This is a genomic window from Streptomyces sp. NPDC046716 (genome assembly GCF_040645755.1).
Lineage (GTDB): Bacteria > Actinomycetota > Actinomycetes > Streptomycetales > Streptomycetaceae > Streptomyces.
On the sequence record NZ_JBEYYU010000052.1, the window covers coordinates 1 to 56410 of the forward strand.

The window sequence follows — 56410 nt, forward strand, 5'->3', positions numbered from 1 at the left end:
GCTCACCGTCGACGGAGCGCCCCAGTCGTACGTCGATCTCGACGACCCGGCGTACCTGGAGTTCGAGTACGCCCGGCGCCTCGGTGCTCCGCAGACACGACGCGCCGTCGCTACGCGACGGGTCCGGTGCTCCGCACCGGAGCAACTCGCTGACTCCGTCAGCGAGTTGGCGTCACTCCGTGACGCCAAGTCAGCAACGCTCCGCGTTGCTGACGGGCTCCGCCCGCTCCGCGGTCTCGCCCACCGGGTCCACGCTCCGCGCGGCCCCTCAAAAGCTGCTGGCTGCAGCGTGGGGGCACTCTCCTCTTCGATCAATTACATCTGATCTTGGCGTAGTTGGGGCGGCTCTAGTTTCATATGTGTCTTACATAGCTAGACGTTGATCATGCCTGCGATTTGTCTGCTTCCTTGAGCTGAGAACTTTGGAGTATTCGAGTTCTGCTTCTCCTGTCCTTTGCGCTGGGGTGAAGACAGGTTCTCGGGCTCAGTCAGGGTCGGAGAGTTAGGGGCGAGGCTGTAGTCGGCGATGATCTGCTCCAGCAACTCAGCTTGACTGTGCGGGAGTTGACCGGCGTTCAACTTGGTGCGGGTCTTGGCGAGCCAGGGGCCGATCATGATGCGCTCACCGTCGACGTCGATCCACTCGCGGGCGCCGGGTATGCGCTCCCAACGCTCGACGAAGAGCTTCAGGATTTCGGCGGTCTGCGCGAACGTGCGCCGCCGTGTCGCGGGCGACCTGCCCGCGCTTCCCTGGTCCAGGGTGATGCGGTCGGGGGTGAGGCCGATTCGGGTGAGCATGTCGCGCTGGCCGGGGGCGAGTCGGGCCCAGATGCTGAACTGGCGGCGCAGCCAGCTGCCTGCGTTCACCCCGTGGATGACGGTGTCACGGGTCAAGGTGCTGGGGTGGTTGCCAGCTTCGACGTGGGCGCGCAGCAGGTGGTATTTGCGGTGCCAGTCGGGGCCGTGCGGGAGTTGCCAGTCCGGGGCGAGGGAGGTGAGCGCGCCCGCTCGGGTGGGCGTGAGGCGGGAGGCGGCCTTCACGGGCGGCGAGGAATTGGTCGCCGGGGGCCTGGGCGGGGATGGCGAGGTGGCCGTGCTCGGCGTGATAGTCCTCGACGGTGGTCAGGTGGCCCTGCCAGGCGGCTTCGTGGTCGTCCCAGATTCATGCCGAGGGCTTCGAGTTCGGCGCTCCAGGGCTCGTCGAGGACGCCGGCGCGGTGGGCGGTGCGCTGGCCGGTGATGAAGCTACCGAGGCGGAAGCCGAAGGCGTCCTCGTAGTCGGCGGGGACGCGCAGGTGGCTGTGTTCGGCCTGGTAGCGGACGGCGGCGGCTAGGCCTGCGCGGCGGGGAGCGGACAGGACGGCGCCGTCTGCGGGCCAGGCGATGAGGTCCAGGGCGCGGGCGATGGCTGTGAGGTCGAGGGTGTGGTCGAAGCGGAAGCGGCGGGTGATGTAGGTGTGGGAGTCGCGGGCGGGGTGCTGATTTTTGGCGCGGGGGGGGGCGCGGGCGGCAATGGTCTGGTCGTGGTGGCGTAGAGCTGCGGTGACCAGCCACAGTGATTCGTAGGGGGTGCCGAGCAGATCGGTGGGGTCGGCGGTGGGCGGGATGTAGGCGGGGATGACGAGGCTGGCTGTCTTCGCGGTCAGGGTGAGTGGCTTGCGCAGGGCGCGGCCCAGGGCCTGGACGATGCGGCGGACGCTGCCGGTGCGGTCGGCGAAGACGACGGCGTCGACGGCTGGGAGGTCGACGCCCTCGCCGAGGACCTTGGCGTTGGCCAGCACGCCGCGTTCGGCGTCGGTGAAGCGGGCGAGGATGTCGGCGCGTCGGGCGGGGCTATGGGTGCCGTTGATGGAGGCGACGTTCAGTTCGTTGGCCCAGTCGGGGCGTTGGTCGTCGGGGAGGGTGCGCAGGGTGTGGGTGAACTGGCGGGCGAAGTCGGAGGCGTCAGCGATCTGCTGGAAGTAGACGAACACGTGGCGCAGGTCGTGCTGGCGCATGGCTTTGAGGACGGCCAGGTGCAGGGCGGTAGTGCGGCGGGCGGTGGGCCGGTCCTCGGGGTCGGTGTCGGTGTCGGTGACGGTGGGCACCAGAGTTGGCAGTCGGCCAGGACGCCGTCGTCGATGGCGTCGGCGTGGGTGTAGGTGTGCAGGCGGGGGCCGAAGATTTTCGGCTGGTCCATGGTGGCCAGCAGGGCCGGGTCGTCCCAGGCGGGCGCGGTGGAGGGGGTGCGCTTGGGCTGCGCGTGGGTGGTGGGTGCCTCGGCCAGGCGGGGGGCCTCCCACACGTAGGGGGTGGCGGTGAGGTAGAGGCGGCGCGCGGCGGGGATCCGTGCGTTGTCGTGCAGCGCCGTCCAGTTCTTGCCCCAGGCGCCGGCGGTGGCGTGGGCCTCGTCCACGACCAGCAGGTCGAACACGGGCGCGGGGAAGAGTGCGGAGTGCTGGGATTCTTCGATCTTGGACAGGGAGTCGAAGGTGAAGAACACCGTCGCCGTCTCGTGCTTGTTCAGCCAGAAGGCCAGCTATTCGCCCGCGTTGGTCGAGGCGATGTTGGCTCCGGCCAGGGACGGGTGCGCGGCGGCGTTCATCGACGAGACGGTGATCATCGGTTCGCGGCGGTGGTCGGCGCGGGCGGCTGCGGCCCACTGGGCGACAAGGTCGAGGTTGGGCACGGCCACCGCCAGGTGCCGCGTGCCCATCTGTTCGGCGGCGCGCAGGGCCATGAGGGTCTTGCCGGTGCCGCAGGCGCGGACGGTGTGCCCGCGGGTGCCCGGGCGGTGGAGGTAGCGGACGATGTCGGCCAGGCCCCGTTCCTGATCGGCGCGCAGGACCAGGCGTGCGGCGGGATCTTCGCGGGTGGTGGGGCTGGAGGTCATCGTGTGAGTTCTCGGTAGTACGGCCTAGCGGACAGGATGCCCATCCTCGCGCAATGCGAGAGCTGGGGTGGGTCGATCGACGCAACGCCCCCTGCGGGGATCCGGCGGCGCGCGCCGGGGCGACGGCCGTGGGGCGCGGCTCCTCCATCGCGTCAGCGGCCCCGTTGGAAGGTGGCCAGCAGGTGTCCGGTGATGGGCTGCTGAGCTGTGCACACGCGCGGATCGCGTCATGTACGTCCTCGGGCGGTGGGCCATAGACGGCTCGCGCTGGCCGTGCCGACGCTGCCACCATCACCTCACCGCGCCGCACGCATCCCGCGTGCCGGCGCTCCCATTCGCACCACGCCCATGGAGGCACCGTCATGCCGCCCAAGCCCGCTCCCCCCGTCGACCCCGCGCCGAACGCGCCCGGGAGCAGCCGCCTCGGCACCGGTGAGAGCGCTCTGACACTCCGGTTGTGCCCAGCCCGCACGCAGGGATTCAGCCCGCAGCACCCCAGGTCACAAACCTTCGGCGCACCTCAACTCGCGCCCCGTCAATGTCAGCGGTTTTCCGTCGCCCCGGGAGAGGCAGGATGGAGATCCATGGGCGGCTCTCGCACCGCCCGGCAGGGGGCGACATGGTGCACGCGGACTTACCCGATCGGCGGCTCATACAGACCGCGGTGCTCGATGCAGCGGACTCGCTCGACCCGCTGGTCCTGCCCGTCGAGGCGATCGAACTCGACGCCTTCCGCGCCCGATACCGCGGGCACACATTCTGGTGCGGATCATGGCTCGGCGGCTGCGGCCGCCAGCTGACCACCAAGCTGTACGTCGACCGGGTGTGTCACTACGCCCACCACGCCGACACCGACGAGCATCGTGAAGCGTGCGGGCGCCGCGCGCGGGGCGTGGCCAGCGCCGATCACTTGTATGTGCGGGCCGGCGCCGAGGACATGCTGCGCACCCGCGGTTCGACCGGCACCGCGCGGTGCGTACTGCCCGAGCAGAGCGGTGCGGTCCCGCTCGTCGCCGTCTCCGAGGGCCCGGGGGTCACCTTCCACCTGCCGGATGCGACGCCTCCCGACTGGACTGCGTTCGCGCGTAATCCGCGCACTGCGGTGCTGGCGGAGAACTTGCGGGTGCCGCTGAACGTGCAGCAGCAGGTGCACTTCGTGCACCGGGTGCGGTGCACCAGCGACGGCACCCGGCGGCTTGTAGAGCTGGGCACACAGACCGCCGACGGCACCTCCTGGTATCCGATCCACAGCTGCACCTTCACCGCTGCGGGACTGTCCACCCCGGCCCTGGATCCGGGTCGATCGCTCGCTCGCCCCGCCCTCAGCAGCCCCCCACGTGCAGCGTCGACGGGGAAGCAGCTGCCGCCGGAGATACGGCGCCTGACCGCTCAGATCGCGACCGCGCGCGCCGCGCGGGATCTGACCCAGATGCGGCTGCTGCTCGACGAGTGCGACGCTGTGCTGGCCCGGCGCGGCTACCACCAGCCCGCTCTTTCCCAGGCCCGGGACGCGGCGCAGCAGTGGCTGACGGAGCACAGCCGCCGCGACGCCCAGCGCGGTGGGATGCGGCTGGCGCGGGCCCGTGCGGACGAGCCCGTGAGCAGGCCGCCCGACCGGCCTGCGGGCGCCTCACCCGCACGGCAGGGCCGTGACCCGGCGCGGGCCCGCTCCCAGACCCTTGCCCAGCTGCAGATCGCCCTGGATCGCGAGCACTACGGTGATGTACGGGTCCTGCTGGCCACTCTTCGTCAACTCCCGGTGCGCAAAGGGCAGACGGCGTCGCCGGCACAGCAGGAGCTCATCAACGCCGCGCGGGCGAAAGTGAGCGACTTCCGCCGTCTGGGAGAGCTGCAGGAGAAGGTACCGCGGCGTCGCTGGATCACCACGCCGTGCCCCGCCTGTCGTGCCCGGTCGGGGGATGAGTGCTACGACCGCGCCCGTGGCCGCCCGGCGCTGCACCGGCCTGGCGGCCACGACGAGCGCCTGCGCGCGGTGCTGGCCCGGCGTGTGCGGGGCGGGCGGCGGGGACGCCGCACGCGGTGAGAGCTCGAGCAGGTTCCGTGAGGCGGGAGGAGGCGCGCATGAAGCCGGGGGATCCTCCCGCCCTCTGGCCTGCGGTCCCCTGGCGAGCAGGACCCCTTTGCCGGATGCGACAGACTCGACGTCCGCCCGCCCGGACGGCCAGGCAAAGGGGGATTGCGGCATGGGAGCGATGCCGTCAGAGCGAGGCCTGCTGGCTGCCGCGACGGCGGCTGCTCTGCGCGATCTCAATCCGCTCCACCGGCAGGCACACGAAGCGCTCGCCAGCGCTCTGCGCGCCGTCGGCATCAGGTCAGGCATGCACACCGAGCGGCTGCGTACAGGCCCCCAGCCGCTCCTCACTTCGTCCGCGTCGGTCGCGGAGGCACGACAGCGCGTGGAGGACGCCCTCGCCTCGATCTTCAGTGCGGAACTCGTAGTGCACGACTGGCCGCGCGACGAGCGTATTGAGTACAAGCTCGGGCAGTTGCTGACCTTCCTGGACCGCGGCGGCCCGGCAAGCTGGAGTACTCCGAGCGAACATGCGGAGAGTCTTGGCAACTTCCGCGTCAATCTGCTGGAGCTGAGGCAGGTGTTCTTTCCAGTCCAGGTCGTCGGACTCGGCGAGGTGAGTCTCGGCAGCCTTCTTGACCATGTCGAAGGTGAACGGGCCGGGCGGCACGCCGAGATGTTCATGCAGTCGCGTCCAGGAACGGGCCATGCGCGCACCCTACGGCTCGGACCGGAAGGTGCGCGCAAGGGTGGCGGGCCCCGGGGGGACGCAGAACGTTGGTGTGCGGTCGTAGGTGCGCTGCCGGTGTCCGCTGAGCGGTGAGCGCGGCCGGAGTGAGATCGGTGTCCGCTTCGGCGGCCTGCTGAGCGGTGCGCGAGGGGCGCGGGGTGCGCTCGGGGGCGTGCGCCCTGCGCGCGCGTCGTGGGGCGTGCTGCGGCAAGGGGGGTGGGTGGAGAAGTTTTTTCCGATGGAGGCTGTCCGGCGCAGCTAGAGGGTGAGACCTCTACTTTCCAATGGAGAGAGCATGAACATCCCTGATCCGCCGGAGGCTTCGGCTGACGGTAGCACCGGTGCGCCGGTCGTGTATGTGCAGCCGGTCGACGACCAGGGCACTCCCCTGGCCGCGGCCCGCGCCCTGTTCACAACAGTACCGGTCGTCCCGGAACCGCTGTACATGGGAGGCGTGTCCCTCGACCGCCGCGATCTGATGCGGCGCGTCAGCGAGCAGCTGTCGACGGGCCCGGTCGTGGTGGTGCAGTTTCTGGGCCACGGCGTCGTGCCCCCTTCCTTTCCCGTCGGGCCGGCGGCGTCCTGGCTGGCGTCGGTCACCTCCGGGCTCGATCCGGCGTGGGAGAGCCTGGCGCTGCTGGACTCCTGCCGTGGGGGCGCGGAGCGCGCAGATGCTCCGCGGGCGCACGCAGATGTGCTGCGGGCGCAGCTGGAGAGCGCCCGCTCGCGCGTGATCCTCTCCGGTCCGACGGGTGCGGACGAGTGGCTGGAGACGATCAGAACGCCTCGCACGGACGTGTGGCGGGAGGCGGCTGCCACGGTGCTGCTGGACGAGGGGTGGACGCCGCCCGGTCCCGACGACGAGCCCGTGACCTACTTCAAGAAGCGCCTGCGCAGCGCCGTGCGGCAGTGGCGCGGGACCTGGGAACGGCAGCTGAACCATCGCCTGGTGGGGCTGCTGAGCGAACCCCGCTTTCATGGAGGGGAGTTCGTCGGAACGTTGGCGGACACGCTCGTGTCCGGGGCGGATGTCGAGGCCCGTGCGCTGGACGCGCTGGAGGTGAGCGGCGACCCGTGCGTGCTGCAGGTGATGGCCGGGCTCTCGCCGCGGGAGAGCCGCATCGCCGAGGCCTATGCCCGTAACCCGGCTCTGTCCTGGCAGGAGGCGGCGGCCCTGGCCGGTGAGCCCGATCCGCACCGGGCCGGCGACTCGCTCTCCCACCGGTTGCTGCGTCTGGGGCGCCAGCACGTGGAGCGGGCCCGTGCTGCGGGCCGCACCGCAGGCGGGCTCTTCGAGGGGTGCCCGCACCGACTTCCCACGGCCTCGCTCTCTGGCCGGAATTCACCCGGGCAGGTAATTCGTGCACTGGGCACTCAATTGGGGGCGCCTGACTCCAGCCCCTCTCGCCCACTGTGGCGCACTTCACATCAAGAAAGGAACGCGCGAGGACAAAACGACCTCCGATAAACCGCCGCCCACGCCGCATATTCCTTATTGGATCTTGCCTCGTCCGCACCGGTCACGCCTTTACCGCTAAACTCCATGCCGCGAGGCGGAAACGCCGACAACAAAAGAGAGGGCGCGCACATGGCCGACGAAGAAGAAATTTCCGAGTCGGCCGAGACGCACGATGATCCCCCCGTCGAGGAGCCGGCCGGCACGCCGGACCCGGCGCCACGTCGACCCCGCAGGCTTCGGCACGCGGTGGAGATGACGTACTGGGTGCTGATGATCGGACACTACGGGATCCCGTATCTCCACGAGTCGTGGACATGGATGCAGGATCACGCGTTTCCGCTGATCAACAGCCTCTAGGGGGCCGCAGAACCCGGGACCACCTTGCCCGTGGAACCAGACCCTGCGACCGTCTCGGCCATGCCGGAAGTCTGGAAGACGTCTCCACAGACACAGACTCCCGGAAGGTGAAGCGAAACCGAGACTGTGCCGGTGAATCATGAATGATTCACCGGCACAGTCATTCTAGGCGCTGCAGCAGAAATTTTTCCACTGCCGCAGCGCAGATTTTTTCGGATAGATTTCGCACGATCGACGGGACGATTCGACGGACGTAGTCGCCCAATTCAAATGAACCCCAATCTTTCGACTCTGCAATCCACGAAATTGGAAACCAGTTCACTCACACATGCGCGGCTCGATCAAAATATTCTGCAGTGCAGGTAATTTGCCGCTACGGAATCGACGTTGATGATTCCAGCCCTCGGTACTCCGGCAAAAATTCTGTGCGGAAACTTCTCGCGATGACTCCGAAAAGTCTGTGAGCCCAACGCCGGATGTGAGGGACTCGGGGCAAGGACGGTCAGAGGCGCGGTGAGCGGCCGAGGCGGTGCAGGGTGCGGCAGTGCAGGTCGCTTTCGACACCGACGCCCAGGTGTCCGAAGAGGTCATCCCCCTTCTGCAGCGCGACGGCTGCGCGGGCGACGTCTTCCTTGTCGGGGTAGATCCACAGGGAGACACGGCCAGCGTCGGCGGCGATGTCGATGAACATCTGCCGTTCCCGGTCGGTGTCCAGGGCGTAGCGGACTCCGAGCTCGAAGCGGACGGGCGCGCGGCCCAGCAGTTGGAGCACCACGTGCTGGTGGTCGGGGGCGACCTTCCAGCGAGCGTCGATGGTGGTGCCCGTGGCCTGAATGCCGGTGGTGAAGTCCAGGGCGGCCTCGGTGTAGGCGGCGTCGAGTCCTGTGACCGCGTCACGTGCGACGGGCTGCATCAGCATCAGCTCCGGTCCCACGCGTACGGTGAGCGGGAACGCCTCGGCATCAATGAGCACCATCGGATCGGTCACCGGCACATCCTAGATGCGGGCGGAGTGGCTGAACGAGGAACGGTCCTCCTGCGTGCACGTCCACCGGCGAGCACGCCAGCTTCCCAGTTTCCCGGCGCCGGGTCCCCGACCGCGCAGACGACGATCTTTTCGATCCAGGCTATGGCGTGTGGCAGGACATGATGAGGCCGCAGCCCCCGACGTTGACGCCCTGCGCCGAGCAGGGACGGCAGGGGCACTGAGCAGGAGGAGCGGTGGCCGCAGGAGCGTTACGGACAGTGCCTTTGGCGGGTGAGCTGACCACGTCGCTGATCGGCCGGGCTGCGGCCCGCTTCGGCCTGCCGGTCTCGGGGGTGCTGCGGCTGTGGACGCGCCGCGGCACCCCCGCCCGCAAGGACGGCGGCGGCGTGCGGGGCGATGCGGAGCTTGTCCTGAACGCGGCCGGGCGGGATGTGCTCGCCGGGCTGTGCGCGGTGGAGCCGGCGGTGCTGGCCTGCGCGCTGCCCGCCCTGGCCGTGGACGATCCCAGGATCAGCAGCGGGCGCGAGGCCCACCGGGCGCAGGCGCGGTGGCGGACGGCGGGCACCGTGGCGGGAGACGCGGCGTTCGCCTGCCGGCCGTGCACCGCGCGGCGCACCGGCGAGGCGGTGCGGGCGGTGCGGTATCTGCCGCGGTGGCAGCGGGTGTGCCCGCGGCACGGACGGTGACTGATGGACGCGGACGCCGACCAGCCGCTGGAACACCTGGACCTGCGGCCGGTGCCGGAGGTGGTGGCCGGGCGTCGCGCGGCGCGCGGCGCGGGCCGGGGTGGAGGGCCGGGCGGTGTTCGCGCTGGCGCATGCGGTGGTGGCCCACTGGTGGGAGGAGGCCCTGCACTGGGAGCGGGAGGAGATCTGGCCGCGGCGTCTGCACCGGCTGGCGGGCGGTGACGCCGGGGCCCGGTTTGTGTGGTGGCGGATCACGGGCCGGGACGCGGCGATCTACCCGGAGGTGGTGACCGTGGCGCAGATGCTGCTGGAGCCGGCGACGGCAGAGGCGGCCTGGCAGGCGAGCGGCGCCATGCACGCCAGGATGCGGCGCGCGGACGACGCGCTGTGCCGGCAGGTGGGTGAGCGGGTGGGCCGCGCCTGGCTGGGGCCTCTGCTCGCGCACGATCGCCCGAGCCCGCTGCACAGCTGGACGGGCGCGGTCGTGCGCGCCCGCCGCGGGCGCAGTCCTGAGGGCTGGCGGAACGATCCGTGGTTCGTGGAGCGGGAGCAGCAGCCTGCCACGATGGCGGGCGGGCTGCGTGTCCTGGCGGCCGAGGCGCGGGCGGGCGGCTCGGGCACCCGGTGGCTGGCCGCCGTGCCCGCCGAACAGCGCTCGCGCATCACGCAGTTGACCGAGGAGGCCTGTGAGCAGCTGGCCGGGGTGCGCGGCGGGCACAGCGGGACCACCGCCGATGTGGCCCGCAGCCTGCTGGAGCGCCTCAGCCGCAGTGCCGACCTGGTCGACCAGGTGGTGCTGGAGACCGCGGCGGCGGCCGTCGCCGCCGGGGTGGCGCTGGAGGACGTCGCCGCGTGGTCACGCCTGCCCGTCCGGGAACTGGCCGAGCTGCTGGAGGGGTTGCGGCACTGAACCCGAAAGGCAGTGCAGAAGTCCGCACTGACATGGGCGCCACCGGGCGGCATCCTGGCCCCTGCCTCTCCAACGTGCCCGGGAGGCAGCGTAGTCGTGGGCTACCGGCCGGTTTGCCTGCGCGGCGCGGCCGTCATGACGTTGTGTGGAGTGCGTGATCGCCGACAGTCATCCAGCCGGTGCACAGCCCGGCTTACCCGACGGCGTGTCCGGCGTACGTGGCCTGCCGCGGCCGGACGCGGTGGAGGCGGAGTTCGCGGGGCGCAGCTGGCCGGACGGGCCTCACTGATCGACTGCGCGGCCCTGCCCGCCCGCACCGGCGAACGCGAGCCGTTCCGCGAACTGATCGCCGCCCTGGAAAACGCACTCGACCTGCACCACCACCGCCCGGGCAGCCTGCCGCGGCTGGCCCCCTACCTGCACGAGCGGACCGCCGGACGCATCGGCAGCCTCTCCCGCCTCATCCGCCAGGCCGCCATCGAAGCCATCAGTGACGGCCACGAACGCTTCACCAAGACGCTGCTGGACTCCATCACGCTGGACCACCCGGCCCAGGAGCACTACCGGCCCCGCTCCCCCGCCCGCCGGCCCCGGCCCAGCACCCGGTGACCGCCCCTCCAGCATCCCCCGTCCTGGCAGCCGTTGCACCGCCTCCCCCACGAGCGCGGCCGCAATGGCCGTGCCCGCCCGGAGTACTGTGCGTCAGGCCCCTGCCCGGCGAGACCACCGCCTCCTACCTCGCCCGCCTCGCCGCCGCCTACCACCTCACCACCGCCCAGCTCCTGGACGGCCACCACATCACCGTCACCGGCAGCCAGCAGCAGCCGCCCACAGCCGAACTTCACCTCAACCACGAGGCCGTCCGCCGCCTGTCCTGCTTCACCCAGATCCCCCAGGCCCACCTCGCCTACGCCCTGCCCGGCCTGCACCCGCCCCCACCATCGCTTGCCGACGGCCCCCACCCCCGCGCCCACGCCCGCTGGCAGGCACTCGACCCTGCCCTGCAGCCGCTGCCCGCCTGCACCTCCTGCACCGCGCACCGCACGCGCAGCCGCACCGCAGCCCCTCCCGCATGGACCCACCCCGCCCCCGGCAGTCCCCGCCTCATCATCTGCATCCGCCACCAGCAAGCTGCCGGTGACCCCCGCCTCCCGGCGCCTCTCGACACCCGCCCAGCCCCCGAAATCATCCACACCCACCGCCGCGCCCACCGCGCCTCACCGGCCTCCATGAGCTGGGCAACGGCCATCACCACACGCTGGTACGACCACCGCCAGCATCTGCACCAACGCTGGCGACAACGCCTCGAAACACTCCTCGACGCCAACCCCCATATCCCCCACACCCCGGCCTCCCCCACCCTGACCTGCCGGAACCTGATCACCTACCCAGAAACCCTCACCCTCGCCAAAACCCTCGACCAGCTGCCCCCACACCCCCTCACCCACACACACGAAACCGTCTTCCTCCACCACCTCGCCCACCGACTCCACCTGCACCGCCTCGCCCCCGCCGACCACGACCTGCTCTGGCAACGCCTGCGCTGAACACGCGCCAATCAACCTGCACAAAAAGCAGCCCCACAACCAACCCACTGCACAACGCAAAAGCGCAGTTCACCCCCTGAACCGTCCACTACGAGCCGCCGGATCACCCCCAAGCATGAGCAACACCGCCCAATTGCGTTGAACAATCACAGGCCACAGCCACGATGAACACCACAGCGGCCAGACCGGCGCTCTGCGGCCCCCGGGCGCCCGGCCAGCAGCCGCGGCGCGCTCTCCATCGGACATTCATGCGGATCTGGCCGGTGGCGCAGCACGGCGGAGCCGCCTGCCGGGTCAGAGCTCGGCGGGCGGCTCTTGGGCGCGCTCCGGGGTCCGGGGAGGGAGCCTCCGACGGCTCCGGCCCTGAGGGCAGTATGAGCATCTGTCAGGCGAGGCCGCAGTCGTATGCGGTGATGTAGTCCGGACAGGCGCTGTAGGCCGTATCAAGGGCCTTACGGGCCGCGTAGACCGGGTCGTGGCTGTAGTCGGACTCGTCAAGGCCGGTGAGGGCGTCGGAGATGACCTGGAGGGATTCGGAGGGACAGACGACGTAGCCGGTGGCATCGACCGCCCAGGTGGTCATGGCGTCCAAGTCGACGTCCCTGGAGGCGAGTTCGTGACCGGCCGGGCAGACGAACCAGCGATCGGCACGGGCGCGGTAGGTTGCGGCGCCGTCGCAGGGCGCGCAGGTGATGACGTCCATGGTCACTCGCCCTCGTACTCGATGACGCTGGCGGCCTGGTCGGGGCCGGTGACCTCGGCCAGGACGTGCCCGGCGTGCTCCAGGCACGCCAGCCGCTCGACCTTGTCGAACCCGGTGACCGCGAAGGCCGGGCGGGCGCAGCAGGGGGTGTCGATGTAGGTCCAGGAGCAGACGCAGTCGGGGAGATTGAGGAGCTTCACGACGGTGGGCCTCTGGTCCTGGTGGTACTGCTCCTGGGTGGTGAGGCCGTCGGCGGGGATGACGGACGCGAGGGTGTGCGCGTGGATTTGGGTGGCCAGGGCCGGTCGTCGGCCGGTGGCGTCGTAGTGCAGGTCGATCATGTTCGGGCCGTCGGCGGGGCAGGCGCTGTAGACGGTCATGAAGATGCCGGTGATGACGGCGACCTGGTCGCCGGGGCGGAGGTCTGCCGCGTAGCGGCAGGTCTCGCCAGGCTGGTGAGAGTCAGGGCGTGCCTGAGCGCAGAGGGTCGCGGGCATGGGGTGGCGCCTTTCAGGGTGGGGGTCCTGGTAAGACACGCGAGGCCACGCGGTGACACGGGGCTCAGGGACCCTGGAGGGGGCCCTTACCGGGCCGCGGCCCCAGCACGCCGTGTGGCACCGTGACGCCGCGCCAGGACCCCCACCCTGAAAAGAAGGCGCTGCTACGCGGTGCAGCAAAGCCCACCGTGAATCTTGAAAACCGTCGTGGCGAGAGTCACCGTGGGTTCAAATCCCACACCCACCGCGCAGGATGAAGGCCCCTGACCAGCTAAATCGGTCGGGGCCTTCATCTTGCTGACGACCTGTGGGGGACCGCAATTCCCCGTGAGTTCCCGGTCGATCGGGCACGGATGGGGCACGGCCGCGCAGTCAGTTCGCGCGTGGTCGACCGTCACGAACCCACGTCACCACGGTCAGAACTGCCGTGACGAACATCAGGACACTGAAGGTGGCTACGGATTCGACGTACTGCTCGTAGCCCTCTGCGCGCAGCTGGAGCGCAAGGGCACCAAGAGCAGTCCCAAGCGTGGCTGTCGCGGCGGCCATGGCGACGAACGGGCCCTTCGTCATTGGTACTTCCCCCAAGCCAAGAGACGACTGATCACAATCGAGGCTACATGCATCGTGCTCTCAGGGCGCGGACGAAGATCTACCTGCTGACCTTTTCGGGGTGTTGTAGTAGTGGCTGACGGGTGGTGATTCCTGGGGTAGGCCGGTGGTATGCGGTACGCACAGGGCGGTGGGCTGACCGCCGAGCGGCAGCGTTTTTGGTGAACGGATCCGGCTTGAGGCCGGTCGGTTCGCGCGGGCCTAGAAGAGTGCGGCGATCGCGAAGGATCTGCGGGTGAGTGTGCGGTCGGTGGAGCGTTGGCGGCGGGCATGGCGCCAGGGCGGGACGGCCGCCCTGGCGTCCGTCGGCCCGCCGAAGCTGCCCAGGCTGAGCTACGACTAGTTCACCGAGCTGGAGAAGGATCTGGTCAAAGGCTCGGCCGGCCCGGCCGAGCTTGGCTGGGAGGATCGGCCCTGGACGCTGGCGAGAATCCGGGTACTGATCGCCTCCATCTTCAATCTGGACGTCTTGCCGGCGGCGGTCGCCAGGCTGATGCACCGGCATGGCTGATCTTGGCAGTCACCCGCCCGCCGGGCCCTAAAGCGCGTTGAGCCTGCCGTGGAGTTGTGGAAGAAGGGGGTGTGGCCGCCCGGTCAACAATGATCCCGGGCAGGGCAGTTGAAGCAGATCCGACGGAGGTTGCGCGACTAAGCGGCTTTCCAGAAGTCCTGTCGGTATCTCGTGGGGAACCAGGGGCTTGTCCAGGGTGCGGCGGTGGCCAGGTTGTGATCCGGTGATCGGCTGCGGAAGAAGGCATGGATCTGTCGTTTGCGGCCGGGCCAGGACACTGCGGTGTTCGCGATGAAGGTCTTCAGGGCGGCCCAGATCCGTTCGGTCGGGTTGTCGGGCGGGCTGTAGCGGGCGCTGAACCACAGGTGCACGCCGGGGTGGTCGGCGATGAAGTCGCGGACCGCGCGGGCGTGGTGGATCTGGTCGTTGTCACACACGATGGCGAGGGCCGGGGCATCGGGATAGGCGGCCAGGAGCTGCTGAAGCCGGGCGAGGAAGTCGGCCGCACAGCGGCGCCCGAGTCGGTAGAAGAAGGTGCCGGAGGTCACCTCCAGCGCACCCAGCACGGTGACCTGGCGATTCCTGCCCGGGGTGAGGGCTTCGGGGCGGTGGCCGGGCAGGGTCCAGCGGGCACGGACGTGGGGCAGCAGGTGCACATGCGTTTCATCGGCGGTGAAGACCTTCGCGCCGACGGGAAGCAGTGCCATGCGGCGGCGCAGGGCGGCCAGGATGGCGTCCCGGTGTGGATCACCGCGGGCGATATCAGCTTCGGCCGCCGCCACACGGCCACTTCGCGCAGGCGCCGGTACAGGGTGCGGCTGCTGACCTTTGGTCGGCCCAGGTGGTGGTGCAGCCGACACACCGTCCACGGCCAGGGTCGCTCCAGCAGTGCGGCAATCCGCCCAGTCAGCCGGCGCCCACCCAGCCGCGGCCGTCCGCTGCGGGGCCGGTCCTCCAGGCCGGCCACACCATGGGCGTTGAAGCGGTCGATCCACCGCCGCACCGTGGCCGGGTCGTACCCCAACGGCGAGGAAATCTCCGCGGGAGGCAGGCCATGCAGGGGCAGCAGCACCATCACCGCCCGAACCATCGAGCGGCCAGGACCGCGCAGCAGGCCGCGCAACCTCTCGCACTCACGGCCGGAGGCGTTGGCGAACACGGTGGGCGGGTGCACACTGACCACAACCTCGCCGGGTGGACGGACGATGCTGACACTTCGATCGAACGCCGGGCGAGGGCCATGTCAACGCCTCGCGCAGCAAGCAGCCTCGACTGCCTGTGACTGAGCGCTTCAGTTGGCCCCTGAGTGCTGTGGCTGGCCCGGCTGAGCGTTTCGGTTGGCCCACAAAATAGCGGTGAGGGCTGTGACCTGCCGTGTGTTCTTGTGAACTGGAACGGGATGGCGCGCGGTGGCGCCGACAAAGGTCAGCGAGAACCCTCAACCTTTACTGAGAACGGATGTCGGCCATCATCGGGCCAACCTAACAACGCCCCGACAAGTCAGCCGCGCTTCCCCTGCCGCCGCCACGTGCGCCCGCCGTCGTCCGAGGCGTACAGCCCCTCGCCCTTCACCAGGTCGTACGTCGCCGTCGTCGCGTCCGCGATGCCGTACAGCGTCTTGCCCTGGACGGTGAACGAGGTGAACGGCACCGGGGTCTTGACCTGGTGAAAGGCCCGGTTCGAGCGGTCGTCGGCGAGCCAGTAGCGGCCCTCCCTCTCGCCGACGAGCAGCCGCCCGTCCGGCAGCGCCCGCAGTACCAGGAACACCACATCGCGCTTGAGGTCCTGCCAGGGGATGCCGCCCCCGGTGAGGTTGCGCCAGTGCGCGCCGTCGTCCGCGGTCACCATCAGGCCTCGGACCGTGCCGTTGGGGCCGCCGCGGAGCAAGGCCAACGCCGTCGTGCCGCCCGCCGCGGTGACGGCGCCGCCGCTGGTGTACGGCTTGGGCATCGGTATGGAGGTGAGGGTGCGGCCGTCGCGTTGCTGCACGACGCGGTTGGGCATCCGCGACTGGTCCACGAACCAGACCGAGCCGCGCTCGTCCAGCGCGAAGTCTACGTATTCCGGTGCACCGGCCGGGGCCGCCACGGTGCGGTTGGCGGGGCGGTAGAAGCGAGCCGGCATCCCCTCGTGGAGGACGATGTCGCCGGGGCGGGTGCCCAGCGCGCGGTCCGACGTGGTGACCTTGTGCCGCTTACCGCGTACGTCGAGCGCGTACGCGCTCTCCGCGCCCCTGCTGCTGCGGTGCCAGCGGACGAAGCCGTCGCGCACGCCGATGAACTGGTCCGGCTGATCCTCCACGTTCGCGTGCCACGCCTGCTGCGCGACCGTGCGGCCGGCCGGCGAGACGATCCGCCAGGCGGCGGCCGCCGGGCCCTCGTCGTCCCCGATGTAGCGCGCGTTGTACGACAGCAGCAGGGAGCCGTCGCCCGCCCGCGCCACCCCGGCCGGTGCGCCGGCCGCCTCGATGACGGCGTCAGCACTCGGGTGCGGGTCCTTGATGACACGCTTGTACGCCGCCTCGCGGTCGCCGCTGCCGACCTCGGAGTCGCTCTGCGTACACGCGGTCAACGCCAGGGACGTGACGCTCACGACCGCCGCGGCGACTGTGAACACGTGCCTTCTCAGCCTCACCATCGCGCCATCCTCGCAGCTCAGCGTCGCGGAAGGGCACCTTCCGGACTCTTGGTCATCTCGATCCGGTGACCGGCCGCCTGATCGGCAGGCCGCGCCGCGAAGCTTCGGGCTTGTCCTCACCACCGGATTCCGCGCCGACTCGGCAGCCGTCCCACCTGCAGCACCACCGCGACAACTTCGAGGAGAACGAGACACCTTCAGTGAGAACGAACACCTGCCGCTGAGACGGGCCAACCACCACGCACAGCCGGGCAAAACACGACGCTAAGGGGCCAACTGTAGCGCTAAGTCTCACTGCCGTTACGCGCAGGACTTTTGGATACACGCTTAGCACCCGGGATCTTGAGAGTCGGCCCGGCCCGTCAGTCCGCCGGACCGTACCCGTCCTCTCGCAAGAGTGAACCGCCATGCCCCCTTTTCGTCTCCCTCGTCCTCGACAAGGACCTGGACCTGTTCGGCATCACTGTGGGCCAGGGGCTGCTCGAGGCACTGCTGATCACGGCATCCGCAGCGGCGTGGCTGCTCCACCGCCGGGCGGCCAGCCCGCCCCAGGTACGGCATTTCACGCTGCTGCGCCGGTCCGCTACGAGACCACCCTGGCGACCAGCACCACGATCACGCGCTGGGTCAACGGTCACCAGCACCACTACACCCTCACCCACGGCACCCTCGCCGCCGAGGCGCTGGACAACCTCTGACGAGGGCCGCTCTCCGCAGTCGATCGAAGGCCGCTTCGGTACGAGTCGTGCCGGGGCCGTCGATGTCGCGCTACACACCGCCTCCGCCGGCGCGGCCACGCCCGCCCATCCCGAGGTCGTAGGACGGTCGCACGGTTCGTCCCCTGCTGCGGTTGACGAGGAGCAGGACGGAGCAGACAACGGCACAGGCCAAACCCGCGCAGAGCAGAAGGGACGTCCAGGACCACACCGCTTCGGTGGTGTGGCCGCTGCTCCAGTGACAGCTGACGGACGGCGGGAAACTCTTCACGTCAACTGATGTCAGCGTGTAGTCCCGTCCCACGTCCCGGTACACGCCCTCGCCGGTCTTGTCCGCGCACACGTCGAGCGGGTTCGTGAAAGCGAGCCCGTAAACGGACCCAGCCCCATACGCGGCGATCGCTGCAGCGCTGCCGATCACAGTCCAGCGGGCCAGCCACGACGGCTTATTCCTGGACGCCCACAAGGCATACGGGATCGCACCCACGGCGAAGCAGAAGATCGTGATCAGCGGCGGACCGCACAACGCGAACATGGACACCATGAACGCTGACGCTACGTCGAAGGAGTAGGCCCCCGCAGCCAGACTCAGGGCACACGGCGCGGCCTGCCGGTAGGTGGCGCCGTGCTCACCACACAGGCAGCGGCTGCGGTTCCGGGACGGCCAGTTCCGTCAGCAGATGGGCGTACTTCTCCGGCTGCGCCTCGAAGTCGACGCGGGCGGCGATCCCGGCCGGGTCCGCGTCGGGGCCGCGCAGCAGATCGATCGACGTCTGCGCGAACTGGTCGACGCAGCCGCGCTGTTCGACCGTGACGAGCAATCGGCGCAGTTTGCCCACCGCGTACTTGGCCGTTGCGCGTTCCTTCGCACCGGCTCGTAGCATCTGCCGCCGGCCGGCCGCGGGCCCGGCCTTCTCCAGCAGGGGGGCGAGCAGGGCGGCGAGCTCGGCCGCGCGCTCCACGGCGGCCCGTCCTTCGGGACCGACCCGGACCAGGACGCTCAGGGCGTTGAGCAGGTCGGTGACGCGCGGGTCGGAGCGTTCCAGGAGTTCCCGACCCGCGCCGATCCGCACCGCGCCGTCGGCCAGCACCTGCGCGGCGGCGGTCAGCCGCTCGGCCGCGCCCGGCTCCACGCCGGGCAGCCGGGACAGCACCGGCGTCCCTGCACCGAGCACGTCCCGCGCGGTGCGGGTGCCGCATCGCCGCAGTTCAGCGGCGTCGAATCCACCGTCCGCCGCATGCCACAACTCCTCGACGGAAACCTGCCCGAGAGCTTCGTCCACCAGCGATTGCCGCAGCGGCTCCCATGCTTCGCGCACCGCGTTCACAGCCTGCGTGTGATCCTGCGCGAGCCGACTGGCGACCTGCTCGAGGCGGCGTGCCGTGCGGACGGCCGAGGGACTCGCGCCGCTGAGCCGGTACAGGGAGCGGATGTTGCCGCCGACGACCCCGACGATCAGCACCACGATCGACAGCCCGACCAGATGGTCCGAACGGTCGATCGCCCTGTCGTACTTTGCATCGTTCTGGCCGAGGACGAAGAGGTCGCCCTTGTCGGACCCTTCGGTCACCATCCATCCGCTCTCCCAGCCGTGGCCGGTGTCGGGATCCCAGGCCCCGCCCTTGAGCACAGGGTCCCGGTCGGGATCGCACCGGTAGTGGCCCTTGCGCCGCTCCTTCGCGTAGGGGTCGGCCCAGGAAACGGTGCAGCTCCCGTCGGACTTCTCGCTCAGCACGGTCAGATCGACCTGCTTCGTCTCGGGATCTTCCGGAGCCGTCGCATAGACCGCGAACGCGACCCCGAAGATGACCAGACCGAGCGCTACCACCCAACGGAAAAACGGCACATGTCTCACTCGACCCCACCCCTGACCTGCACGTTATTGCATACGCAACTATTTCAGGAGCGGAGGAGACACGACAAGTCCGAGAAGTCGGCAACGCGATCCGGTCCGTGCGTTCCGGTGTCCGGCAACCACCGCACCGCCAAATCCCGGATGGGCCCGGACGGCCAAGCAGGATAGCGAACCGGGCATCTCGCCCACGGCGTCGCGAGCGGTTCGATACGCGGCGCGACAAGAGTCGAACCTACGTGTGTGACCGGCGACGGTCCCGTGCGGCACAAGGTGGTGGGTCGCGGACCCGGTGGCAAAGACTCGTGGCGATGTTGGTGCGGCCGACCGGAGTGGCTGCGGGTCGGCTGGTCACTCCGGCATCGACGTCCGCGCCCGCGGCGACGCCGGCACATCCGGAGTCCACCACCCCGCAATTCGCCCGTGAGAATCCGCCCCTGAGCAAGGGACAGCCCCTCACGCATCTGGGAACCCCGTCGACGCATGCAACGGGCGGGCCGTTTCTGCCGCGGTAGCCCGGGTCTCCTGGTCGGCGCCGCCGGAGTCGAGTTCCTCGAGAAGAAGTGCGGCCGCCTGCAGGACGCCCAGCTGTACCGGGACGGTCGGCAGCGCGGTGAGCAAGGCCATGGCCCGGCCGCAGCACCTCCCGCCCGAGCCGTGCAAAGCCGGCTCGAGGGTGAGGGCGCGGGCCAGGCGTCGCGGGGCAGGTGGGATCTGGGAGACAGGCCCTAAGCGGCAGGGGCGGCTGACACCTTCTGCAGCGCGGCCACCTGACGGTGCACGAGGTCACGAGGGATATGCACCTCGTTGTGGGTGCCGCTCATGTCATTGGTGGCGAACGTGACGAGCGTCGCGCCCACCCGGACGACCCGCACCTCGGTCGCCAGCGCTGGCGTGTCCGGGACCGCGATCATCTTCGCCCGGAACGCCACCTCCTGGTCGCCTTCGCCGAGTCCCTCCGCCGCACGTACGTTGCTCCACTTCCCGCCGCCCAACAGGGCCGGGAACGCGCGGCAGGTGCGCAACGCGGCACGCAGGTCGTCCAGGACCCGCCCGGCGTCCTCGGCGGAGTACGCGGTGAGAAAGACCTGCCCCGCCACATGTTTCCCCGGCGAGACCGTCCCTTGCACCACACCCCTGGGCATCCTCTGACTCTGGCCCTGCCCGGCCGCGAGGACCGGCGTGCAGTCCGCTGGAGTGGCGGCCCCGGCACGTATCGCGTACGGCTGCCCGACGATGGAGGAACTCTCGGGCAGCGCGGCCGCCTTCAGCTCCCGTTGTGTCAGTACGCGCGCAGGTGCAACCTTCTTCGACGACTCGGCCCGCTTCGACGGTGCGGCTGCGGTGGTGTGCCCGGACGCGGCCGGTGCGCCTCCCCCACACCCGCTCGCCCCGGCCAGCACGCATACCGCCGCGGCGAGCGTGACGGCCCCGCTTCTGTGTCTCGTGCCGTTTCCCATGATTCCCTCCCCTGATCGGATGGGATGGATCTTATGGGGACCAGGGGCTCGGTCTTGAGACATGGTGGCGGTCGCCCCGAGGGCATTCGGCGGCTAGGCACTGTCTCTTGAATCCGCCCGTGAGATTGTCGTGCTTGTGATCGAGTCCTGGGTGATCAATGACGGCAGCCCTTTCCCTGTGTCGTCCGGGGAGGTGCTGGAGGCCCTACGGCCGAGGATCGACAGCGGGCAGCATGAGACGTGGTTGATCACTTCGTCCGGACGGTCGCCGGCCTTCGCGAGGACCACCGAGCGCGCGATGGTCATGCTTCTCCAAGAAGAGGGCGAATCCGGCGAGCATGCCGTGGATCCCGGATCCGAGGGGTCGAGCGACGGGTTCGTCCTGTCCAACGGGCAGCACGACGAGTACCCGGACCAGGACACCGTGCCACCGGTGAGGCATTCAGACTCGTGGAGCACATCGTCGGCACGGGCTCGTGGCCCGCGGACGCGCCTTGGGGTGTCGATCGCTGACAGCGTCTCTCGCCGGACCCACATGCCGATGGCAGCGAGGAGGAGCCTGGGAGCCCGTCGACTGGGCCCCGTTCGGCCTGGTGGGCATCGACGCCTACCGAACCGCGCAGAACGCCGCCACCTTCCGCACCCACCTGCGCGAGTCCTTCTCCCACGGCAAGCCCGTCGTCATCACCGAGTACGGCACCTGCGCCTACCGCGGCGCGGGCGACCTGGGCGGCATGGCCTGGCAGCCACCGCACGGAGCGACCCCGACGAGGACGCAAGGGCGCTACCTCAACGAACTCCTCCTCGACATCTTCGAGGAGGAATGCGACGACACCGCGCTGTGGTTCTCCTTCGCCAACTACGACAGGCCCCGCGACCGCGACATCGCCTTCCACGGTGTCGTGCGCCTGCTCGACGAGACCCGCTGAGAGCCGAAAAGGGTCTTCCACGCTATGAGCACCAGACATCAACGGCCGAGCCTCCGATCCGACTGACATGAGGTTCCGGAACGTCGACGCAGGCTCTCACCCGTCAGATGAGGCAATTAAGCCACAGCGGCCGGGAGGCAAAGGTTCCCCGATGCGGCACTAGCTACTTCAGGGCTTGCTCAAGCCCGCGCTCCACAGAACGGAGTCCCGCATGGCTTCGGCCCGGCTGTCTGCAGCCAATACTCTGCGCAGGAACTCCGTCATGCCACAGTCAAAGCGCGTCCAGATGTCGTCGCCGTGGCTGAAGAGCACCACCGCCCAGTCCTCGGGACTGCCGTGGGTGAGCCAGCAGTACAGGTCGGCACTGCCGTCCGCTCCCCAGGTCACCAGATCCTCGGCCGCTGCATCGATGCCGGTGGGTGAGGTGTCCACCCATGTGGCTCGCGTATCCGCGGTGATGAACCCCATGCCCCCTTTCGGGACGCCGGGCTCATCACACGTCTCAGGAGTCACGGTGGCAGGAACCAGTACACCGAGATCCAAGCCAGGCAGGGCGTCACCGTAGTATGCGAGGAACTCCTTGAAGTCCGAAGGGAACACGAGCCCCCAGGCCCTTTGCACAACCTCCCAGTCGACCTTCACCCCCGCCCCGGCCGACGGCGGCATCAAGCGCGTCAGGCCAGCGAGACCAGCTCGGTCAATCATGTCCCTGCTCCCGTCCGCCTCGTCTGCAGGGGCGGGCCCCTATCGGCTCACCCGTGCGTCTACGGGAATGACACCGTATCCCGGCCACATGAGTCTCTCTGCGGGACAATCATGTCGCTACATTCGCGCTGTCTTGTGCGGCGTCTTCGTGAGAGTGCGGCTTCAGTACGCCCTGTCCACGCGTACGGTCGATCTCGCTCCATTCCGGGCGCAGTCCAGCCAGATTCGTGGTGAAGAAGTACGCGGCTCCGCAGGCGAGCAGCACCGGCACGAGTCCGAGTGTGGTCACCGCCGCTCCGGCGAGCAGCCCGCCGAGAGGGATGCCGGCCCAGGCCAGCGAGTCGCCGAGGGCGTTGACGCGGCCCAGCATCCGGCGCGGGACTCGTTCGACGAGGACGGCTCCCAGCACTGGGTTGACGAAGCCAGCACCGAATCCACTGAGCGCGAAGACGGCCAGTACCGTCCAAAACGGGGCGTCAGAGGTGAGAATCAGGAACCTCGGCGCCCCGGCCAGCAGGAATCCGGTGAGAACCGTCATCCGGCGTCGCAGCCGGTGTGCGACCGCCGCGGCGATCAGGCTGCCGCCGACCGCCGCGGCCCCCATCAAGCTGCCCATCAGGCCGATCGAGCTTGGCCCGTTGCCGGATTCTCTCACCCAGACGGGTATCAGCACCGAGGTGATAGCCGCGTCCAGCAGGTTGGTGATGCCGACCATGACGATGACGGTGAGCAGCAGTGGCTCTCCGCGTAGGAAGGTGAAGCCCTCGCCGAACCGCCGCCAGTAGCCCGGTCCGGTTCCGTCGCCGGACGGGGGGGTCTTCCTCGGCCCCGTGCCCCATGCCACGGGGCAGTGCCGTTTTGATGATCATTGATCCGAGAGCGAAGCAGCCGGCGTTGACGGCGAGTCCGGTCAGGGGGCCGAGCAAGGCCACCAGGGATCCGCCGACGGCCAGGCCGACGGTGGAAGCGAGCCGCTCGATCACACCGGCCAGACCGGTGGCCCGCTCCAGCGGAACACGGCCGCGTTCGGCAGCGTCCGGGACCATCACTTCCTTGGCGAGGTCGCCGGGTCCCCGGGCCGCGCCGATCGACGCGACGAGAATGAGCAGAAGGGGAAAGGACAGCAGGTCCAGGCTGTGGAGCAGGGGTATCGCGGCGGCGGCGGCCGCGCTGGCCAGATCGGTGGCCCAGGAAACAGTCCGCGGGCCGATCCGGTCGACCAGCGGCCCGGTGAACGCTTTGACCACCACGTAGGGCGCCATCTCGCTGAAGGCGACCAGTCCGGTCTGGGTGGCGCTGCCGGTCGTGACGAGGACGAACCAGGGCAGTGCCACCACGGAGATACGAGTGCCGGTCAGCGACACCCCCATGGCAGCCAGCACTCCGCCCAGCGGCCGTAAGGACCTCTTGCCGGGTATGCCGGCGGCCTCCGCGGCGTCGGTCATGGCCTCGGACATCCTGCGCCGGTTGTAAGATCGGCAGGAGGCGACGACAGAGTAGGCGCATCCAGTTCGGGCAGGGTCTGTGTAATCACAGCGACCCGTTGGGCGCCGTCCGGGGCACTCGCCGGTAGCGCGCCAGGACTTGCGTCAACTCCCGGTACAGGGTGGCCGCTTCGTCTGGTGTGAGCCGCAGGGCCCAGTCGCTCATGTCGAAGGTGTTCCGCCATGCGCGGGGCATCGTCTGGAACTCGTTCAAAGTCTGCTGCGTGCGCAGGGTGTAGATGGCGGCAACCGACTGCTGGTAGGCCAGTGCGGCCTCTGACTCCCGCTCGGCCAGATCAGGATCGTTGAACCAGATCGTCCGGTGCACCGAGCGCCAACAGCGCTCCCGCGCGTTGCCGCGTTCGGTGTCCTCCTCGACGAAACCGGCGGCGCCGAGCTGCCGGGCAAGCCGATGCTGACTCGGTGGTGCTGGATGCCAAGGGGCTGCGTGCGCTCGCGCATCCGGTGCGCGTGCAGTTGGTCGGATTGCTGCGGAAGTACGGCCCGTCGACGGCGACCCGCCTCGCGGAGCGGCTGGGTGTGAGCTCCGGTACGGCCAGCTACCACCCGGGCCGTCCGGCCTCACCTGTGGGTCCGTCATACCGCGCACCCCAGTCCGCAAAGACTTGTTCGCAAAGAGGTCTTTGCGAACAAGTCTTTGCGGACTAGGGCTCGTCCCGTAACTGATCATGGACCTGGTTACGACAGAGGTCGCTGCCTACGGCCCCTTGCCTATCCGGCAAGGGCGAGGTTGTGCAGGCGGGCGACGCCGAGGATGGCGTAGTGCACGCCATCGCCGTTGAGTTGGCAGTCGCGCAGGATCCTCCAGCCCTTCATACGGACGAAGGTGTGCTCGACCCGTGCCCTGACCTGCTTGTGTGAGCGGTTGTGTTCCTCCTTCCGGGCCGGGAGCTCTTCGCCGTTGCGGCGCGGTGCGGGATGACCAGCCCGGTGCCCTGATAGCCACCGTCGGCGATGGTCATGGTGGTGCCGACGGCGGCCTTCGCGCCGGATTCCTCCCAGCCCCGGGAGTCGTGACGCTTGCCCGGCAGGGGACGACCGACCACGACAACCAGGCGGGTGTCAGCGTCGATGACCACCTGATGGGCCGTTGAAAAAAGCGATAGTTCTTCGACTGCTCAGCCACCGTGTGGTTGCGGGTGGGCACCAGGGTGCCGTCGACGACGAGCACAGTGTCCTTGCGGAACTGCTTCCACTGTCGGATCGCCAGCAACGGAACGAGGTGATCGATGATTCGGTCAGCCGCCGACTTGGAGACACCGAACGACGGGGCGATCTGGCGCATCGTCACGCTCGTCCGCCAGTAGGCCGGCACCAACAGGACACGGTCCTCCAGCGGCAGGCTCCAGGTCCCGCCGCGCCACTGATCCGAAGCCGGCTCGCGTCGCACCGAGGCAACCAACTTGCCGAAGCAGCGCAAACTCAGCCCGGTGAACGGCTCTATCCAGGACGGCACCGACGCCGTGATCACACCAGCCACCACATGATCGTTTCACTCGACGAGAAGCAGCCTCCGCTCACATGCCTTCTCGGCCTGAGCCGGTCCAAAATGCCGCCATGACCGACGAATAGCACACCGAGCCCGCCGCGCACGGCACCTGGCCCATGCGGTACGCAGTTGTCCCGCCGGGGTGGCAGGGCAAGTCGCCCGCGGGTGTGGTCCGGATCAACGCGCCGACCTCGGTGGTCAGCATTGTCGGTCGCTGGGCCTGCGACGGCGAGACGGACCTGCCCCCACGGCGGCCCTGCAGCAGGGCTTGGAACTGGAGGCGCCCGCGGCCGCCGGCGAGGCGGGCCTGCCCCTGCCCGCCCAGGCTGCCGCGGAGGAGCTGGGCTTCTTCGAGAAGCTGCGGACCTATCTTCGGGCGTTCCCGCCGTCGGCCGCCGAACGTGCCTACCAGAAGCGGTTCGCGCCGCTGGGGCTGCTGGCGGAGCAGAGCCCGTACGCCACGCCGTCGGCGGAGCTGCGAGACGCTCTGCTGTCCGGGTTCAAGGTGGGCAAGGAGCGGGTGGAGAACCACACCGTGCACGGCGGCAGTCCGGTGCAGAACGGGTGGAATCTGACGTACCACGCCTTCGACTACAACCTTGCCCACTTCGGCCTCGGCACGCTGGACGATCCGCAGTGGGTGATCCAGGACCGCGACGCCGCGCGCCTGGAGCGGGCGGCGTCGGCCCGCGCCGGGTTGTGGGGCAACCACGGCTACGAGGCCGCGTATGCGATGACCTGGACCGACGGCGCCGGGCAGGCGCTGGACGGCATGCGCGCCTACACGCTGCGGTTCAAGGTGCCGCCGCCGGTGGACGGGTTCTGGTCGGTGACCATGTACAACCTGCCGGAATACTTCCTGGTCGCCAACCCTATCGACCGCTACTCCATTGGCGACCGCACCTCAGGACTGCACTACGAGCCGGACGGCGCCCTCACCCTGCACCTGCGCCCCGACGCACCCACCGCCCCGGAGGCACGCGCGAACTGGCTACCGACGCTGACCGGGGCGTTCCGCCCGATCCTGCGGATGTACCAGCCCCGGCCCGAGGTCTTCAACGGCGGCTTCACCCTGCCGCCGATCACTCCCGCCTGATCAGGCCGTCACCGCCTGGACGACCTCGGTGCGCGGCCCCAGCACTGTGCCCTCGTTCCGGCCGCCGGTGTGGAACCTGTTGGGTGTGCAAGGTCGCATCACAGACCGCGGTGAAATGCTCGGACGGCTCCCAAGGGAATTCCGGACCTTTGAACACCCCGTTGTACCAGCACGGCCGGCCGCCTGAGCAGCCGATGCTGTTGGCGGGTGAAGATCCATGCCCTCTGAGCTCGCGGGTCGTTGGCCAGACCATGAAGACGACCGTGATCACAGCGCTCACAGCCGTCGCAGCACTCTCCTTCTCGATGTCGATGGCGCAGGCAGACGACGGAGACAACAACACGCAGCAGTTCACCGGGGGCGGTATTCAGGCCGCCGACAACTTCGATCACGCCACCTGCCTGTGCCCCATCCCGGGTACCGAATCAAACCTCATCCTCCCTGCGCCCTCGCTGTCCGACTACCAGGGCGGTCACAAAAACAACATGCCGATGGCTGCCGAGTCTGCCGAATAGCAGCCTCCCCGCAGTGTGCGGCACGCACCGCACACTGCGGAGGCATAGCCCGGCGTCCTCGCCAGGCGGGTGTTCGTCTGAACACTTCATGAAGTAGGCCAGAGCCGCGCCTGCTGCTGCGCCCGCCCGAGTGCTCCCCCCCGTTCCGTGTGCTGCGCTGAGAAGTGCCGGCCGCCCAGCCCGCAGTGGGCCCCCACGGGCGGTCGACCGGTCGACGCCAGCTGTCCTTCGCCCGAGGGTCCTGATCGTCTGGCAGGTGGGTGGGATCGACGGGAAGACAGCGGGCAGATGTGAAGACGAGCCCCGGGCGAGCGCTCCCGAGGCTGACGAGATCGCCCAGAATCTGCACGTGAGGAAGCGAGGGCATTTTTCGCTCCTCACCCTACAGAGCCCCTGAAGCTGCTCTCGGTCACCGAACTCGCCCAAGAGCGCGGGCACCTCACAATCGAGGTGGAGCAACTGCAACGCGCGGTCGACTCCCACGCCGTCATCGACCAGGCCAAGGGCGCCGTGATGACGCCTGGCGCGGGACCGGCATCAGCAGAGCGGCGAGGAAGGCCCGGTCTTCCGAAGTGAACTTCACTCGCTGCGCGCCGAGTTGCCGTTCGAGGACCGTGATCTGGTGGCGCGGGGCGAGGATCTCCGCGTCCTTGTCGCGGTCGCTCACCGGTAGCAGTCGCAGCATGGCGAACGTGTTGGTGACAGTCAGACAGCCGACACGAAGCAACACAAGTGTTCATCCTGCCGCAGCACCACACAGGCGCCTGATCTGCACGGACGGCATTCTCGGCAGGCGCAGAGTGGCCGGCACACGAGTCGCTCAGCCCACTCGTCCGGCACGCAGGACTTCTACTTCGAGCGGGTACTGACCGAGGACGCGTCGACCTCAATCAATGGCGTGCATGAAAAGTCATGCGAAACATCTGTTGGACGCATGCGGTGCGGACAAATTCTCATGGGGCCATGCCTCACACCCCACCGGTCTCCGACGTGGACCTCTTTGCCGACGATGTCGTCGTCGACCCCTATCCGACCTATGCGGCGTTGCGTGACCTCGGCGCGGCCGTGCACGTGCCGCGGAACGATGTCTACGCACTGACCCACTACGACACCCTGCGTGCCGCCCTCGCCAACTGGGAGACCTTCTCCTCGGCCGCAGCGATCGGTTTCAACTCCGAGGTCAATGAGGCGCTGACAGGTACCTCGCTCGCCTCAGATCCGCCGGCCCACGCCCAGCTCCGGGCCACGCTCACCGCGAACCTTTCACCGCGCGCCCTGCGCGGCCTGAAGGGCCGGATCGAGGCGAAGGCCGATGCGCTGGTCGCGGACCTGGTCGAGCAGAGCTCGTTCGACGCGATCGACGCACTCGCCCGGGCCTTCCCGCTCGAGGTCGTCGCCGACCTGATCGGCTTCACGGGCGATGCCCGCCACAACATGCTGCGCTGGGGCAAGGCCGCCAACCAGGTCATCGGCCCGATGAACCAGCGCACCGTGGAGAGCTTCCCGATCGCCGGTGAGCTCTACGCCTGGTGCTCGGCGGTGACGCGTGCGGACCTTGCCAAGGACTCCATCGGTCGCGCCATCTTCGAGGCCGAGGAACGTGGCGACGTCCCGCCGGGCTCGGCCGGCCCGATCATCCATCAGTACCTCGCCGCCGGGGTGGAGAACACCGTGACCGCGCTCGGCAACATCGTGGCCCTCTTCGGGGCCCACCCCGACCAGTTCGAGCTGGTCCGGCGGGACCCCTCCCTGATACCCGCCGCGTTCAACGAGGTCCTGCGCTACTGGGCGCCGATCCACGCCTGGGGGCGCAGGACGACGCGGGACGTGGAGATCGACGGCGTCACCGTCCCGGCCGGCGCGCGGATCGCCATCCTCTTCGGCGCCGGCAACCGCGACCCACGCCACTACGACCAGCCGGACGCCTTCCTCGTCGAACGCAATCCGGTCGACCACCTCTCGCTCGGGTACGGCGTGCACGGCTGCGCCGGCCAGGGGCTTGCCCGTCTCGAGGCCCACGCGATCATCGACGCCCTCTCCCGGCGCGTGCGGCGCCTGGTCGTGGCAGCCGAGACGCGCGTCCCCAGCAATGTCACCCGCAGCATCGACCGGCTGCCCGTTCTGGAAGTTGTGCCCGCATGAAGATCGTGCTCGACCGCCCCCGCTGCGAGGCCCACGGCCTCTGCGAGGAGACGGCCTCCCACCTGATGCACCTCGATGACGAGGGAGAACTCGTGCTCGATGTCGAGAATGTCGAGGAAGGCACGCCGGAGGCGGCCGAAGCGAGCGCCGCTGTCCGGGTCTGTCCCGTCGCCGCACTGAGGCTGGCATGAGCGGCCACCCGGAGAAGATCGTCATCGTGGGCAACGGTGTCGCCGGTGTCACCGCCGCCGACGGCCTGCGGGCAGCCGGGTTCGATGGAGAGTTGACAATCATCGGAGACGAGCGCCACGCGGCCTACAGCCGTCCCGCGCTGTCCAAGGCACTGCTCGCTCCCGCCCCGGACCTGGACGCACACCGCCTCCCGGCGCCCACGCACGGGGCGACCGAGATCCTGGGTGTCCCGGCGACCGGGCTCGACATCGCCGGCCGGCGGGTCTCTCTCGCCGACGGTTCCGCGCAGTCGTACGACGCGCTGGTGGTGGCCGCCGGCTCGCGGGCTCGCCGCCTCACCGAGTCACCGCACGAGCTGACGCTGCGCGGCTTCGACGACGCGGTGGCACTGCGCGAGCGCATCGCAGGTGGGCCTTCGGTGCTCGTCGTCGGTGGCGGGCCCCTCGGCATGGAGATCGCCTCCGGCTGCGTGAACGCCGGCTGCACGGTGACCGTGGTGTCGCAGGGCGCGCCGCTGGTCGAGCAGCTCGGGACGCACCTTGCCGGTGTGTTCACGGCCGCTGCGCGCGAGCGAGGCGTGCGGATCGTCGACTCGGGTGCGGTCTCGGTGGAGCACGACGGCGACCGTGCCCGTGTCGTCGCCGGAGACAGCGCCGTCCATGAAGCGGAGATCCTGGTCAGCGCGGTCGGGGACATTCCGAACGTCGAGTGGATGTCAGGGACCGGTCTGGTCACACGCGGTGCCCTCCACGTCGACGAGAGGGGGATGCTGGGCCCCGACATCGCGGCCGTCGGTGATGTCGCGGCGTTTCCCACGAACCGGGGTGTACGCCGCATCCCGCTGTGGAGCAGCGCGATCGAGCAGGCCAAGGTCGCTGCCGTCGCCCTGATGCGTGGTGCGGCTGCACCGCCCCTGGCATTCGACCCGTACTTCTGGACGGAGGCCTTCGGACTCACCCTCAAGGCCGTCGGTGACCTGCCGGTGGCTGGTGACCCCGAGTACGTCGACGGCGGTCCCGTCGGCCCGGCCCTGATGCGCTGGGCCAGTGGGGACGGCGCAGGATCCGCTGTGGCGCTCGACTACCGCATCCCGATTCCACGACTGCGCAGGGTGCGTGCGACCGCCGATGCGTAGGGTGGCTGCCATGGGTGTCGACAAGGAGAGCCGGGGAGGTTCGAGCCTCGACCGGCTCTCCAACGTTGACCTCAATCTGCTCGTTCCGCTGCTTGCCGTGATCGAGGAACGGTCGGTGACCCGTGCCGCGGAGCGCGTCGGCCTGACGCAGCCGGCGATGAGCCACGCGCTCGGCCGCCTGCGCCGACTGCTCGGTGACGACCTGGTCGTACGCCAGGGGCGCGGCGTCGTTCTCACCCCGCGAGCACTCCAACTGCTGGCCCCGGTGCGGCAGACGCTGCAGCAGGTGGCGGACGTGGTGCGGTTCCCCGGCTTCGACCCGGCAACGGACCGGCGCACGATCACCGTCGAGCTGACCACGAGCACGGCCTTCGTGATCGGGCCTCGCCTGGGGCGGCTGGTGGCCGAGCGTGCACCGCACACCGTCCTGCGCCTGCGCACCATCACCGTTCCGACCGAGGACACCTTCACCGAGCACGGGGTGGACGTCGTGCTGGTGTCGGAAGGCTTGGCCACGCAGTACCCGCGCGAGCGCCTGTACGACGACCGGTGCGTCCTTGTCGCGTCGCCGGAACTGCCGCGGGAACTCGACGCCATGGAGCTGCTGACCACACAGCCGCACGTGGTCGTCGACACCGGCCGGCGTGAGCGCGTCTTCCCCTATCCGCAGCTCGACGAGATGGGGATCGGGTACCGCGTGGGGCAGCTGGTCTCCGACTATGTGCTGGTGCCCTATCTGGTCGGCCGCGGGGGCGGGGTGGCGCTGATGAGGAGCCGGGTCGCGGCCGAGATGACAGCGGCGGTCGACCTGCGTGTCGAGGAGCTGCCGTTCCGTGTGGCTCCGCTCGGGATCGACATGGTCTGGAATCCGCACCTGAGCGACCAGGGGTTCGTGGAGTGGCTGCGGCACCTGCTCTTCGAGGCCGTGCTCACCTGAACAGCCGTCACATGAGGAGCCGTCAGGAGAGCAGTGACGTCCAGCTGTCGACGAGCTCGTCCAGCATCCGCTCGCGGTCGATCTTCCAGTCGCTGTCACCCCAGTGCTGCGCCACGAAGTCGAGCTGCGCCAGCGCCAGCACGCCGCGGAAGTGCCGCTGGTGCGGCGCGAAGCGCCCGGCCTGCGTCAGGCCGTCCTCCACATCACTGGCCGCTTCCTCCATCCACCGCTCGACGAGGTTGGTGAGGTCGGGGTCGATCACCGCCGCTTCGCGGCCGAGGCGGACGATGGGCTTGATCTCGGGCCAGGACTCTGCCGTCTGCCGCATCCAGACATCGATCGCCTCGCGGGTGCCGGTCGCGACCGTCGCGACGAGGTCCTGCGCCGTCGACCCGTGCTCGGGGGAACGGACCCGCTGCAGCGCCTGGTTGAGCTGCTCGTCGATGAGTGCCTGCATCAGCGCACTGCGCGAAGGAAAGTACGCGTAGAAGGTCACCCGCGTCGTCCCCGCCGCCGTCGCGATGTCATCCACGGTCGTGGCCGCGTACCCCTTCTCCTGGAACAAACCCAACCCCGACTCCAGCAACAGTCGCCGGGTCATCTGTTTCTGCTGTTCACGCAGGCTCGCCATCTTCCTAGCGTACAGCAGTACGCAAGGCAATCTTACGCGTAATTCGTTAGATACACACTTCGAACATTCTCTTGACGTTGCGTAAAGGCAGTGGCAGCGTTCCCCCGGACCGCGGTTCTCCGGTCGCATCACTTCTCCCTCGAAGGAGCGTCGATGAGTGACACACCACAGGCGAGAGCCCGGTTCGCCCCCACGTTGGTGGCCGGCTGCCTCGCAGTCTTCGTCGCCCAGGTCGCCTACTCGCTGCCCGCCTCGATACTGGGCACGATCCAGTCCTCGCTCGGCATATCGGGCGCCGAACTGACCTGGGTCAGCGCCGCCTTCGCCACGGCGATGGTCATCTTCGAGCTGACATTCGGTGTCGTGGGCGACATGTTCGGTCGAAAGCGACTACTGCTCAGCGGCCTCGCCGTGCTGGCCGTCGGCGAACTGATCACGATCGCCGGGGCCGACCACGTGCACTACCTCTGGGTCGGTCAGATCATCGCCGGCATCGGTGCTGGGGCCCTGTACCCGATCTCGCTCACGATGATCGCGGCAGCCGCGCCGGACGCGAAGGCCCGCGCCCGGGCCATCGCACTGTGGGCGGGCTTCCTGTCCCTGGGCGCGGCCGTATCGCCCATCGCCGCCGGCGTACTGGCGCAGAACGGCCACTGGAGAACAGCCTTCTGGATCCCGATCGCACTCGCCGCGGTGGGCCTCGTTGCCGCCCTGCCCTCCCACGACTCCTCCGCACCAGAGGGCCGTGCACTCGACCTCCCGGGCCAGGTCACTCTGATCATCGGTCTCGTCTCGCTCATCTGGGCGCTCACCCAAGGCTCCGCCGTGGGCTACGACCAGGCTTCGATCGTCCTCGGCTTCGTCGTCGGTGCGGCGTTCCTGATCGCTTTCGTGGTCGTCGAGCTGCGGACGGCGTCGCCGCTGATCCATCTCTCACTGTTCAGGAATCGCGCGTTCGCCGTCACCGGCATCACGGCCGTCACCGGCATGTTCGCCTACCTGGCGACCTGCTTCTCGATGTCGATGTTCCTCGGCTCGGTGGCCCATATCGGCGCGGTCTGGATCGGCATCCTCTTCCTGATCATCCAGGTCCCCGCACTGCTCCTGGTGCCACTCGTCGCGAGGCTCATCCACTCGGTCAGCCCGCGGTGGGTGCTCACCACCGGCTTCCTGCTCATCGCCGCCGCGGCCTTCTGGTCCTCGAACCTCGACGTCCACGACTTCGTCACCGCACAGGGGGCACCCCGTGACGCGGCCTGGGTGAAGTTCATCGCGCCGATGGTGCTCAACGGCGTCGGGTTCGCGCTCACCGTCGGATCGATCACGGCCGTGGCGATCAACTCCGTTCCGACACGCCTCGCCGGCATGGCCTCGGCCACCACGAACCTGCTCCGCGACTTCGGCTTCGCGCTCGGGCCGGTGGTCGGCGGGGCCCTGTCGACGGCCGTCGCCAACCATCGCCTCACCGACGGGCTCGGCAAGGCGATGGGTGAGGCCCAGCTGTCCCAGCCGCTGCGGGGCGTGGCGGCGGGAATCGCCGAGCACGGCGGTGCGGTCGCCATCAACTCGCTGCCGACCCTGCCGCCGTCGGCCACCACCATCCCGGGGGTCAAGGCGGTGCCCATGCCCGCCGCCCTCCACGAACTCGCGCTCGACGCGCTCGGCCACGCGTTCAACCTGACGTTCCTGACCGCGGCCGCCTGCGCCGCCGCCTCCGCCCTGCTGACCGCCGTCGGCCTGGTCGGCGCCCGGTCGGGCTCGCAGTCGCATGCCGAGAACGCCGAGAACGCCACTGATCAAACCGCCCCCGCCGACTCTCTGACCGGAGGAATCCAATGACCACCGTCCACACAGTTCTCGGCCCGGTCCGGGCCGACGAGCTCGGCGTGGTGTCCGTCCACGAGGCGCTGCTCTCGGTGCTGCCGGGTGCGCAGTTCGCCCATGACATCACCATCGACCGGGCCGAGGTCTTCACCGCCCTCAAAGCCCGCCTGACCGCGTTCCGGGAGGCCGGCGGCGGCACGCTCGTCGACGCCACAGGCCAGTTCCACGGCCGTGATCCGCAGCTTCTGGAGGCGCTGTCGCGCTCGACCGGTGTGCACATCGTCGCCTCCACCGGTCAGGGGCCCGAGGAGCTGCTGGGCGGCTACTTCCTCACCCCGCAGACGAACCCGCCGACGCCCTGGCCGGCCGAGAAGTGGGCCGACCTGTTCGGCAAGGAGATCACCGAGGGCATGGTCGTGCCGCGCGTCGAGCGGCGCTCCCCCGCCGGTCTGATCGCCACGGCCGTCACCCGCTCGGGCGCGACCGCCACCGACACCGAGCTTCTCCGGGGCGCCGCCCGGGCGGCGCTCGCCACCGGCGTCCCCGTCTCCTTCCGGTACGGCAGCGACCCCCTCGCCGAGCTCGACGTCGTCCTGGCGGAGGGCCTCGACGCAGGCCGGGTCGCCGTCGCGGGTCTCGACCGGGCCGATGCGGCCGGCCTGGCAGCGAAGGTCGCCGAACGAGGCGCGTACGTCGGCCTCGACCACGTCGGTACCGAGGGCCGCCACGACGGGACCGACCATCTGACCGACGCCGCCCGGACGACGCTGGTGGCCGAGCTCGTGGCAGCGGGTCTCGGCCACCGCGTGCTGCTCTCCTCCAGCGCCACCGGAGCCGCCTTCGGTCACCCGGCGACCGACGTCGCCTACTCCCACGTCCTGACGGACTTCGTCCCCGCCCTACGTGCCCACGGTCTCGGTGACGAGGACATCCGGCGGCTCCTCGTCGAGAACCCCGCCGCCCTCCTCACGGTGAGCTGAAAGAGAGAAGGCTGAAAGGCTTATGTCGCGAGTCAACACCGTTCTCGGTCCGATCCCCGCCGAGGAGCTCGGGTTCGTCGCCGTCCACGAGCACATCGGTTACGGAATGCCCGGGTCCGAGCTCGACACCCAGTGGTGGAGAACGCCGGAGCAGCGCTACGAGGAGACCGTTCCCAAGCTGCGGACGTTCCACGAGAACACGCTGCCGTACGGCGGCGGGACCTTCGTCGACGCGACCGGCATCTGCAACGGCCGGGACGTCAACTACTACCAGTCGCTCTCGGAGAAGACCGGCGTGCACATCGTCGCCTCGACCGGTTTCGTCGGCGGCGACACGGCCCTGCCGTTCTTCGAGCGTGCCGATGTCGACTACCTGCGCCGCCAGTTCGTCCACGAGATCACCGTCGGCATCGGGAACACCGGTGGCCGGGCGGGAATCATCAAGGTCGGCGTCAGCCGGGGCTTCAGGATGAAGGATCTCGATCTCCGCATCTACCGCGCCGCCGCCCGCGCCGCGCTCGAGACCGGCGTACCGATCTTCACCCACCTCGCGGTCGACGTCGAGCCCGCCATCGAGATCTTCCAGGAGGAGGGCCTGCCCCTGGACCGCGTGCTCTTCGGGCACGCCGACGACGGCGTCAGCCAGGGCAAGGTGCGCGATCGGTGGATCGCCGAGCAGGGCGGCCGGATCGGCTTCGACACCTTCGGATACGACCTCGAGCTGCCCGACCCGCCGTTCTGGGGCCGCCCGCGACAGGAGCGCCTCGAGCACTTCCTCGGCTACCTGCGCGACGGACTGGTCGACAGCGTTCTCGCCTCGGCCGACGCCAACTGCAGCCCGCTGGGCTGGCCCGGGGTGAAGGGCCACACCGTCAACTACCTCTTCGAGGTACTGATCCCCGCCCTGCGCGAGAACGGCGTCGACGACGCCACGATCCGCAAGATCTTCGTCGACCTGCCCGCGGGCTTCCTCACCCTCCAGCCCACGAACTGAAGGCATGACCATGAACATCACCAATCTGAACATCGCCGTCGTCGGCGCGGGCTATGCGGGCGCCGCGGCCGCCAAGGCGCTCAGCAACCTCGGCGCGCAGGTCACCGTCTACGAACAGGCGAGCCAGATCCGCGAGGTCGGCGCCGGCATCGGCCTGCGCCCGTCCTCGATGCACCAGTTCAACACCCGCGGCAGCGGCGAGGCGATCAAGGCGGTCAGCTCCCCGAGCGACGCCTTCGAGATCCTCACCGCCGACGGCCGGCGCATCGCCCGGGAGGAGTGGCCGGAGAAGGACACCTTCAGCGAGACCACCCGGTTCATCCACCGCGGCGACTTCATCGAGGCGCTCGTCGGCGTACTGCCGCAGGGCATGGTCAAGCTGGGGCACAAGCTGGAGAAGATCGAGGACGGCGGAAGCACGGCCACCCTCCACTTCGCCGGCGGCAGGACCGCCACCGCCGACCTGGTCGTCGGCGCCGACGGCATCAAGTCGGTCGTACGCGAACAGCTCTTCAGCGACCGGCAGCCGGTGTTCGCCGGCGAGCATGCCTACCGCGCCGTGATCGACGCGGAGGGCACGTACGACATGGTCGCCGACGGCAACCTGCGGATGTACATCGGCCACGGCACCAAGGTGTACCTGCTGCCGCTGCTCCACCGCGGCCAGGTCTCCTTCGACATCACCGCGCTCAACCCCGACAGCACCTGGGCGCCGACGGTGACCAAGGACGACATCCTCAGGACGGTCGAGGGCTTCGACCAGCGGCTCGTCGAGATGACCCGCGCCCTCGACATGGACACCCTCAACTCCCGGGCGGTGTACGACATCGACCCGATCGACGTCTGGCACTCCGACTCGGTGGTACTCATCGGCGACGCCGCGCACGCGATGTGCCACCACCAGGGCCAGGGCGCCAACTCGGCCGTCCTCGACGCGGGCGCGCTCGCCGACGCGCTCGCCACGGCCGACTCGGTGCGCGCCGCCCTGGCGAGCTTCCAGGCGATCCGCAAGCCGATCACCGACGAGCTTCAGCGGATATCCCGCAATGGCTGGACCGACGACGAGGTCAGCGACGTCTTCCCCGGCCAGAAGCCGGGCCAGATCGCCGCGATGGCGAGCACCTCGACGACCACCGCCCCGACTAAGGAGGACTGAATCATGCCCCTGCACCCGGAGATCGCGAAGTTCGTCGCGACACTGCCACCGCCGCCGGCCGAACTCGACCCCGTCGTGATGCGCGCCCACGACGAGTCCCATGTGGCGGCGCCCGAGGACCGCCTGCCGCTGCACGCGGTGGAGGACATGACCGCCGCCACACCGCACGGCGACGTACCGGTCCGTGTGTACACCCCCACCAAGGAGACGGCACAGGGGCTGCTCGCGTACTTCCACGGCGGCGCCTTCTTCCTCGGCAGCCTGGAGACGCACGACCACGTCGCACGGTCGCTCGCGAAGGCCACCGGACGCACAGTCGTCTCCGTGGGCTACCGGCTCGCACCGGAGAACGCCTTTCCGGCCGGTCTCGAGGACTGCTACGGCGTGGTGCGCTGGGCCGCCGAGAACGGTGCGGAGCTCGGCTGGAACGGTGCGCGGCTCGCGATCGCCGGTGACAGCTCGGGCGGTACATTCGTTGCTGCGATCGCCGCGATGGCACACGACGACGGCTTCGAGGGGATCACCCACCAGGTGCTCTACTACCCCTCCCTCGACCTCGACTTCGACGAGGGCCGCTACACGTCACTGCGCGAGAACGCCGTCGGATACGGCATGGAGACGGCCAGCCTGAAGCCGTTCAACGCGTTCTACGTCAACAGCGGCGCCGATCCGGCCGACCCGCGGGTCTCGCCGCTCAAGCGTGCCGACCTCGCCGGACTGCCCAAGGCACTGGTCGTCACCGCCGAGTTCGACCCGCTGCGCGACGAGGGCGAGCTCTACGGCCGCCGGCTCGCGGACGCCGGCGTCGACGCGACCGTCAGCCGTTACGACGGGGCCGGCCACGGCTTCGTGCAGCACTTCGGGGGGCTTCCCGAGTACCGGAAGGTCTTCGAGGAGACCGCCGCGTTCCTGAACGGCGACGACGGCCGATGAGCGTAGCCGTCCACCCGCTCTTCTCGCCCTGGGGTCGCTTCGGCCTCTACAGCTTTCTCATCGACGCCCCGGAGCTTGCCGTCGTCGACACCGGCATCACCAGCTCGCCCGCCGCGATGGCCAAGGAGCTGACCCGGCTCGGCCGCCGTATCGAGGACGTGCGGTGGATCCTGCTGACCCACGGGCACATCGACCACGTCGGCGGTGCCCACGCCCTGTGGGAACTGACCGGCCGGCAGGCACAGGTGGTCATCCACGAGGCCGACGCGCCGCTGCTGCGTTCGCGCCGGGCCCATGTCGAGGAGTACCTCACCGGCCGCGGCCGCTACCTGAACGACGCCGAGGGCGAGGCCAAGGTGACCGCGGCGACCGAGGCCGTCATCTCCGGCGAGATGGAACCCACGATGCTGCTCAAAGGCGGTGAGACCCTGTCTCTGGGCGGTGATGCGACCGTCTCCGTCCACTCCGTCCCTGGGCACACACCCGGCTCGGTGGCCTACGTCCTCGACGGCCAGAACGACGTCTTCGTCGGCGACGCCGTCCAGATCCACGGCGCCGCGAACGGCTTCCCGGGATACGCGGATCCGGGCGCATACCGCACGAGCATCGAATACCTCCGCGACCGGGTTCGCCCGAGCCGGCTCTTCCTCGGTCACCCCTACCGGCTGCAGAACCAGGAGCCCCCCGGCGTAGAACTCGACCGGAAGCAGGCGGAATCCATGCTCGACGCCAGCCTCGACATCGAGGCGGGAGTCCGCGCGGCCGCCTGCAATTGCCAGGGAGCCGGGCCGACCACCTCGAACTCGCCGTACGCACCCTTTGCTTCGGCCGCCGCGCAGCTCGGCTACGACGGCGACCCGGCCCTGGAGCCGTCCCCGTTCTTCACCACGATGCACGGCTACCACACGCAAGACACGCAGGAGAAGAACCGATGACCGAGCACAACTGGCAGACGATCACGGCAGGTCTACAGGAGATCGCGGTCGCCAAGGACCTGCGTGTCCCGATGCGCGACGGCGTCACACTGGCCGCGGACGTCTACCGGGGCACGCAGGACAAGCCGCGCCCGGCGCTCGTGGCGCTGAGCCCCTATGGCAAGGAGCTCCAGGCCCTCGCCCTCACCACCCCGCCGCAACGGCGACCCTCCCCCATGTGGGACGGCTGCATCGAGGCCGGTGACACCGCCCGCGTGGTCGAGGAGGACTACGTTCACGTCATCGGGGACCTGCGCGGCTCCGGCGCCTCCGAGGGCGAGCACATCGGCAACTACAACGCCGGCGGCGTCTCCCTGGGGCAGGACGCCTACGACTTCATCGAGTGGGTCGCCGCGCAGCCGTGGTGCGACGGCAACGTCGGCATGATCGGCATCTCCTACTTCGGGTCGATGCAGATCTTCGCCGCCGCCGAGCGGCCTCCGCATCTGAAGGCGGTCTTCATCTCAGGTGGTCACTACGACTTCTACGAGACGACGTATCACGGCGGCGTCATGTGGTTCATGCCACGCGCCGCCCGCGAGGGTCGCGGCGGAGACTCCGGCTGGGCATTCACCGACCGGGTCAAGTCGCGGATGCTCGAGACGTATTCACCCGAAGAGGTCAAGGAGCGCGTCGCGCGGCGGCTGGCGGACCCGGACATCGCTGCCTGGCCCAACCTCGTCCATCTCCTCAACTACCCGAAGCACCACGAGGCGTGGTTCGACATCGTGATGAACGAGCTCGACGGGGAGTGGTACGAGGAGCGCAACCCCGTCAACCTGGCCCGGAACATCGACATCCCGGTCTATCTCCAGATCGACCAGGGTCGCGGCTGGACCGTCGACGGGCACATCGAGCTCTTCCACACCCTGCGGGGTCCAAAGCGGCTCGACATCGGTTCCTACCCGCCGATGCAGTCGCGCCCATGGGTCGAGGAGCACGACAAGATGTTCCGCTGGTACGAGTACTGGCTCAAGGGCATCGACAACGGGATCATGGACGAACCCGCGGTCAACGTCTTCGTGGAGGGCTCTCGCGAGGTCGTCGGTGCGGAGAGCTGGCCGCCGAAGGGCATCGATCACCGCTCGATCTACCTGCGACCGCGCCGCCAGCTCTCGTTCTCACCCGAGCGGATGGGGGCCGAGCACGCCGTCCCCGACGGCTTCTACCAGGCGCCGCTCACGGTCACCGACAAGGTCGAGATCCTCGACTGGAGCAGTCCGCTCTTCGAGGAGCCGACGGAGCTGATCGGCTCCGGTGCCGCGCACCTCTTCGTCGAGATCGACCAGCCCGACACCAACCTCATTGTGCGGGTCTGGGACGAGGCACCGAACGGCAAGCGCCAGCTGATCACCACTGGCTTCCTCAAGGCGTCGCACCGCGAGCTGGACGAGGAGCGCACCACCGAGGGCGACCCGTACCACCCGCACACGCGATCCGTACCGGTCGAGCCGGGCAGGGTCGAGGAGTACGTCGTCCGGCTCTACCCGTTCGCCGCGACATTCCTGCCGGGCCACAAGATGGTGCTGCAACTCTCCAACGACGAGCCGTTGGCCGACGAGCACAACTCCCTGCTGCCGCCCGACGCCTTCCACCTCCCGGTGGGCCGCCCGGTCACGCACAAGGTCTACCGCGACGCGGCGCATCCCTCACGTCTGGTACTGCCTTTCACGACCGGCGGACGGGAGGAGTGATCCGGCGTCCTTGACCTCCGACTCGGCGTAAGTGTGCGCCTGGAACTCAGCCGTCGGCCCAGCGGCGCGTACCGCGAGACCAGTTCCGGTCGATCCACGGGACACCAGGACACCCTGCGCAGCTCCGACCGATTGCGCAGCGAGTCGCGTCGCGATGCGTTCGCGTCCTCGGTGCGGACGGGACTGCTCACGCTGAAGTGCGCTCCGGCCTCGAATCGGTTCCTGCCCGGGACGGCGCACGAAATGCACTACCCGGCGTGCCCGAAGCAAGCCTGTCGCTGGTCGACTGGCCGACCAGCGACAGGCCTGGCCGGAGCGATCATGCACACCGACCACGGATCGCCATACACGAGTCGCGAATTCGCTGAAATCTGCAGGTCAGCAGGGGTCTGGCAAAGCATGGGCGCGATCGGGTCCAGTGCATGTTGTCCGCGGTCCAGCCCTCCGGCGGTCTCGCCGAGTACGAGACACACTTCAACACGCGCAGGACCCACCGCTCCATCTGGCCAGGCGGCACCACAGCCGCCGCCCAAAGATGCCGTACGGTGCCCCCGCCAGTCCTGTAGCCAGGTTGAGCGCCCGCTCCATGTGCCGCGTCGGCCGAACTGCCGGGACAGCCGCCGCGCCGACTGCCGCCAGGGCGAGCAGTGAGCGGCTCGCTACCGGGGAACGGGCGATCACCCGGCGTTCCTGGCCCCGCGCCACGGCCTTCATTCCCGGGCCGGATCGGCCCGCCTGCGTCGGCGTCGACGATCAGCCGTGCAGCGACCGGTACGCTGCGAGCGCCCAAGGGTGCAGGGCGACGCCTCCGGTGCCGATCAAGCTGCGGACGCCGAGGAACTGGGTACCCACAGCGTTGTCCGGGACGAGGGCCGTGGCGCGCCGGACCAGCAGTTCTTGAGCATGGGCAGCGGCACGCCGCCCGCCACGAGCAGCCCGTCCACGAACACGGCCGCCATGGCGCTTGCCGCGTCGTTCAACGGCAGATGGCGTACGTGCACGTCGGTTCCGGCCGACAGGCCCGCGGCGCGCAGCAGCCGTTCCCCGAATACGGCCGCCCTCGAGCCCGGAGCCCCCAGCGAGTCGACGTGTCCACCACGCAGGCCGGCCACGGCCCGCACACCCGTGTCGGCGCGCACCGCGAACTGGAGATGGTTCTCGTAGACCCGGCCGACCGCCCACAGCGGCCCGGGCCGTGGGAACACGTCGGTGCCCGTGGCGTCCTGTGCGGTGGAGGTGAGGACGAGGGCGAGATCGGCCCGGCCGTCACGCAGCCGCTCGATGTTGTCGACGCTGCCCGCGGTGGTGTGTACGTGGCATTGCGGGCCGGGGTGTGCCGCCGGGAGTTCATCCGCCAGGAGGTGCCCGAAAGCCTCATAGAAGGCGGTCGGTTCTCCGGTCGCCAGGCGCAGCACTCCGCTGGGACCGCGGCCGATTCCGGAGATGTCGCCGGTCATCGCGGTGTGCGGTCTGCTGTACGGGCTCACGTTCAGCCCGGTCCTCATCGTCGCGTTCGGTTTCCTGGTGAACTTCTTCGAGCGCGGCTACACCGCACTCGCCTACGCCTGCTCCCCCGAACTCTTCGACACCCGCGGCCGCTCCCTCGGCACGAGCATCTCCTACGGCCTCGGCCGTCTGTCCAACGCTGCGAGCCCGCTCATCGTCGCGGCGCTCTGCACCAGCCACAGGTACCGCAGCGTCTTCTACTTCATCGCCGGCACCTGGCTGGTCGGCGCCATCGCCCTGGCCCTGTTCGGCTCCGGCACCCCCCGCACCCGCCGCGCCCGCCTCGTCCTGGCCGAGGCACGCGAAGAGGCGACCGCGTCAGGCGGACGACGGACGGCCCAACCGCAGAGCCCGTAAGGAGTGCGTCAGGGCCGATGGATGCACTCTGCCAACGTGAGTGCATCTCCCAGCCGAGTGTCTGCGCAGCCGTTGCCGCCACTGAGCCCGCCGGCCGGGAACAACCTCGGTGACGAAGGTGCAGGGTGGACGTCCACTTCCGGGCACCTGCCTTCCTGTAGAGCGCCGGCCGTGGCGTCGAGGAGAGTCGATGTGTCGGCCTCAGTCCACTTCACGCAGGACCCCCTGGAGGAAGTCGGACAGCTGCGCAGTGGCGTCCAGCGGCAGGATGTGGGCGACGTACTGGTCGGGGCGGACCAGCACCATGCAGCCCCGGTCCCGGTCGATTCCGCGCAGGTCGAAGATGTCCGCCTGCTGCGGGTCGGGGCAGAAGACCTTCTCGTGGTCCACCAGGGCGAAACGGCCCTTGCGGGGGCGCAGCACCGCAGGCAGCGCGGTCGGCTCGAGGGTGCGATGCGGCTGCTGCAGGATCGCGCGGACGTCGAGGACCGCATCCGGTTCGGCGCCCACGGGGGTGAAGCGGGCCAACGGGGAGGCCGCGGAGGCGAGATGGTCGCAGAGTCGGCGGAACGGGCCGTCGGAGGCCTGCGGCCCCATCCGGTCGGCGAAGAGGTAGAGCCTCCAGGCGCCGTCGGCCCGGGCGGCGTGCCCCAGCTGTACGGGCCGGGCATCGGCGAGCCGCACCACCGGCGCGGAGTGGAATCGCATCCCGATCGGGAAGCCCTTGGCGAGGTGCTGGTGCTCGCCGGTGCCCGTGATCATCGAGGGTTCGTAGCGGACGGACAGACCGGCGGTGTAGAGGCCCTGGGCGCGGAAGTAGTCGGAGAACTCCTCCCGTTCGCCTTCCGGCGCGGCCGTTTTGTTGCCCCCTCCCGCGGCCATTTTGGAGGCGAAGTCCCGGTCGAAGTCGATGAGGTCCTGGGCGACCCGCTGCCGCTCCTCGGAGTAGGTGTGCAGCAGTTCGGGGGCCGCCGTGCCGGTCACTACGGCGGCCAGCTTCCAGCCGAGGTTGAAGGCGTCGGCCATCGACACGTTCATGCCCTGTCCGGCCTTGGCGCTGTGGGTATGGCAGGCGTCGCCCGCGATGAAGACGCGGGGCAGCCGGTCCCCCGTCTCCTCCTGCGGCACGTCGTCGAACTTCGCGCACAGCCGCTGGCCGACCTCGTACACCGCCCACCAGCCGACGTCCTTCACCTCGACCCGGTACGGCTGCAGGATCCGGTTCGCGGCCCTGGCGAGCACCTCAGGGGTGACGGTTTTCTCCCGCAGCTGGTCCCCGTACCGCTCCGCGTCCAGCTCGATGTAGAGCCGCACCAGGTAGCCGCCCTCACGCGGAATGATCAGCAGTGAGCCGGCCTCTGACTGGATCACGGACTTCAGCCGGATGTCGGGGAAGTCGGTGTCCACCAGGACGTCCAGGACGCCCCAGGTCTGGTTCAGCGCGTCGCCCTCGAGCCGCCGGCCGATCGCCTCGCGCACCGAGCTGCGTGCCCCGTCGGTGCCGACCACGTACTTGGCGCGCACCACGGACGTGCCGCCGCTCTCGTTCTCCAGGGACACGGTGACCGGGTACTCCCCCGCGTCCGCGCCCTGGTCGATGTCCACGGCGGTGGCGTTCAAGGAGTAGTGCGGGACCGTGCGGGACGCCGAGCGGGCCATGTGCTCGCGCAGGAAGTCCAGCATGCGGGCCTGGTTCACGATCAGGTGCGGCATCTCGGAGATGCCCTCCTCGACGTCGTCGATCCGGCCGGTGCGGACGATCGCGGAGCTGTCCGTGGGATCGGGCTTCCAGAAGGTCACCTCGTTGACCTGGTACGCCTCTTGCTTCAGCTGCTCGGCCAGCCCGAATGCCTCGAACATCTCCACGGTGCGGCAGGCGACCCCGTCGGCCTGCCCAACCTGCAGCGGCCCGTCCTTGCGATCCACCACCACCGTCCCGATCCCGGGGAAGGCCGCCAGTTGCGCTGCCAGGACCAGACCGGCCGGGCCGCAACCGACGATCAGCACGTCGGCGGTCTCGGGCAGTCCGGCGTCCGGGGCCTGGGCGGCGGGATGCGCCTCCTTCACCGAAGGGTCGCCGGGACGGTATCCGTCGAGATGGAACTGCACGATGCGAACTCCTTGGCAGAGGTGGCGGATGACGCCACGATTCTCTGCACGTCCCACCATGAGGGATAGACTTTTCTGCTATGCGGAACAAACCTGCCTACGCCGTCGGCTCCGTGGACTCCGCCCTGCTGCTGGCGATCGTGCTGCGCCAGGAGGGTCCGATGCGGGTCACCGACGCCGCGCAGCGGGTCGGGGTGTCCGTCTCGACCGCACACCGGCTGCTCGCCACACTCGTGCACCGCGACTTCGCCGTGCAGCTGCCCGACCGCCGCTACGACGCCGGCCCGCAGCTGGGCCAGGCCCGCTCCCGCGCACCCGTGACCCGGCTGCGCGAGGCCGCCGGCCCGCAGCTGCGCGCGCTGCGCGACCATTGGCACGAGACCGCCAACCTTCTACTGCTGGACGAAGAGGGCACCGGGGTCCGCTTCCTCGCCACCGAGGAGGCCGACCAAGTGCTCCGCGTCGGCGACCGCACCGGCCGCATCCTGCCCGCCTACGCCGCCTCCGGCGGCCGTGCCCTGCTCGCCCGGTACGACGACGACGCCGTGGAAGCGGTCCTGGAGCGCTGCGGCCTCGCCCCGGACCAGCGCGTCGTCCACCGGCGTGCCATCCAACACGCCCGCCGCGAGGGCCACGCCCTCAACCAGGAGGCCACCGAGACCGGCCTCACCGCGCTCGGCGTCGCCCTGCCCACCGGCACGGCCGGCTACCCACCCGCCGCGATCTCGCTGTCCATGCCGTCGGCACGCTGGTCCCGCGCACTGCTGCCCGCCTTGTCGACCGCGCTCAAGGCCGCCGCAGCCCGAATCGCCGTCGGCTGAGGGCGCAGCGCAGCTTCGCACCGCCGTGTGTGTGGCACCGACGAGCGGACACCGGGAGAGGGCGCGGCCTCCTCCTGTGACATCTGTGCGGCGCGCACCGAAACGCAGTATGCCACCGGAACGGCCGCCGCCTCACCAGTGTCCGCAACAGATGCGCCAACACCGCACGGTCAGTCGTGCCCCTCACCGGCAGATCTTGGCGTTGCTGGTGTTGTGGCGGCGCTTCCAGCGCTTGAGGTAGCGGCCCCGGAACGGGACGCGGACGGGTTTGCCGGCTCCTTGATATGCCTTGTCCGCCCAGCATTTAAGGCCTGGTGCGGCGAGGGCGTCAATGATCCCGTGGTGCCGGGCGGCGGTCAGGTCGAGGGTCGAGCCGGGCAGGGTCGGTGAGGCCCAGAGCAGACGATCGAACGGATCGGCGAGGACCTGGACGTTCACGCCGTGGCGTTTGTGTTTTCCGGATTACTGACCTTCTCGGGTTGTTGTCGGATGATGCGTCGCGTCGAGCCCGGTTTCGGTCAGGCAACCGTCGATCAGGTTGGGACGGAGCTGGATGTGCCGCAGGCCGCGGCGGAGGGCGCGCAGGCCTCGTCGGCGCGGACCTCAGTTCACGCCGGACGTAACTGCCCCGAGCTGTCGTGGGGAAGTAGTCGGCGCGGCCTTTTCCTTGCCCCGGTCGAGGCGCGGACCTGCGCAACTGGCTGTGGCGTCACGGCGTCGGATGGGCTCTGGCCCGCCGCAGGACGGCGCCCCACAGATCTGGCCCGGCTCGCCCTCGCAGAGTTCAGCGCGCGGCTGGAACCGTTGTTGTTGATATTGATCCGAAAGTCAATCGGTTCTGTTCACCACGCGGTCTGGCGTCGTGCTGGAGCTCTCCTGTGCGTACCGGTGGATGATCGGTGTCAGGTAGTCCGCTTGGGGCCTGTCGAGGGTCGCCAGCTCGTTGCGGAGCGGATGAGTGCGATCTGGTCCAGCTCCGGCTCGTGTCCCCGTACTGTCTCCGCGGATGCCAGGGCTTCGAATCGCTGGTGAAGCAGGTCGGCTAGGCGGCTCGGAGAACGGAACAGGAAACCGACTTTTCCGTGTTCTCCGCGTGTGACAAGCCACAGGGCCAGGCCATCGGGCGGTGTCGACACCCGTCTCTTCGGCAAGCTCTGGCGCGGCATGACGACGGAGCGCTGCCACGTCGAGGGGCTGTTCAGGAGGCGGCGGCTCAAGGGAACCGCCGGGCAGCTGCAGTCGGCCAGGGGTTGCCGCCGACGGCGACGAACACGGAGGACACCGAAGGGGACCCGGCGCAGGGCGCGGTACCGGTAGGTCGCCCTCGTCCAGGACAGGACCACGCTGCCGGGCGCTTTACACTCCAACCCGGTGCACGCGACCGCCGGCCCGTCGAAGAGGTTGGGGTTGGCCTGGACCGCCTCGTCCCAGACACGGTCCATGGCCAGCCGTTCTGCGGGCGACACACGCAGCGTGGCGCCTCGGTGAAGCGGACTTGGTCCACCTCGAAGAGTTCCACGTCGGGTGGGTGCAGTGGTGGCTCGGTCACCGGCTGATGCTGACACACTGGTGATCCGAAACGGCTCGCCGGGGCGTTGAACACCGCGTGAGTGAACTGGTCCGGGACGCGCGGCAGTTGTCGCCGTCGGCGCAAGAAGCATTGCGGATGCTGGCGGTGGCCGCACTGGTGCCGGGCAGGGACCGAACGTCGCAGCGGAGTTCGGCGTCTCGCTCAAAACGTGGACAGCTGGTGGGCGAAGTGGCTCGCGGGCGGGCGTCAGGCGCTCGAAGCCCAGCCACGCGGGCGTCGGGCCGTCTAATAGAACCATTTGAGTTTCAGATCAATAGGCGCGTCGGCATAGATACCGCGACCATGAAGGGATATTCCCTGTGGCCCCGACGTCTGCTCGTCAGGGCCACAGGAAATGCGTCGCCTGTTCTACCGGCGCGGCGTTCGCCTCATCAGACTGACGATGAAGATCAGAACCCCTACGCCGATGAGGAAGAATCCCACAATCTTCACCGCGGTGATGGCATCGGTGTCGGTTGCTTCAGCGACCGCAAGCGCTCCCCCGATCAGGGCAATAATGGCCCCGAAGACGGCGAGCACCTTCTTGGAATTCGACATCATTCGTCAAAAGCCTTCGTGAGATTTTCGTATGCGTTGGCTCCCTCTACCACGGAGGTCCCGGCGGAAGCGACACCGGCGGCACACCCGGCACCCGCGGTCGGGAAACAGGACGCGATGCCCACAGCAGCACCGAATGCCGTGCCTCCCGCGGCGAGTGTGTGTCCCACGCCCTTGATGAAGGTGTTGAAGCCGAACAGGCCCGTGGGGTCGATGCGGTTGACGGGGTCGCCTTCGGCGTAGAGGTAGGGGTTCTGTTCCTGACCGGAGGGGTCGGGCTGGGTGAAGCGGCCGATGTTGGGGTCGTAGTAGCGGGCCGCGTAGTGGTAGAGGCCGGTGACGTCCTGGTAGCCGCCGGCGAACCGGTAGGGCTGGACCAGCGTCTCGCTGCCGGCCGCGCGGGTGACGCCCCGAGGGCTGTAGGAGTACGTGTTCACCTTCGCGCCCGACTCGTCGGTCACGCCGATGACGGAGCCGATCGCGTCCGTGAGGTAGTAGTACGCCTTGCCGCTGCGGGTCATGGAGTTCAACGTGCCCCCGGGCTCCCGGTTGAAGCCCGTGTCCACCCCAGCGGTTGACGTCGCCGACAGGCCGATGGGTCCGTTGTGGAAGTAGGTGTCCCCGAGGCGGATGCGCTCACTCTGGTCCGTGGAGCCGTACTGCCCGGTGTAGGACTTGCCGCCCACCGTCAGCGACGTGAGCTGGCTGTGATCCGACCACCTCTCCCCCGTGCGCGTGCCTTCGGGGGTGGAGGCGCCGGCGGTCTCGTTGCCGGCCTTGTCGTAGGACCAGTTCGTCGTGGAGCCGTTCTTCGCGGTGATCTGCTGGGCGTCGTTGACGGTGTAGGTCGTGCCGCGGGGGCAGCCGGGGGTGATGCCCTGGCTGGTGAGGTTGCCGGCCAGGTCGTAGCAGTACTGCCAGGCCTCGTTGAGGGTGGAGCCCTTGTTCTCCGCGGCGTAGGAGAAGCGGCCCGCGCCGTCGTAGGTGTAGGTCGTCTTCGTGCCCGCGGCCTTGTCCGTCTTCGTGCGGATCTTGTCGCCGTCGGTCCCGGCGTTCGTTCCGTATCCGTAGGTGTAGGCCAGGTCGACGAGCGTGCCCTTCGGGCTCGTCGTCTTGACCGTCTCGGGCCGCATGGACTTGTCCAGGCCGAAGGTCTGGGTGGTGCCGCCCGGGTACTTGGTCACCGTCCGCTTGTCGTTGCGGTTGTACTCGTAGCTGGTGACCCGGCCCTGCGGATCCTTCAGCGTGGAGAGGGTGTTGACCTCGTTCCAGGTGTAGTCGATCTTCCCGGCCGGGCCCTGGTAGAAGTCGACGTTGCCCGCCGGCGTGTACGCGAGCAGCGTCTGGGAGCCGTCCTGGAGGGTGCGGACCGTCTCGCGCTGCAGAGGGTCGAACTCGTACTTGACGGTGCCGGTGGAGTCGTCGCGCTGGCGCAGGTTGCCGTCACCGTCGTACGAATAGCGCACCGTGTCGTTCGTGGTGGAGACGGTCTTGATGCGGTCGAGGTTGTCGTAGGCGAAGACCTTCTTGATACCGCGGCCGTCGACAAGGGTCTCGGTACGGCCCAGGCTGTCGTACGTGTAGATCGTCTCACCCAGCGGGGAGGGGGCCTTGACCGACTTCAGGTTGCCCTGGTCGTCGTAGGTGAAGGACGTTTTCACCTTCTTCGAGGCGGACATCGTGGTTTCCTGCGCGCAGACCTGTCCTTCGAAGCCGCCACACGTGGGGCTGGTCTTGTTGCGGGTCAGCGCTACGTTCCCGCCGCCCGTGCCGGTCTGCGCGACCGACATGGTGTTGCCGGCGGTGTCATATCCGAACTTCGTCTTCTCGCCGTCGGCGTTCATGGACTCGTCCGGGACGTCGCCGCCGGCGATGGTTTGCCAGCTGGTCACCGACTTGCCTTTGGTGGGGGTGGTCGTTGTCTCCAGGTTGTTGCGGGTGTTGAACTGGTACACCGTGGCGTTGCCGCCGGTCCCGCCGGTACCGGTGCCCATCGCGTCGGTCGACGTGTCGATGTTGTGGTTCGCATCGAACTTCGTCGACCGGTTGCGACCGAGGGCGTCGGTGACGTCGGTGACCTGGCCGTCGCCGTCATGCTTGTAAACGGTGGCGTGCTGCTCCGGGTCGGTGACCTTCGTCGTCCCGGCCGCCGTCGGACTCGATGCGCTGTAACCGTAGGTCCAGGTCGGTCCGGTGTGGCCAGAGCCGTTGAAGTCCGTGGCGCGCAGCATCGAGGTGACGCGGTTGGCGTCGTCGTAGGTGAAGACGGTGACCCGGCCCTCGGCGGTGGTGATTTTGGTGAGGCGGCGGGAGGAGTCGTAGCCGAACGTCGTGGTCTTGCCCTCGGCGTCCGTCGTGCGGGCGAGGTTGCCGGACGGGTCGAGGTCGAAGACCGTGGTGCGACCGGAGTTGTCCTTGGCCTGCCACTGCGAAGCGTCCGTCTTGACCAGATCGATCCAGCGCCCGGAGCGGGACTCGGTGAGTTTGAAGCCCTTGTGCTCGCCGCCCTCGTCGTGCTGCGTGACGGTGATGGAGCCCTTGTTGCGGTCGGTCACCTTGGTCAGGGTGCCGCCTGCGTCGTAGGTGTCCTTCGCGCCGGACTTCCAGTTGGTGACCGTGAAGGTGCCGTCGCTGTTCTTCTTCAGGTTCTTCGAGTAGCCCGCGGGCGTCTTGAAGGTGCCGTCACTGTTCTCGGTGAAACGGACGCTGTCGCCGGAGGCGTCGTAGAGGATGACCTCGCTGTCGAAGATCTGCAGGTAGCGCTCGTACTGCTGCCACCACCGCTGCGACACCTTCCCCCACGGTGCGTCGAGGGAGTTGTAGGTGCGCGCGAGCGTCAGGTCCTGGCCCACCCCTGCGATCTGGAAGTCCGTGGCGGCCAGCATCAGGTTGCCGGTCGAGTAGTCGATCCGGGCGCTGAGCGCGTCGGTGATCGCGAAGCCGCTCATGCGGTGCCACGGAACCGCGCCCTGCCCTTCGGGCACATAGCTCGTGGTAGCGGCGATCGCGGACCGGGCCGCGGCGGTCGAACTGCCGCTCTGGGCACGCTTCTTCTGTGCCTCACGCCACGCCGCCACCTCGTCGGACGGGGTGCGCTCCGCCTGCGGAGCGGCCGGCTTGGTGGCGCCGACCTGGACCTTCGGCATCGAGAACGACGGGGCATCCTTGCCCCAGGCCGAGGCCGCCGGGCCGTCGTCCGCTGCCGCCGCGCCGGACGTCGGCAGGAGCGACAGGGTGACCACGCCGGACGCGAGGACCGCGAGCGTGGCCGATCTCAGCTTCTTCTGGGCACGCGAAAGACGCGCACCTGTGGTGCGTTGATTCAAGGCTTCCCCCCACAGGAAGACGGATCTCGCAGACCCCAACGGTCACGAGGAGCCCACAACCTGTCACAGAAACCACACAAGATCGCCGCGATGCCCTCGAACGCGCGCGTCACACGGACGGGAACAAGCCCCTCCGCAACGGGGCACACTGGCTGCTTGAGCAGTGCATCTATTGCCCTGCTGCAACATTCGCCGCGCGGTAGGCGTGCATTTGAGTAGTAAAACGTGGCTGAAAATGTTCGTTCGGGGCGCTGGGGGCCGTGGGAGCGTCGCTTCAGCGTCGGGATCAGGCCAGGTATAGACCGAGCAGATGCACGATTCGCCCGCGATCATCACCCAGTTTGGGCGGGTCCGATGTTGTTCAGGTGATGGGAATAGTTGGCGCCCGGATCCGGTACGCCGGGAACCGGCCCTGGGCCAACTACCGCCTGGCACACACACTGACCTCGCCCCACTGCGTCACCCTCTCCCCTGCCCCCACGCAGGTTCCGGCTGCGCGTGCCCCACCCCGCCAGACGCACCTCCCCTGCCGCGCCGAACAACCCGGAGCACGTATGTACACCCATCACGCCGAGGGCAATCCCGACATCACCAGACATGTCCGCACCACCCGAGGCACACCTGCGGTCCGCGCCACCGGGCGACTGCTGTGCTGGAGCCTGGTGGCCGCCATGAGCGCCACAGCCCTCGACGCGGTCGCGTCCGCACACTTGCCCGCCTGGTGGCCCATCCTGTGGACCGTCCTGTGGCCGACCGTTCCCATATGCGCCGTGGCTTGGGCGATCGCCCGCCGCCACGAAAAGCGACACCAAGGACTGCGTCAGAGCTGTCGCATGGCGAACAGCATGGTCCCGTGCACCGGGTCCACTTCCTTCCGCTCGGTCTCGGTGAACCCGACCTTGGCCAGCACACGTCGAGAAGCGGTGTTCCAGTCCCAGACAGTGGCCCACACACGCTCATACCCAGACGCTCTCGCCCAGTCCAGAACCGCCAGCGAAGCCTCGGTCGCATACCCCTGGCGCCAGACTCGACGCAGCAGCTCGAATGCCAGTTCCGGTTCCCCCGCCGACCCTCGCTCGCTGTCGACCAGCCCGCAGTAGCCGATGACGTCACCCAAGGCCTTCCGCTCGACCGCCAGCAACCCGCTCGACCACACACGGTGGGTGCGGATCGACTCCTCGAGATCGGCGACCGTGGGGTGCCCGTCCGTGTCGATCTGACGGTGCAGCGGCACCCGTGGATCACGCTCGGTCCACAGCTCGCGCTGGACAGCGGCCTCGGTCACCCGCCACGGCCTGAGTACCAGGCGACTCGTCTCCAGTACGACCTCACTGTCCCGCCTGCCATCTGCCATGCGAGCAACCGTCTCACGAGCTGAGTGCCGTCCACGCCGCAGGTCGGCACGGTGGTGACACGACACGCGCTCGACCGGAAGCGCGCAGCCAGAAGGTTCTGGCCACGGTGGCCAGAGGGCGCACCGAACCGTCGGCGGCACCGGCTGATCTGGGCGCCCGGCCTCGCTGAGACGCAGTGCGATTCGCTGCCAGTTCCGCTACCGGGCCCGTTGCGCTACGAGCTTGCCGAACTGGCGCGTATCCCGGCGCCCACATGCGCCAGAGGGCGCCAGGAGATCCCGGTCCGGATCTTGCAGATCATCCCGTTGACGACCTGCCGGTCCGTCACACGCGGTCGACCGGTGGCGGCCCTGGGTACCAGCGGAGCGAGTAACTCCCATTGCTGATGAGTGAGTTCATGGCGGCGTACCACCCATCCGGGACCCACCATTCGGCGATCTTTGAAGGTGGACCCCAGGGCGACTCAGGTTGAAGCGGCGTGTTCCTGGAGGAAGGAGTGCAGCAGCGAGATCGTCCGGTCGGGGTACTGGTCGTGCGGGTAGTGCCCGGCACCCTCGATCATTTCAAGGCGGCCCAGGCCCGGCTGCAGGGCTTCGACGATCCCCAGCCCTTCGGCGTGCGGATCGACCCAGTCGGGGTCGAGGGTGCCCATCACGAGCAGGACGGGGCAGCGGACCTTTCCGAGCTGTTCGCCGGCGTCGGTCGGGGCGCTGCGGATCATGCCTTGCATGGCCTTCATCCGGCCCGGCTCGCGCAGCATCGAGCCGATGTGGTCGAGCCGCTCGGCCCAGTCAGGCGGCTTCGCACCGGGGTAGGCGACATCAAGGTACGAAAGCCACAGCCGTTCGCTGCCGAACACCCCAGCGCCGAGGAGGCGCAGCATTCCCTGGCGGACACGCGTGACCCGCAGGGCTGCGAGGCCGACCGACTGTTTGCGGGTGAAGGGGCCCAGTTCGACCAGCGCGGTGATCAGTGAGGGTTCCTGAGCCGCGGCGATGGTCGCGGCGCCGCCCGCGATCGAGTGTCCGACGAGTACGGCGGGGCCGCCGAGGTGGCGGACAACCGCGAGCAGGTCACCGGCGATGGCCGTGCGGCTCCAGTCCGGCCAGTCGGCGCTGGACTCGCCGCAGCCGCGCAGATCGACTGCGGCAACCCGATACCCCGCGGCCACCAGCGGCGGGATCACCGCACGGTAGGCAGCGCGGCTGTCACCCAGGCCGTGTGCGAGGACAACCAGCGGGCCTGAGCCCGTCACCTCGAAGGCAATCGTCCCGTCGTTGACGGCGACGTACTCGGTCATGGCGTCCTTCCGGCGTGGCGGCATGCACGTATACACCGACACTAATCAACCGGGACATCACCGACCGGGCGGAACACGCAGGGCGGCGTGGGCGGCGACCGGCCCCGCGTTCGCCGCCGCGCCCCGGGAGGCGGGACCGGACGAGCGCGGCCGGTCCCGCGCGTGCCTCGACGGTGCGCGCATGCAGCCGAGCGAGGCACGTACCGATCAGTCGGTGCGGGCGTCGTCCGCTCTCTTCGTCTCTGGGGAACCACGGACCCTGCGCCCCGCAAAAGATCTGTTTGAAGACGGACTGACACGGACCCTAGGACGCTCAAGGGCCGGGCATAGCGCTCAGTCACAGCTGTGGCCGAGCGCTTCAGTTGGCGCATCTGCGCGGTAGTTGGCGAGTCGCGCGTGGCACTCCAAGTCTTGGGGGGGGCCGGTGTGGGCGCCGAGGCCGGTTTCAGGGGTGGTGGGGCAGGGCGTGGGCGAGTGTGTCGAGCGCGGTCAGGGCGTCGGGGCCGGCGGGGGCGAGGACGACGCTGGTGGCTCCCGCCGTGTGGCGGGCGCGTATCGCCTGGCGTGCCTGGTCGGGGGTGCCGGTGATGCTCAACTGCCGGACCCAGGCGTCGGGCAGGGTGCGGGCGAAGTGCTCGGCGTCGGTGCAGGCGGTGCGGTGCTCGCGCAGTTCGGCGGCGAAGGGCAGGGGGGTGATGTGGGCGGCCCAGTCCGGTTCGCCGATGTCTTTCAGGGCGCCGCGGGCGCGGGCGAGGGCGGTGTCCTCGTCGTCGTCGACGGCGGCCGCGTCGTAGGTGACCACGTACGGCTCGTATGTGCGTGAGGTGCCGGTGTTCAGGTGGTGCAGGGAGGCGGTGATGTATGCGGGGGCTGCGGGCTCGGCCAGCAGGAGTCCGTCGGCGACCTCGCCCGCGGCGGCCTGCGACTTGGGGCCGCGCACGCCCAGGACGACCGGGGGGACGATGTCGGGGATCTCGGTGAGGACGACGCCCTCGCTGTGCACGTACCGGCCGTTGGCCGGGCCGGGCTCGCCGCGCAGGAGAAGTCGCAGCGCGGTGGTGTACTCCTTGATCAGCGTGAGGGGGCTGGCGGGCCAGGCCCCGGTCTGCCGCATCCAGGTGGGCATGCCGTGACCGATACCGGCGATGAGGCGGCCGGGGAACAGCTGGGCGAGGGTGGCCAGTTCCATGGCGGCGAAGGCGACGTTGCGGGCTCCGGCGGGCAGGATCCCGATGCCGACGGTGAGGTTCTCGGTGCCGGCCAGGACGGTGGCGGCCTGGGCGATGCCGCCGCGCCAGCCGAGGTCCTCGACCACCCAGAGCTGGTCGAAGCCCAGCTCCTCGGCGCGGCGCGCATAAGGCAGCACATCGGTCACGGGCAGGTCGCGGGGCAGCATGACCCCGACGCGACCGCGATCCGAAGCTGTGCCGGTCTCAGGTGTCTCGGGCATCGGGGACTCCTCGTACGGGTCGACGGGAACGGGGCCCGCCCCAGGCCCGGTTGCGGCGGGAGGGGCAGGGGGGCCTGCGCGGAGCGGGGGTCAGGGTCCGCGCCGCGCAGGCGGTCAGTGGTCGCTGAGTGCCTGCTCGCGCGGGCCGCCCGAGGCCACCGGAACCATGGAGCGGTCGGATCCGGTGCGCAGGACCCCGGCGGCGGCAGCCGCGGTCGCGCACAGCAGGGTCAGCAGGACGAAGGCGTGGTTGAGGGCGACGAGGTGGGTCAGCCAGCCGATGACAGCGGGGCCGGCGAGCATCCCGACGTAGCCGAGCCCGGCGACGCGGGAGACATTCGCGCCGGCCGCCGCGGGGTCGGCGTGTCCCGCAGCGCTGAACAGCTGCGGGACACAGCCCGACAGGCCCAGCCCGAACAGTGCCCAGCCGGTGAACGCGGCCCACATCCATGGACCCAGCGCCACGAGAGTGATGCCGACGGCGGCCGTGGCCGCGCCGTAGCGCAGGATCGCCATCGAGCCGAACCGGGCCACGAAGCGGTCGGCGAGCAGCCGGCCGAGGGTCATGGCCGCGGCGAAAGTGCCGTACGCGAAGGCAGCCGTGCTGGCGGGCGCACCCAGGACGTCCTTGAGGTGCAGGGCGCTCCAGTCGTTCGCGGCGCCCTCACACAGCATGACCATCAGCGCCAGGACGGCCAGCAGCCAGACACGTCCCTTGGTGCTGCGCGGCTTGGTGGCGGCCGACTCCACGGTCTGCTCCACGGAGTTCTCGTCCGAGCCGGTTCCGTCGGCGGCGGGAGCGGGCGGCAGCAGGGCGCGCGCCGAGGCCAGGGCGATCACGATGCCCACGGCTCCCATGGCGGCCATGCCCGCGGCCGGGTTCAGGCCCGCGCTCGCCGCGCCCGCGCCGACGAGCGCGGCGAGGACACCGCCGACGGAGAACGTGGCGTGGAAGCCCGACATGACGGGCCGCCCGTACGCCTTCTCCACGTGTACGGCGTGGGCGTTCATGCTCACGTCCAGGCAGCCGTTGCAGAACCCGAAGACCAGCAGCGCACCTGCCAGGGTCCACGGATCGTGGGCGATGCCGGGCAGGACCAGGGCCGCGCCGCACAGGATGCCGCCGGCGGGGACCACGATGCGGGCGCCGAGGCGGTCGGTCAGCGGGCCGGCCACCTGCATGCCGATGAAAGCCCCGAGCCCGAGCAGCACCAGCAGGCCACCGAGCGTGGCGTGGCTGATGCCCACGCGGTCCTCGATCGCGGGGATGTGCACCACCCACGTGCCCATCAAGGTGCCGCACAGGACGAAATAGATGTAGGTCGCCACACGGGCGGCTCGAAGCGATCGTTCCATACCGATCACCGTAACGAACATCTGTCATGTTCGAAAGGCTGAATAATGAACATGTTGCTTGTTCGTTTAGTGGTGGTGTTCAATCGCGGTATGAGCAACGCAGACCGGCACGGGCTGATCGCGAAGGCCGTCAGGGACTCCGGCGGCGCCACCGTCCCAGAGCTGGCGGAGCTGACCGGCGCCTCCGAGATGACCATCCGGCGCGATCTCGACACCCTCGCCGCCCAGGGCGTCCTCGAACGTGTCCGCGGCGGCGCCCGCACCCTGCTGCTGCGGGGCGAGGAGCCCCCCTTCGCCCTGC

General features: G+C 69.3%; 50 protein-coding genes and 11 pseudogenes (1 of these 61 cut by a window edge). 31 read left to right on the forward strand and 30 right to left on the reverse strand.

Annotated elements, in window-relative coordinates; translation table 11 throughout:
• Positions 1-85: pseudogene (locus ABZ930_RS30915) on the forward strand (spermidine synthase-like protein); the annotation flags it as partial.
• A gap of 287 nt (positions 86-372) precedes the next feature.
• Here the strand turns inward: ABZ930_RS30915 and ABZ930_RS30920 are convergent.
• From ABZ930_RS30920 to ABZ930_RS30930, 3 genes and pseudogenes are all read right to left on the reverse strand, one after another.
• Positions 373-1041 carry a type III restriction endonuclease subunit R gene (locus ABZ930_RS30920; RefSeq protein ID WP_361555002.1) on the reverse strand — a complete coding sequence of 223 codons (669 nt, stop codon included), beginning with the start codon at positions 1039-1041 and terminating at the stop codon, positions 373-375.
• The gene (locus ABZ930_RS30925) at positions 1038-2087 is read right to left on the reverse strand and encodes a helicase-related protein (protein ID WP_361555005.1); all 1050 of its coding nucleotides are present in this window, start codon (positions 2085-2087) and stop codon (positions 1038-1040) included. Before ABZ930_RS30925 ends, ABZ930_RS30920 begins: the two co-directional genes overlap by 4 nt.
• A gap of 260 nt (positions 2088-2347) precedes the next feature.
• Positions 2348-2872, reverse strand: a pseudogene (locus tag ABZ930_RS30930) (DEAD/DEAH box helicase family protein); the annotation flags it as partial.
• Positions 2873-3446: 574 nt separating this feature from the next.
• Between ABZ930_RS30930 and ABZ930_RS30935 the strand changes: the two are divergent.
• From ABZ930_RS30935 to ABZ930_RS30950, 4 genes are all read left to right on the forward strand, one after another.
• Entirely contained in the window at positions 3447-4916 is a 1470-nt protein-coding gene (locus ABZ930_RS30935; protein ID WP_361555008.1) for a hypothetical protein, read from the forward strand.
• A 160-nt stretch (positions 4917-5076) separates the two neighbouring features.
• A complete protein-coding gene (locus ABZ930_RS30940) occupies positions 5077-5727 on the forward strand; it encodes a hypothetical protein (RefSeq protein ID WP_361555011.1) in 651 nt (216 codons plus the stop codon).
• A gap of 202 nt (positions 5728-5929) precedes the next feature.
• The gene (locus ABZ930_RS30945) at positions 5930-7102 is read left to right on the forward strand and encodes a hypothetical protein (RefSeq protein ID WP_361555014.1); all 1173 of its coding nucleotides are present in this window, start codon (positions 5930-5932) and stop codon (positions 7100-7102) included.
• A 120-nt stretch (positions 7103-7222) separates the two neighbouring features.
• Positions 7223-7450, forward strand: coding sequence for a hypothetical protein (locus ABZ930_RS30950; RefSeq protein WP_361555017.1), 228 nt, complete (start codon positions 7223-7225; stop codon positions 7448-7450).
• 502 nt (positions 7451-7952) lie between these two features.
• Here ABZ930_RS30950 and ABZ930_RS30955 read toward each other — a convergent pair.
• Positions 7953-8438: a hypothetical protein gene (locus ABZ930_RS30955; RefSeq protein ID WP_361555020.1), complete on the reverse strand. Its 486-nt coding sequence runs from the start codon at positions 8436-8438 to the stop codon at positions 7953-7955.
• A 257-nt stretch (positions 8439-8695) separates the two neighbouring features.
• On the opposite strand from ABZ930_RS30955, the gene ABZ930_RS30960 reads away from it, so the two are divergent.
• From ABZ930_RS30960 to ABZ930_RS30975, 4 genes and pseudogenes are all read left to right on the forward strand, one after another.
• Entirely contained in the window at positions 8696-9124 is a 429-nt protein-coding gene (locus ABZ930_RS30960; RefSeq protein WP_361555023.1) for a hypothetical protein, read from the forward strand.
• A 115-nt stretch (positions 9125-9239) separates the two neighbouring features.
• A complete protein-coding gene (locus ABZ930_RS30965) occupies positions 9240-10034 on the forward strand; it encodes a hypothetical protein (protein ID WP_361555026.1) in 795 nt (264 codons plus the stop codon).
• 249 nt (positions 10035-10283) lie between these two features.
• Positions 10284-10643 (forward strand): annotated as a pseudogene (locus tag ABZ930_RS30970) (ATP/GTP-binding protein); the annotation flags it as partial.
• The gene (locus ABZ930_RS30975) at positions 10640-11581 is read left to right on the forward strand and encodes a TniQ family protein (protein ID WP_361555029.1); all 942 of its coding nucleotides are present in this window, start codon (positions 10640-10642) and stop codon (positions 11579-11581) included. The pseudogene ABZ930_RS30970 and the gene ABZ930_RS30975, both read left to right, overlap by 4 nt.
• A gap of 385 nt (positions 11582-11966) precedes the next feature.
• On the opposite strand, the gene ABZ930_RS30980 is transcribed toward ABZ930_RS30975, so the two are convergent.
• The 3 genes from ABZ930_RS30980 to ABZ930_RS30990 all read right to left on the reverse strand — a co-directional run bounded on the left by ABZ930_RS30980 (position 11967) and on the right by ABZ930_RS30990 (position 13354).
• On the reverse strand, positions 11967-12284 hold the full coding sequence (locus ABZ930_RS30980; RefSeq protein ID WP_361555032.1) for a hypothetical protein: 318 nt from the start codon (positions 12282-12284) through the stop codon (positions 11967-11969).
• Between the two features lie 2 nt (positions 12285-12286).
• Entirely contained in the window at positions 12287-12781 is a 495-nt protein-coding gene (locus ABZ930_RS30985) for a hypothetical protein (RefSeq protein ID WP_361555035.1), read from the reverse strand.
• A gap of 372 nt (positions 12782-13153) precedes the next feature.
• On the reverse strand, positions 13154-13354 hold the full coding sequence (locus ABZ930_RS30990) for an SCO3870 family protein (protein WP_361555038.1): 201 nt from the start codon (positions 13352-13354) through the stop codon (positions 13154-13156).
• Positions 13355-13628: 274 nt separating this feature from the next.
• On the opposite strand from ABZ930_RS30990, the gene ABZ930_RS30995 reads away from it, so the two are divergent.
• Together ABZ930_RS30995 and ABZ930_RS31000 are read left to right on the forward strand one after the other, a co-directional pair.
• Positions 13629-13736, forward strand: coding sequence for a hypothetical protein (locus ABZ930_RS30995; RefSeq protein ID WP_361555041.1), 108 nt, complete (start codon positions 13629-13631; stop codon positions 13734-13736).
• 108 nt (positions 13737-13844) lie between these two features.
• The gene (locus ABZ930_RS31000) at positions 13845-13904 is read left to right on the forward strand and encodes a hypothetical protein (RefSeq protein WP_361555161.1); all 60 of its coding nucleotides are present in this window, start codon (positions 13845-13847) and stop codon (positions 13902-13904) included.
• Between the two features lie 137 nt (positions 13905-14041).
• Here the strand turns inward: ABZ930_RS31000 and ABZ930_RS31005 are convergent.
• Together ABZ930_RS31005 and ABZ930_RS31010 are read right to left on the reverse strand one after the other, a co-directional pair.
• Positions 14042-15078, reverse strand: a pseudogene (locus tag ABZ930_RS31005) (IS630 family transposase).
• 326 nt (positions 15079-15404) lie between these two features.
• The gene (locus ABZ930_RS31010) at positions 15405-16520 is read right to left on the reverse strand and encodes a hypothetical protein (protein ID WP_361555044.1); all 1116 of its coding nucleotides are present in this window, start codon (positions 16518-16520) and stop codon (positions 15405-15407) included.
• Positions 16521-17056: 536 nt separating this feature from the next.
• Between ABZ930_RS31010 and ABZ930_RS31015 the strand changes: the two genes are divergently transcribed.
• Complete coding sequence (locus ABZ930_RS31015; protein WP_361555047.1) at positions 17057-17239, forward strand: hypothetical protein; 183 nt, start codon at positions 17057-17059, stop codon at positions 17237-17239.
• 70 nt (positions 17240-17309) lie between these two features.
• On the opposite strand, the gene ABZ930_RS31020 is transcribed toward ABZ930_RS31015, so the two are convergent.
• The 4 genes from ABZ930_RS31020 to ABZ930_RS31035 form a co-directional block, all read right to left on the reverse strand.
• Entirely contained in the window at positions 17310-17801 is a 492-nt protein-coding gene (locus ABZ930_RS31020; RefSeq protein WP_361555050.1) for a hypothetical protein, read from the reverse strand.
• A gap of 85 nt (positions 17802-17886) precedes the next feature.
• Positions 17887-19104 (reverse strand): hypothetical protein, encoded by a 1218-nt coding sequence (locus ABZ930_RS31025; RefSeq protein ID WP_361555052.1) that lies wholly within the window; start codon positions 19102-19104, stop codon positions 17887-17889.
• A 462-nt stretch (positions 19105-19566) separates the two neighbouring features.
• Complete coding sequence (locus ABZ930_RS31030; protein ID WP_361555055.1) at positions 19567-19737, reverse strand: hypothetical protein; 171 nt, start codon at positions 19735-19737, stop codon at positions 19567-19569.
• Positions 19738-19838: 101 nt separating this feature from the next.
• Positions 19839-20210 carry a hypothetical protein gene (locus ABZ930_RS31035; protein WP_361555058.1) on the reverse strand — a complete coding sequence of 124 codons (372 nt, stop codon included), beginning with the start codon at positions 20208-20210 and terminating at the stop codon, positions 19839-19841.
• Between the two features lie 953 nt (positions 20211-21163).
• Here ABZ930_RS31035 and ABZ930_RS31040 point away from each other — a divergent pair.
• Positions 21164-21499 carry a hypothetical protein gene (locus tag ABZ930_RS31040; protein ID WP_361555061.1) on the forward strand — a complete coding sequence of 112 codons (336 nt, stop codon included), beginning with the start codon at positions 21164-21166 and terminating at the stop codon, positions 21497-21499.
• Between the two features lie 168 nt (positions 21500-21667).
• On the opposite strand, the gene ABZ930_RS31045 is transcribed toward ABZ930_RS31040, so the two are convergent.
• The 3 genes and pseudogenes from ABZ930_RS31045 to ABZ930_RS31055 all read right to left on the reverse strand — a co-directional run.
• On the reverse strand, positions 21668-22204 hold the full coding sequence (locus tag ABZ930_RS31045; protein ID WP_361555064.1) for an SMI1/KNR4 family protein: 537 nt from the start codon (positions 22202-22204) through the stop codon (positions 21668-21670).
• A gap of 109 nt (positions 22205-22313) precedes the next feature.
• Positions 22314-23649, reverse strand: a pseudogene (locus ABZ930_RS31050) (MFS transporter).
• A pseudogene (locus ABZ930_RS31055) lies at positions 23646-24091 on the reverse strand (ArsR family transcriptional regulator); the annotation flags it as partial. The pseudogenes ABZ930_RS31055 and ABZ930_RS31050, both read right to left, overlap by 4 nt.
• A 20-nt stretch (positions 24092-24111) precedes the next feature.
• Here ABZ930_RS31055 and ABZ930_RS31060 point away from each other — a divergent pair.
• Positions 24112-24255: pseudogene (locus tag ABZ930_RS31060) on the forward strand (helix-turn-helix domain-containing protein); the annotation flags it as partial.
• 165 nt (positions 24256-24420) lie between these two features.
• Here the strand turns inward: ABZ930_RS31060 and ABZ930_RS31065 are convergent.
• Positions 24421-24755, reverse strand: a pseudogene (locus tag ABZ930_RS31065) (transposase family protein).
• Positions 24668-25189 carry a transposase family protein gene (locus ABZ930_RS31070; protein ID WP_361555067.1) on the reverse strand — a complete coding sequence of 174 codons (522 nt, stop codon included), beginning with the start codon at positions 25187-25189 and terminating at the stop codon, positions 24668-24670. The pseudogene ABZ930_RS31065 and the gene ABZ930_RS31070 overlap by 88 nt, the downstream one beginning before the upstream one ends.
• 119 nt (positions 25190-25308) lie before the next feature.
• On the opposite strand from ABZ930_RS31070, the pseudogene ABZ930_RS31075 reads away from it, so the two are divergent.
• From ABZ930_RS31075 to ABZ930_RS31085, 3 genes and pseudogenes are all read left to right on the forward strand, one after another.
• Positions 25309-25431 (forward strand): annotated as a pseudogene (locus tag ABZ930_RS31075) (DUF1254 domain-containing protein); the annotation flags it as partial.
• Between the two features lie 35 nt (positions 25432-25466).
• The gene (locus tag ABZ930_RS31080; RefSeq protein WP_361555070.1) at positions 25467-26294 is read left to right on the forward strand and encodes a DUF1214 domain-containing protein; all 828 of its coding nucleotides are present in this window, start codon (positions 25467-25469) and stop codon (positions 26292-26294) included.
• A gap of 251 nt (positions 26295-26545) precedes the next feature.
• Positions 26546-26809, forward strand: a complete 264-nt coding sequence (locus tag ABZ930_RS31085; RefSeq protein WP_361555073.1) for a hypothetical protein — start codon at positions 26546-26548, stop codon at positions 26807-26809.
• Positions 26810-27296: 487 nt separating this feature from the next.
• On the opposite strand, the gene ABZ930_RS31090 is transcribed toward ABZ930_RS31085, so the two are convergent.
• Positions 27297-27539: a hypothetical protein gene (locus ABZ930_RS31090; protein ID WP_361555076.1), complete on the reverse strand. Its 243-nt coding sequence runs from the start codon at positions 27537-27539 to the stop codon at positions 27297-27299.
• 233 nt (positions 27540-27772) lie between these two features.
• On the opposite strand from ABZ930_RS31090, the gene ABZ930_RS31095 reads away from it, so the two are divergent.
• The 4 genes from ABZ930_RS31095 to ABZ930_RS31110 are packed head-to-tail and all read left to right on the forward strand — an operon-like array spanning position 27773 to position 31215.
• Positions 27773-28951 carry a cytochrome P450 gene (locus tag ABZ930_RS31095; protein WP_361555079.1) on the forward strand — a complete coding sequence of 393 codons (1179 nt, stop codon included), beginning with the start codon at positions 27773-27775 and terminating at the stop codon, positions 28949-28951.
• Positions 28948-29142 (forward strand): ferredoxin, encoded by a 195-nt coding sequence (locus ABZ930_RS31100; protein ID WP_361555082.1) that lies wholly within the window; start codon positions 28948-28950, stop codon positions 29140-29142. Before ABZ930_RS31095 ends, ABZ930_RS31100 begins: the two co-directional genes overlap by 4 nt.
• The gene (locus tag ABZ930_RS31105) at positions 29139-30278 is read left to right on the forward strand and encodes an FAD-dependent oxidoreductase (protein ID WP_361555085.1); all 1140 of its coding nucleotides are present in this window, start codon (positions 29139-29141) and stop codon (positions 30276-30278) included. The genes ABZ930_RS31100 and ABZ930_RS31105 overlap by 4 nt, the downstream gene beginning before the upstream one ends.
• 10 nt (positions 30279-30288) lie before the next feature.
• On the forward strand, positions 30289-31215 hold the full coding sequence (locus ABZ930_RS31110) for a LysR family transcriptional regulator (protein ID WP_361555088.1): 927 nt from the start codon (positions 30289-30291) through the stop codon (positions 31213-31215).
• 22 nt (positions 31216-31237) lie between these two features.
• On the opposite strand, the gene ABZ930_RS31115 is transcribed toward ABZ930_RS31110, so the two are convergent.
• Complete coding sequence (locus ABZ930_RS31115) at positions 31238-31846, reverse strand: TetR/AcrR family transcriptional regulator (RefSeq protein WP_361555091.1); 609 nt, start codon at positions 31844-31846, stop codon at positions 31238-31240.
• Positions 31847-31999: 153 nt separating this feature from the next.
• Here ABZ930_RS31115 and ABZ930_RS31120 point away from each other — a divergent pair, with 153 nt between their 5' ends.
• The 7 genes from ABZ930_RS31120 to ABZ930_RS31150 are packed head-to-tail and all read left to right on the forward strand — an operon-like array spanning position 32000 to position 40401.
• The gene (locus ABZ930_RS31120; RefSeq protein WP_361555094.1) at positions 32000-33685 is read left to right on the forward strand and encodes an MFS transporter; all 1686 of its coding nucleotides are present in this window, start codon (positions 32000-32002) and stop codon (positions 33683-33685) included.
• Entirely contained in the window at positions 33682-34650 is a 969-nt protein-coding gene (locus ABZ930_RS31125; RefSeq protein ID WP_361555097.1) for a phosphotriesterase, read from the forward strand. Before ABZ930_RS31120 ends, ABZ930_RS31125 begins: the two co-directional genes overlap by 4 nt.
• Positions 34651-34672: 22 nt before the next feature.
• Complete coding sequence (locus ABZ930_RS31130; protein WP_361555100.1) at positions 34673-35644, forward strand: phosphotriesterase; 972 nt, start codon at positions 34673-34675, stop codon at positions 35642-35644.
• Between the two features lie 10 nt (positions 35645-35654).
• A complete protein-coding gene (locus tag ABZ930_RS31135) occupies positions 35655-36800 on the forward strand; it encodes an FAD-dependent monooxygenase (protein WP_361555103.1) in 1146 nt (381 codons plus the stop codon).
• A gap of 3 nt (positions 36801-36803) precedes the next feature.
• Complete coding sequence (locus ABZ930_RS31140) at positions 36804-37733, forward strand: alpha/beta hydrolase (protein ID WP_361555106.1); 930 nt, start codon at positions 36804-36806, stop codon at positions 37731-37733.
• Positions 37730-38668, forward strand: a complete 939-nt coding sequence (locus ABZ930_RS31145) for an MBL fold metallo-hydrolase (RefSeq protein WP_361555109.1) — start codon at positions 37730-37732, stop codon at positions 38666-38668. Before ABZ930_RS31140 ends, ABZ930_RS31145 begins: the two co-directional genes overlap by 4 nt.
• The gene (locus ABZ930_RS31150) at positions 38665-40401 is read left to right on the forward strand and encodes a CocE/NonD family hydrolase (protein ID WP_361555112.1); all 1737 of its coding nucleotides are present in this window, start codon (positions 38665-38667) and stop codon (positions 40399-40401) included. The genes ABZ930_RS31145 and ABZ930_RS31150 overlap by 4 nt, the downstream gene beginning before the upstream one ends.
• 818 nt (positions 40402-41219) lie before the next feature.
• Here the strand turns inward: ABZ930_RS31150 and ABZ930_RS31155 are convergent.
• On the reverse strand, positions 41220-41906 hold the full coding sequence (locus ABZ930_RS31155; protein ID WP_361555115.1) for a TAXI family TRAP transporter solute-binding subunit: 687 nt from the start codon (positions 41904-41906) through the stop codon (positions 41220-41222).
• Between ABZ930_RS31155 and ABZ930_RS31160 the strand changes: the two are divergent.
• Positions 41854-42264 (forward strand): annotated as a pseudogene (locus ABZ930_RS31160) (MFS transporter); the annotation flags it as partial. The gene ABZ930_RS31155 and the pseudogene ABZ930_RS31160 overlap by 53 nt on opposite strands.
• 201 nt (positions 42265-42465) lie before the next feature.
• On the opposite strand, the gene ABZ930_RS31165 reads toward ABZ930_RS31160, so the two are convergent.
• Positions 42466-44373, reverse strand: a complete 1908-nt coding sequence (locus ABZ930_RS31165; RefSeq protein WP_361555118.1) for an FAD-dependent monooxygenase — start codon at positions 44371-44373, stop codon at positions 42466-42468.
• Between the two features lie 80 nt (positions 44374-44453).
• Between ABZ930_RS31165 and ABZ930_RS31170 the strand changes: the two genes are divergently transcribed.
• Entirely contained in the window at positions 44454-45194 is a 741-nt protein-coding gene (locus ABZ930_RS31170) for an IclR family transcriptional regulator C-terminal domain-containing protein (RefSeq protein WP_361555121.1), read from the forward strand.
• A gap of 192 nt (positions 45195-45386) precedes the next feature.
• On the opposite strand, the pseudogene ABZ930_RS31175 reads toward ABZ930_RS31170, so the two are convergent.
• From ABZ930_RS31175 to ABZ930_RS31210, 8 genes and pseudogenes are all read right to left on the reverse strand, one after another.
• A pseudogene (locus ABZ930_RS31175) lies at positions 45387-45656 on the reverse strand (transposase family protein); the annotation flags it as partial.
• A gap of 1477 nt (positions 45657-47133) precedes the next feature.
• Entirely contained in the window at positions 47134-47322 is a 189-nt protein-coding gene (locus ABZ930_RS31180) for a hypothetical protein (RefSeq protein WP_361555124.1), read from the reverse strand.
• Positions 47322-50468 (reverse strand): RHS repeat-associated core domain-containing protein, encoded by a 3147-nt coding sequence (locus ABZ930_RS31185; RefSeq protein ID WP_361555164.1) that lies wholly within the window; start codon positions 50466-50468, stop codon positions 47322-47324. The genes ABZ930_RS31180 and ABZ930_RS31185 overlap by 1 nt, the downstream gene beginning before the upstream one ends.
• 1000 nt (positions 50469-51468) lie before the next feature.
• Positions 51469-52002: a GNAT family N-acetyltransferase gene (locus ABZ930_RS31190; protein WP_361555126.1), complete on the reverse strand. Its 534-nt coding sequence runs from the start codon at positions 52000-52002 to the stop codon at positions 51469-51471.
• Between the two features lie 215 nt (positions 52003-52217).
• The gene (locus tag ABZ930_RS31195) at positions 52218-52433 is read right to left on the reverse strand and encodes a transposase (RefSeq protein WP_361555129.1); all 216 of its coding nucleotides are present in this window, start codon (positions 52431-52433) and stop codon (positions 52218-52220) included.
• A gap of 33 nt (positions 52434-52466) precedes the next feature.
• A complete protein-coding gene (locus tag ABZ930_RS31200) occupies positions 52467-53303 on the reverse strand; it encodes an alpha/beta hydrolase (protein ID WP_361555132.1) in 837 nt (278 codons plus the stop codon).
• Positions 53304-53748: 445 nt separating this feature from the next.
• Positions 53749-54753 carry an LLM class flavin-dependent oxidoreductase gene (locus ABZ930_RS31205; protein ID WP_361555135.1) on the reverse strand — a complete coding sequence of 335 codons (1005 nt, stop codon included), beginning with the start codon at positions 54751-54753 and terminating at the stop codon, positions 53749-53751.
• Positions 54754-54867: 114 nt separating this feature from the next.
• Positions 54868-56109 carry an MFS transporter gene (locus tag ABZ930_RS31210; RefSeq protein ID WP_361555138.1) on the reverse strand — a complete coding sequence of 414 codons (1242 nt, stop codon included), beginning with the start codon at positions 56107-56109 and terminating at the stop codon, positions 54868-54870.
• Between the two features lie 90 nt (positions 56110-56199).
• On the opposite strand from ABZ930_RS31210, the gene ABZ930_RS31215 reads away from it, so the two are divergent.
• Positions 56200-56410: the start of a DeoR/GlpR family DNA-binding transcription regulator gene (locus ABZ930_RS31215; RefSeq protein ID WP_361555141.1), read on the forward strand. 551 nt of this gene lie beyond the right edge of the window; 211 of the gene's 762 nt are visible here — the first part of the coding sequence; it begins with the start codon at positions 56200-56202; its stop codon lies beyond the right edge, outside the window.

Excerpts from the sequence above, each read along its gene's own strand:
- ABZ930_RS31170 (WP_361555121.1), top strand. The coding sequence starts at position 44,454 with ATGCGGAACAAACCTGCCTACGCCGTCGGCTCCGTGGACTCCGCCCTG.
- ABZ930_RS30935 (WP_361555008.1), top strand. The coding sequence starts at position 3,447 with ATGGAGATCCATGGGCGGCTCTCGCACCGCCCGGCAGGGGGCGACATG.
- ABZ930_RS30980 (WP_361555032.1), bottom strand. The coding sequence starts at position 12,284 with ATGGACGTCATCACCTGCGCGCCCTGCGACGGCGCCGCAACCTACCGC.
- ABZ930_RS30945 (WP_361555014.1), top strand. The coding sequence starts at position 5,930 with ATGAACATCCCTGATCCGCCGGAGGCTTCGGCTGACGGTAGCACCGGT.
- ABZ930_RS31085 (WP_361555073.1), top strand. The coding sequence starts at position 26,546 with ATGAAGACGACCGTGATCACAGCGCTCACAGCCGTCGCAGCACTCTCC.
- ABZ930_RS30985 (WP_361555035.1), bottom strand. The coding sequence starts at position 12,781 with ATGCCCGCGACCCTCTGCGCTCAGGCACGCCCTGACTCTCACCAGCCT.
- ABZ930_RS31180 (WP_361555124.1), bottom strand. The coding sequence starts at position 47,322 with ATGTCGAATTCCAAGAAGGTGCTCGCCGTCTTCGGGGCCATTATTGCC.
- ABZ930_RS31095 (WP_361555079.1), top strand. The coding sequence starts at position 27,773 with ATGCCTCACACCCCACCGGTCTCCGACGTGGACCTCTTTGCCGACGAT.
- ABZ930_RS31195 (WP_361555129.1), bottom strand. The coding sequence starts at position 52,433 with ATGGTGGGTCCCGGATGGGTGGTACGCCGCCATGAACTCACTCATCAG.
- ABZ930_RS30940 (WP_361555011.1), top strand. The coding sequence starts at position 5,077 with ATGGGAGCGATGCCGTCAGAGCGAGGCCTGCTGGCTGCCGCGACGGCG.
- ABZ930_RS31115 (WP_361555091.1), bottom strand. The coding sequence starts at position 31,846 with ATGGCGAGCCTGCGTGAACAGCAGAAACAGATGACCCGGCGACTGTTG.
- ABZ930_RS31150 (WP_361555112.1), top strand. The coding sequence starts at position 38,665 with ATGACCGAGCACAACTGGCAGACGATCACGGCAGGTCTACAGGAGATC.
- ABZ930_RS31210 (WP_361555138.1), bottom strand. The coding sequence starts at position 56,109 with ATGGAACGATCGCTTCGAGCCGCCCGTGTGGCGACCTACATCTATTTC.
- ABZ930_RS31120 (WP_361555094.1), top strand. The coding sequence starts at position 32,000 with ATGAGTGACACACCACAGGCGAGAGCCCGGTTCGCCCCCACGTTGGTG.
- ABZ930_RS31020 (WP_361555050.1), bottom strand. The coding sequence starts at position 17,801 with ATGGTGTCCATGTTCGCGTTGTGCGGTCCGCCGCTGATCACGATCTTC.
- ABZ930_RS31155 (WP_361555115.1), bottom strand. The coding sequence starts at position 41,906 with ATGAGGACCGGGCTGAACGTGAGCCCGTACAGCAGACCGCACACCGCG.
- ABZ930_RS31130 (WP_361555100.1), top strand. The coding sequence starts at position 34,673 with ATGTCGCGAGTCAACACCGTTCTCGGTCCGATCCCCGCCGAGGAGCTC.
- ABZ930_RS31190 (WP_361555126.1), bottom strand. The coding sequence starts at position 52,002 with ATGGCAGATGGCAGGCGGGACAGTGAGGTCGTACTGGAGACGAGTCGC.
- ABZ930_RS31140 (WP_361555106.1), top strand. The coding sequence starts at position 36,804 with ATGCCCCTGCACCCGGAGATCGCGAAGTTCGTCGCGACACTGCCACCG.
- ABZ930_RS31185 (WP_361555164.1), bottom strand. The coding sequence starts at position 50,468 with ATGCCGAAGGTCCAGGTCGGCGCCACCAAGCCGGCCGCTCCGCAGGCG.
- ABZ930_RS31135 (WP_361555103.1), top strand. The coding sequence starts at position 35,655 with ATGAACATCACCAATCTGAACATCGCCGTCGTCGGCGCGGGCTATGCG.
- ABZ930_RS30950 (WP_361555017.1), top strand. The coding sequence starts at position 7,223 with ATGGCCGACGAAGAAGAAATTTCCGAGTCGGCCGAGACGCACGATGAT.
- ABZ930_RS31100 (WP_361555082.1), top strand. The coding sequence starts at position 28,948 with ATGAAGATCGTGCTCGACCGCCCCCGCTGCGAGGCCCACGGCCTCTGC.
- ABZ930_RS31200 (WP_361555132.1), bottom strand. The coding sequence starts at position 53,303 with ATGACCGAGTACGTCGCCGTCAACGACGGGACGATTGCCTTCGAGGTG.
- ABZ930_RS31110 (WP_361555088.1), top strand. The coding sequence starts at position 30,289 with ATGGGTGTCGACAAGGAGAGCCGGGGAGGTTCGAGCCTCGACCGGCTC.
- ABZ930_RS31205 (WP_361555135.1), bottom strand. The coding sequence starts at position 54,753 with ATGCCCGAGACACCTGAGACCGGCACAGCTTCGGATCGCGGTCGCGTC.
- ABZ930_RS31105 (WP_361555085.1), top strand. The coding sequence starts at position 29,139 with ATGAGCGGCCACCCGGAGAAGATCGTCATCGTGGGCAACGGTGTCGCC.
- ABZ930_RS31045 (WP_361555064.1), bottom strand. The coding sequence starts at position 22,204 with ATGATTGACCGAGCTGGTCTCGCTGGCCTGACGCGCTTGATGCCGCCG.
- ABZ930_RS31125 (WP_361555097.1), top strand. The coding sequence starts at position 33,682 with ATGACCACCGTCCACACAGTTCTCGGCCCGGTCCGGGCCGACGAGCTC.
- ABZ930_RS30990 (WP_361555038.1), bottom strand. The coding sequence starts at position 13,354 with ATGACGAAGGGCCCGTTCGTCGCCATGGCCGCCGCGACAGCCACGCTT.
- ABZ930_RS31145 (WP_361555109.1), top strand. The coding sequence starts at position 37,730 with ATGAGCGTAGCCGTCCACCCGCTCTTCTCGCCCTGGGGTCGCTTCGGC.
- ABZ930_RS31030 (WP_361555055.1), bottom strand. The coding sequence starts at position 19,737 with ATGGCCTTGCTCACCGCGCTGCCGACCGTCCCGGTACAGCTGGGCGTC.